At 71.3% G+C, this 57,671-nt stretch carries 52 protein-coding genes and 1 pseudogene (1 of these 53 running past the window's edge); 24 read left to right on the forward strand and 29 right to left on the reverse strand.

Annotated elements, in window-relative coordinates:
• Positions 1–52 precede the first annotated feature (52 nt).
• The 3 genes from OG965_RS05005 to ccrA all read left to right on the forward strand — a co-directional run bounded on the left by OG965_RS05005 (position 53) and on the right by ccrA (position 6,319).
• On the forward strand, positions 53–799 hold the full coding sequence (locus tag OG965_RS05005) for a hypothetical protein (RefSeq protein WP_371649515.1): 747 nt from the start codon (positions 53–55) through the stop codon (positions 797–799).
• A 185-nt stretch (positions 800–984) separates the two neighbouring features.
• Entirely contained in the window at positions 985–5,016 is a 4,032-nt protein-coding gene (locus OG965_RS05010; protein ID WP_371649517.1) for a type I polyketide synthase, read from the forward strand.
• Between the two features lie 76 nt (positions 5,017–5,092).
• The gene (gene ccrA, locus OG965_RS05015; RefSeq protein WP_371649519.1) at positions 5,093–6,319 is read left to right on the forward strand and encodes a crotonyl-CoA carboxylase/reductase; all 1,227 of its coding nucleotides are present in this window, start codon (positions 5,093–5,095) and stop codon (positions 6,317–6,319) included.
• Between the two features lie 97 nt (positions 6,320–6,416).
• Here ccrA and OG965_RS05020 read toward each other — a convergent pair whose 3' ends face one another.
• Positions 6,417–6,824, reverse strand: a complete 408-nt coding sequence (locus OG965_RS05020) for a VOC family protein (protein WP_371649521.1) — start codon at positions 6,822–6,824, stop codon at positions 6,417–6,419.
• Positions 6,825–6,977: 153 nt separating this feature from the next.
• Positions 6,978–7,220, reverse strand: coding sequence for a chaplin (locus OG965_RS05025; protein WP_371649523.1), 243 nt, complete (start codon positions 7,218–7,220; stop codon positions 6,978–6,980).
• 203 nt (positions 7,221–7,423) lie between these two features.
• On the opposite strand from OG965_RS05025, the pseudogene OG965_RS05030 reads away from it, so the two are divergent.
• Positions 7,424–8,023, forward strand: a pseudogene (locus OG965_RS05030) (GNAT family N-acetyltransferase); the annotation flags it as partial.
• A 525-nt stretch (positions 8,024–8,548) separates the two neighbouring features.
• Here OG965_RS05030 and OG965_RS05035 read toward each other — a convergent pair.
• Positions 8,549–9,184: a TetR/AcrR family transcriptional regulator gene (locus OG965_RS05035; RefSeq protein WP_371649525.1), complete on the reverse strand. Its 636-nt coding sequence runs from the start codon at positions 9,182–9,184 to the stop codon at positions 8,549–8,551.
• A gap of 49 nt (positions 9,185–9,233) precedes the next feature.
• Here OG965_RS05035 and OG965_RS05040 point away from each other — a divergent pair, with 49 nt between their 5' ends.
• Positions 9,234–9,785: a GNAT family N-acetyltransferase gene (locus OG965_RS05040; protein ID WP_371649527.1), complete on the forward strand. Its 552-nt coding sequence runs from the start codon at positions 9,234–9,236 to the stop codon at positions 9,783–9,785.
• 8 nt (positions 9,786–9,793) lie between these two features.
• Here OG965_RS05040 and OG965_RS05045 read toward each other — a convergent pair whose 3' ends face one another.
• Positions 9,794–10,963, reverse strand: coding sequence for a low temperature requirement protein A (locus OG965_RS05045; RefSeq protein WP_371656845.1), 1,170 nt, complete (start codon positions 10,961–10,963; stop codon positions 9,794–9,796).
• A 213-nt stretch (positions 10,964–11,176) separates the two neighbouring features.
• Here OG965_RS05045 and OG965_RS05050 point away from each other — a divergent pair, with 213 nt between their 5' ends.
• From OG965_RS05050 to OG965_RS05070, 5 genes are all read left to right on the forward strand, one after another.
• Positions 11,177–11,722, forward strand: a complete 546-nt coding sequence (locus OG965_RS05050) for a hypothetical protein (protein WP_371649529.1) — start codon at positions 11,177–11,179, stop codon at positions 11,720–11,722.
• A 310-nt stretch (positions 11,723–12,032) separates the two neighbouring features.
• Entirely contained in the window at positions 12,033–14,123 is a 2,091-nt protein-coding gene (locus OG965_RS05055) for a PEP/pyruvate-binding domain-containing protein (RefSeq protein WP_371649531.1), read from the forward strand.
• Positions 14,120–15,010, forward strand: coding sequence for a hypothetical protein (locus tag OG965_RS05060; protein WP_371649533.1), 891 nt, complete (start codon positions 14,120–14,122; stop codon positions 15,008–15,010). Before OG965_RS05055 ends, OG965_RS05060 begins: the two co-directional genes overlap by 4 nt.
• 117 nt (positions 15,011–15,127) lie before the next feature.
• Positions 15,128–15,649: a DUF2243 domain-containing protein gene (locus OG965_RS05065; protein ID WP_371649535.1), complete on the forward strand. Its 522-nt coding sequence runs from the start codon at positions 15,128–15,130 to the stop codon at positions 15,647–15,649.
• Positions 15,649–16,470 carry a cytochrome c oxidase assembly protein gene (locus OG965_RS05070; protein ID WP_371649537.1) on the forward strand — a complete coding sequence of 274 codons (822 nt, stop codon included), beginning with the start codon at positions 15,649–15,651 and terminating at the stop codon, positions 16,468–16,470. The genes OG965_RS05065 and OG965_RS05070 overlap by 1 nt, the downstream gene beginning before the upstream one ends.
• Before the next feature lie 23 nt (positions 16,471–16,493).
• Here the strand turns inward: OG965_RS05070 and OG965_RS05075 are convergent, their stop codons facing one another.
• The gene (locus tag OG965_RS05075; protein ID WP_371649539.1) at positions 16,494–17,501 is read right to left on the reverse strand and encodes an ETX/MTX2 family pore-forming toxin; all 1,008 of its coding nucleotides are present in this window, start codon (positions 17,499–17,501) and stop codon (positions 16,494–16,496) included.
• A 389-nt stretch (positions 17,502–17,890) separates the two neighbouring features.
• On the opposite strand from OG965_RS05075, the gene OG965_RS05080 reads away from it, so the two are divergent.
• The gene (locus OG965_RS05080) at positions 17,891–18,655 is read left to right on the forward strand and encodes an alpha/beta hydrolase (RefSeq protein WP_371649541.1); all 765 of its coding nucleotides are present in this window, start codon (positions 17,891–17,893) and stop codon (positions 18,653–18,655) included.
• A gap of 91 nt (positions 18,656–18,746) precedes the next feature.
• Complete coding sequence (locus tag OG965_RS05085; protein ID WP_371649542.1) at positions 18,747–19,475, forward strand: hypothetical protein; 729 nt, start codon at positions 18,747–18,749, stop codon at positions 19,473–19,475.
• 28 nt (positions 19,476–19,503) lie between these two features.
• On the opposite strand, the gene OG965_RS05090 is transcribed toward OG965_RS05085, so the two are convergent.
• The 10 genes from OG965_RS05090 to OG965_RS05135 all read right to left on the reverse strand — a co-directional run bounded on the left by OG965_RS05090 (position 19,504) and on the right by OG965_RS05135 (position 30,682).
• A complete protein-coding gene (locus tag OG965_RS05090) occupies positions 19,504–21,111 on the reverse strand; it encodes a carboxylesterase/lipase family protein (RefSeq protein ID WP_371649544.1) in 1,608 nt (535 codons plus the stop codon).
• A gap of 80 nt (positions 21,112–21,191) precedes the next feature.
• Positions 21,192–23,210: a histidine kinase gene (locus OG965_RS05095; RefSeq protein ID WP_371649546.1), complete on the reverse strand. Its 2,019-nt coding sequence runs from the start codon at positions 23,208–23,210 to the stop codon at positions 21,192–21,194.
• Positions 23,211–23,224: 14 nt separating this feature from the next.
• Positions 23,225–23,899, reverse strand: a complete 675-nt coding sequence (locus tag OG965_RS05100; RefSeq protein WP_371649547.1) for a response regulator — start codon at positions 23,897–23,899, stop codon at positions 23,225–23,227.
• A gap of 87 nt (positions 23,900–23,986) precedes the next feature.
• Positions 23,987–24,910, reverse strand: coding sequence for a VOC family protein (locus OG965_RS05105; protein WP_371649549.1), 924 nt, complete (start codon positions 24,908–24,910; stop codon positions 23,987–23,989).
• Between the two features lie 42 nt (positions 24,911–24,952).
• Complete coding sequence (locus OG965_RS05110) at positions 24,953–26,509, reverse strand: GMC oxidoreductase (protein ID WP_371649551.1); 1,557 nt, start codon at positions 26,507–26,509, stop codon at positions 24,953–24,955.
• Positions 26,506–27,078, reverse strand: a complete 573-nt coding sequence (locus tag OG965_RS05115; RefSeq protein ID WP_371649552.1) for a VOC family protein — start codon at positions 27,076–27,078, stop codon at positions 26,506–26,508. The genes OG965_RS05110 and OG965_RS05115 overlap by 4 nt, the downstream gene beginning before the upstream one ends.
• Positions 27,075–27,476 carry a hypothetical protein gene (locus tag OG965_RS05120; protein WP_371649554.1) on the reverse strand — a complete coding sequence of 134 codons (402 nt, stop codon included), beginning with the start codon at positions 27,474–27,476 and terminating at the stop codon, positions 27,075–27,077. The genes OG965_RS05115 and OG965_RS05120 overlap by 4 nt, the downstream gene beginning before the upstream one ends.
• Entirely contained in the window at positions 27,473–28,201 is a 729-nt protein-coding gene (locus tag OG965_RS05125) for a cupin domain-containing protein (RefSeq protein WP_371649556.1), read from the reverse strand. Before OG965_RS05125 ends, OG965_RS05120 begins: the two co-directional genes overlap by 4 nt.
• Positions 28,194–29,399 carry a sedoheptulose 7-phosphate cyclase gene (locus tag OG965_RS05130; protein WP_371656846.1) on the reverse strand — a complete coding sequence of 402 codons (1,206 nt, stop codon included), beginning with the start codon at positions 29,397–29,399 and terminating at the stop codon, positions 28,194–28,196. The genes OG965_RS05125 and OG965_RS05130 overlap by 8 nt, the downstream gene beginning before the upstream one ends.
• Positions 29,400–29,482: 83 nt before the next feature.
• Positions 29,483–30,682: a hypothetical protein gene (locus OG965_RS05135; protein ID WP_371649558.1), complete on the reverse strand. Its 1,200-nt coding sequence runs from the start codon at positions 30,680–30,682 to the stop codon at positions 29,483–29,485.
• A gap of 335 nt (positions 30,683–31,017) precedes the next feature.
• Between OG965_RS05135 and OG965_RS05140 the strand changes: the two genes are divergently transcribed.
• The gene (locus tag OG965_RS05140; RefSeq protein ID WP_371656847.1) at positions 31,018–32,181 is read left to right on the forward strand and encodes an MFS transporter; all 1,164 of its coding nucleotides are present in this window, start codon (positions 31,018–31,020) and stop codon (positions 32,179–32,181) included.
• Between the two features lie 32 nt (positions 32,182–32,213).
• Here the strand turns inward: OG965_RS05140 and OG965_RS05145 are convergent, their stop codons facing one another.
• Positions 32,214–33,161 carry an NADP-dependent oxidoreductase gene (locus OG965_RS05145; RefSeq protein ID WP_371649560.1) on the reverse strand — a complete coding sequence of 316 codons (948 nt, stop codon included), beginning with the start codon at positions 33,159–33,161 and terminating at the stop codon, positions 32,214–32,216.
• Between the two features lie 190 nt (positions 33,162–33,351).
• On the opposite strand from OG965_RS05145, the gene OG965_RS05150 reads away from it, so the two are divergent.
• Positions 33,352–33,687 carry a winged helix-turn-helix transcriptional regulator gene (locus tag OG965_RS05150; RefSeq protein ID WP_371649562.1) on the forward strand — a complete coding sequence of 112 codons (336 nt, stop codon included), beginning with the start codon at positions 33,352–33,354 and terminating at the stop codon, positions 33,685–33,687.
• 28 nt (positions 33,688–33,715) lie between these two features.
• Here OG965_RS05150 and OG965_RS05155 read toward each other — a convergent pair whose 3' ends face one another.
• Entirely contained in the window at positions 33,716–34,291 is a 576-nt protein-coding gene (locus OG965_RS05155; protein WP_371649564.1) for a DUF6817 domain-containing protein, read from the reverse strand.
• Positions 34,292–34,313: 22 nt separating this feature from the next.
• Between OG965_RS05155 and OG965_RS05160 the strand changes: the two genes are divergently transcribed.
• Entirely contained in the window at positions 34,314–34,910 is a 597-nt protein-coding gene (locus OG965_RS05160) for an ABATE domain-containing protein (protein ID WP_371649566.1), read from the forward strand.
• A 48-nt stretch (positions 34,911–34,958) separates the two neighbouring features.
• On the opposite strand, the gene OG965_RS05165 is transcribed toward OG965_RS05160, so the two are convergent.
• Positions 34,959–35,378: a nuclear transport factor 2 family protein gene (locus tag OG965_RS05165; RefSeq protein ID WP_371649568.1), complete on the reverse strand. Its 420-nt coding sequence runs from the start codon at positions 35,376–35,378 to the stop codon at positions 34,959–34,961.
• Between the two features lie 261 nt (positions 35,379–35,639).
• Here OG965_RS05165 and OG965_RS05170 point away from each other — a divergent pair, with 261 nt between their 5' ends.
• Positions 35,640–36,239, forward strand: a complete 600-nt coding sequence (locus tag OG965_RS05170) for a cupin domain-containing protein (RefSeq protein ID WP_371649570.1) — start codon at positions 35,640–35,642, stop codon at positions 36,237–36,239.
• 105 nt (positions 36,240–36,344) lie between these two features.
• On the opposite strand, the gene OG965_RS05175 is transcribed toward OG965_RS05170, so the two are convergent.
• From OG965_RS05175 to OG965_RS05195, 5 genes are all read right to left on the reverse strand, one after another.
• A complete protein-coding gene (locus tag OG965_RS05175) occupies positions 36,345–37,574 on the reverse strand; it encodes an MFS transporter (protein ID WP_371649572.1) in 1,230 nt (409 codons plus the stop codon).
• 104 nt (positions 37,575–37,678) lie between these two features.
• Positions 37,679–38,278, reverse strand: a complete 600-nt coding sequence (locus OG965_RS05180; RefSeq protein ID WP_371649574.1) for a TetR/AcrR family transcriptional regulator — start codon at positions 38,276–38,278, stop codon at positions 37,679–37,681.
• A 121-nt stretch (positions 38,279–38,399) separates the two neighbouring features.
• A complete protein-coding gene (locus OG965_RS05185; RefSeq protein ID WP_371649576.1) occupies positions 38,400–40,160 on the reverse strand; it encodes an NlpC/P60 family protein in 1,761 nt (586 codons plus the stop codon).
• A 112-nt stretch (positions 40,161–40,272) separates the two neighbouring features.
• Complete coding sequence (locus OG965_RS05190; RefSeq protein WP_371649578.1) at positions 40,273–41,190, reverse strand: DUF4232 domain-containing protein; 918 nt, start codon at positions 41,188–41,190, stop codon at positions 40,273–40,275.
• Between the two features lie 96 nt (positions 41,191–41,286).
• Positions 41,287–43,881, reverse strand: coding sequence for an alpha-L-arabinofuranosidase C-terminal domain-containing protein (locus tag OG965_RS05195; RefSeq protein WP_371649580.1), 2,595 nt, complete (start codon positions 43,879–43,881; stop codon positions 41,287–41,289).
• 279 nt (positions 43,882–44,160) lie between these two features.
• Between OG965_RS05195 and OG965_RS05200 the strand changes: the two genes are divergently transcribed.
• From OG965_RS05200 to OG965_RS05230, 7 genes are all read left to right on the forward strand, one after another.
• Positions 44,161–45,327 (forward strand): mandelate racemase/muconate lactonizing enzyme family protein, encoded by a 1,167-nt coding sequence (locus OG965_RS05200; protein ID WP_371649582.1) that lies wholly within the window; start codon positions 44,161–44,163, stop codon positions 45,325–45,327.
• A gap of 35 nt (positions 45,328–45,362) precedes the next feature.
• On the forward strand, positions 45,363–46,415 hold the full coding sequence (locus OG965_RS05205) for a zinc-binding dehydrogenase (protein WP_371656848.1): 1,053 nt from the start codon (positions 45,363–45,365) through the stop codon (positions 46,413–46,415).
• 155 nt (positions 46,416–46,570) lie between these two features.
• Positions 46,571–47,566: a hypothetical protein gene (locus OG965_RS05210; RefSeq protein WP_371649584.1), complete on the forward strand. Its 996-nt coding sequence runs from the start codon at positions 46,571–46,573 to the stop codon at positions 47,564–47,566.
• 5 nt (positions 47,567–47,571) lie between these two features.
• Positions 47,572–48,696, forward strand: a complete 1,125-nt coding sequence (chvE, locus tag OG965_RS05215; protein ID WP_371649586.1) for a multiple monosaccharide ABC transporter substrate-binding protein — start codon at positions 47,572–47,574, stop codon at positions 48,694–48,696.
• Positions 48,697–48,707: 11 nt separating this feature from the next.
• Positions 48,708–50,264: a multiple monosaccharide ABC transporter ATP-binding protein gene (gene mmsA / locus OG965_RS05220; protein WP_371656849.1), complete on the forward strand. Its 1,557-nt coding sequence runs from the start codon at positions 48,708–48,710 to the stop codon at positions 50,262–50,264.
• Between the two features lie 5 nt (positions 50,265–50,269).
• Positions 50,270–51,505, forward strand: coding sequence for a multiple monosaccharide ABC transporter permease (mmsB, locus tag OG965_RS05225; RefSeq protein WP_371649588.1), 1,236 nt, complete (start codon positions 50,270–50,272; stop codon positions 51,503–51,505).
• A gap of 31 nt (positions 51,506–51,536) precedes the next feature.
• On the forward strand, positions 51,537–52,685 hold the full coding sequence (locus OG965_RS05230) for an aldose epimerase family protein (RefSeq protein WP_371649590.1): 1,149 nt from the start codon (positions 51,537–51,539) through the stop codon (positions 52,683–52,685).
• A 29-nt stretch (positions 52,686–52,714) separates the two neighbouring features.
• Here OG965_RS05230 and OG965_RS05235 read toward each other — a convergent pair whose 3' ends face one another.
• From OG965_RS05235 to OG965_RS05255, 5 genes are all read right to left on the reverse strand, one after another.
• On the reverse strand, positions 52,715–53,557 hold the full coding sequence (locus OG965_RS05235) for an SMP-30/gluconolactonase/LRE family protein (protein ID WP_371649592.1): 843 nt from the start codon (positions 53,555–53,557) through the stop codon (positions 52,715–52,717).
• Positions 53,554–54,324, reverse strand: coding sequence for an IclR family transcriptional regulator (locus OG965_RS05240; RefSeq protein ID WP_371649594.1), 771 nt, complete (start codon positions 54,322–54,324; stop codon positions 53,554–53,556). The genes OG965_RS05235 and OG965_RS05240 overlap by 4 nt, the downstream gene beginning before the upstream one ends.
• A gap of 163 nt (positions 54,325–54,487) precedes the next feature.
• Positions 54,488–55,135 (reverse strand): carbonic anhydrase, encoded by a 648-nt coding sequence (locus OG965_RS05245; RefSeq protein ID WP_371649596.1) that lies wholly within the window; start codon positions 55,133–55,135, stop codon positions 54,488–54,490.
• A gap of 154 nt (positions 55,136–55,289) precedes the next feature.
• Entirely contained in the window at positions 55,290–55,844 is a 555-nt protein-coding gene (locus OG965_RS05250) for a YncE family protein (protein ID WP_371649598.1), read from the reverse strand.
• A gap of 9 nt (positions 55,845–55,853) precedes the next feature.
• On the reverse strand, positions 55,854–56,375 hold the full coding sequence (locus tag OG965_RS05255; protein ID WP_371649600.1) for a YncE family protein: 522 nt from the start codon (positions 56,373–56,375) through the stop codon (positions 55,854–55,856).
• Positions 56,376–56,520: 145 nt separating this feature from the next.
• Here OG965_RS05255 and OG965_RS05260 point away from each other — a divergent pair, with 145 nt between their 5' ends.
• Positions 56,521–57,501 (forward strand): LysR family transcriptional regulator, encoded by a 981-nt coding sequence (locus OG965_RS05260; protein ID WP_371649602.1) that lies wholly within the window; start codon positions 56,521–56,523, stop codon positions 57,499–57,501.
• An 18-nt stretch (positions 57,502–57,519) separates the two neighbouring features.
• Here OG965_RS05260 and OG965_RS05265 read toward each other — a convergent pair whose 3' ends face one another.
• Positions 57,520–57,671, reverse strand: partial view of a VOC family protein gene (locus tag OG965_RS05265; RefSeq protein ID WP_371649604.1) — the final stretch only. The gene runs 217 nt beyond the window's last position; 152 of the gene's 369 nt are visible here — the last part of the coding sequence; its start codon lies beyond the right edge, outside the window; it ends in the stop codon at positions 57,520–57,522.

Here is a 57,671-nt window from a genome sequence, read left to right on the forward strand (position 1 = left end):
GGTTGCGCGCAGCTGCCTTTCCACAGCGATACAGCAACTCGATGAGGCGTGCATGAGCAATCCCAACTCCCTTTGCGATGAAGTGCTGTCGCAGATTCGGCCGCTGATCGAATCCGTCGTCAACGACGTACAGATCCGCGCACTTGAGGATTCGACTCTCGCAGTCATCGGCGACAGAAGTGTCGCGGCCACCACACTGGACACCCTGGTGGAGCGCGCGGAGTTCTCGGTGAACATGCTCGTGCCGCATTCCCGCGACGCGTTGCCGGTGGCGGACACGGCGTTACGGGGCCTGGCCGCACGGCGCCCGGGCGGGGCCCGGGTGCAGATCCTCGCGGCCCCGGAAGTGGCCGCGGACCACCGGCTGGCGCGGCTCGGCGGGCTCACCGAGCGCGTCGAGGTCCGGCTGGCCGCCGATGTGCGGCACGCCGCCGTGGTGGTGGACGGGCAGGTGGCGCTGGTGCGCTCGCCCGGTGTGGTCACCGCCGGCGCCGAGGCTTCCGTCATCCGGGCCCCCGGCGTGGTCAAGGCCCTCCACGACATCATGATGACCGCGTGGCACCGGGCCGCCCCGCTGGTGACGTACCAACAGCTCCAGGAATGCCTCAACGGAGACTCCGGGACCCGGATCCTGCAACTGCTCGGCGACGGCTGCACGGACGAGGCGGCCGCCCGGGAACTCGACATGTCCGTGCGGACCTATCGCAGGAGAGTCGCCGACATCATGCGGCTCCTCGGGGCGCGCTCACGATTTCAGGCCGGGGTCCATGCATCCAACATGGGGTTGTTACAGCCGTAAGTCAGAGGCGTGTCAAGGACTACATGTGTAGGCAGCAACCTGTCAGCGGAACATGAAATCCCCGCAGCGAATGGCAATTTGCTGACCTGCCGTTGAACATTGCCGCACCTCTGGCGAGACTCGGAGTCGAGCCCGCGCAGCCGACTGCCGCGCGGCCTTCCCGAGTTAAGGAAGTCACGTACACCATGGGTGAAGAAACCCCGGTGCGGCCCGCACCGATCGCGATCGTCGGAATGGCCTGCCGGGTTCCCGGCGCCGACGGTCCGGACGCTTTCTGGCAGCTCCTGATGGACGAGGTCTGCTCGGTCGACGACGTCCCGACGACCAGGTTCGGGCGGCCGTACGAGATTCCCGGAGCGCGCGTCCGGTCGGGGCTCCTGAAGGACGTGGACCGCTTCGACGCGGAGCACTTCGGGATCTCGCCGCGGGAAGCGGTGGGCATGGACCCGCAGCAGCGGCTCTTCATGGAGACCGTCTGGGAGGCCCTGGAGGACGCGGGCCTGGACCCCGCGCGGCTCGCGGGCACCCGCACCGGCGTCTACGTGGGCACGACCAACGTCCACTACTGGGACCTCCAGCAGAGCGTCGACTTCCCCGACATCCACGCCTCGCTCGGCGCCGGCTCCCGCTCCACCACGACCGGCCGGGTCTCCTTCGCCCTCGGCATCACCGGACCCGGGCTCTCCGTGGACACCGCCTGCTCCTCCTCGCTGACCGCCATCGCCCTCGCCTGCCAGAGCCTGCGGGCGGGCGAGTCCACGCTCGCCATCGCAGGCGGCTCGCAGCTGCTGCTGGCCAACACCGAGAACCACGGCTTCGTGGACGCGGGCGTGTTCGGGACCGACTGCCGCTTCGGCGACGCCTCCGCCGACGGCTTCGTCTTCAGCGAGGGCGTGGGCGTGGTCCTGCTCAAGCCGCTCGACCGTGCCGTCGCCGACGGCGATCCGATCCGCGCGGTCATCCGCGGCTGGGGGATGAACAACGACGGCGCGGGCAGCGACACGATGATCAACCCCGCGCTCAGCGGCCAGCGGCAGATGCTGCAACTCGCCTACGAGCACGCCCGGATCCCCGTGTCCGACGTCGACTACATCGAGACCCACGGCACCGGCACCCGCGCGGGCGACCCGGTCGAACTCGGCGCCATCGCCTCCGTCCTGGGCGGGCGCGACAAGGGCCGGCCGCTGCTCGTCGGCTCCGTGAAGAGCAACATCGGTCACACCGGCTCCGCGGCGGGTGTGCTCGGGCTGATCAAGACCGTACTGACCCTCCAGCACCGCACCGCCCCGCGCAGCCTCCACGTCACCGAGCGCACCCCGGCGATCGACTGGGACGCCACGGGCCTCGACATCCCGCACCGCGCGGCCATACCCCTCGAAGCGGAGGGGCGGCCGCTCACCGCCGGGGTGAGCGGATTCGGCGTCTCCGGCACGAACGTCCACCTCGTGCTCACCGAAGCCGAGACGAAAACCGAAGCCGCCTCCGACGGCGCCGGAATCCACACACCCACCGCCACGGAGACCGGCACCCCGCACATCCTCCCCCTCTCCGCCGCCTCACCCGTAGCCCTGCGGCAGCGGCTGCAGGACATGGCCCACCACCTCTCCCCCGGTGGAGCCGGGCGCGGCGCCGCGCTCGCGGACATCTGCCACACCGCCGCGACCCGCCGCGCGCACCACGACTGCCGCGTCTCCGTCGTCGGCGACAGCCACGACGCACTGGCCGAGCGGCTGCGCGACGCACTGGCCGACGACGGCGCCAGGCCCTACGCGGGCCGCCCGCAGGTCGCGTTCGTCTTCTCCGGCCACGGCTCCCAGTGGATCGGCATGGCCCGTGAACTCATGGACACCTCAACGGCGTTCAGCGCGTCACTGATCCGCTGCGACGACGTCGTACGCGCCGAGACCGGCTGGTCGGTCATCGACCGGCTCACCGACGGCAGCGACCTGGTGGGCGAGACCGTCGCCATCGTGCACCCGGTGCTCTGGGCGGTCCAGGTCTCACTCGCCGAGACGTGGCGGGCCTGGGGCGTCGAGCCGGACGTGGTCATCGGGCACAGCATGGGCGAATCGGCGGCCGCCTGCGTCGCGGGCTCCCTGAGCCTGGCCGACGCGGCGGCCGTGGTCTGCCGCCGCGCGCGGCTGATCCGCGACCGCGTCGCCGGTCGCGGCACCATGTCCGTGGCCGCGCTCCCCGCCGCCGACGCCGAACAGCTCATCGCCGAGCTTGCGGTCAACGTCTCGGTCGCCGCCAGCAACGGCCCGCGCACCACGGTGCTCGCAGGTGAGATCGAGGGCATCGAGAAGATCAAGGCCGAACTGGACGCCCGCGACGTGTTCTGCCGCGTCATGAAGGCCGAAGCCGCCTCGCACTGCGCCCAGATGGACCCGCTCCTCGATGAACTCGGCGCGGAATTACGTGAGATAGCACCCAGGGCCGGCCGCATACCGATGCGCTCCACCGTCACCGGAGAGCTGGAGGACGGGAGCGGGCTCGACGCCTCGTACTGGACCCGCAACATCCGCGGACGCGTCCACTTCCACGAGGCCGTGCTCAGCACCGCCCTCGCCGCCGAGACCGTGTTCATCGAGATCAGCCCGCACCCCATCCTGTCGAGCGCCGTGCAGGACTCCCTCGACGAGGCGGCCCTGCCCGGCACCGCCGTCGGCTCCCTCATCCGCGACGAACCGGACCGCCAGACCCTGCTGACCCACCTCGGCAAGGTGTACGAGAGCGGCGCCCGCATCGACTGGAACGGCCTCTACAGTGGCGGACGCCTCGTCCCCCTGCCGACGTACCCCTGGCAGCGCGAGAGCTACTGGGTGGAGGACCTGGAGGCCCTCCCCCAGTCCCATGCGTTCCCCCTGGACTCGCCGGACTCCCCCTTTCTCGCGGACGCCCCGGCGCACGGCCCCGCCCTGCTGCACGGCCCGGCGTTCGCCGAAGCCGTCCGGGTCGCGGCCGTCAGGAGCGCGCGCACCGACGCGCTGCTGCTCACGGACGTGACCGTCAAGGACGCCCTCGCGGTGCACTCCGGGTCCACCCCCGTGCTCCGCGTCACCCTCACCCCCAGGGAGACGGACGGCAGTTGGAGCTTCTCGGTCACCGGGGAGCAGGACGGCCGGGAGAGCGAGCACGCCTCCGGCACGGCGACCGTGGCGCCCGGCCTCGCGGCCGCCGTGCACGAGCCCCTCGCCCGCACGCTGGAGCGCTGCCCGCAGCGCCTGGACGGGGCGGCCTTCTACGCACGGATGGCCGGGGCCAAGGAGCTCTACCAGGTCGTGGACGAGCTCTGGCTCGGGCAGGGCGAGGTCGTAGGCCGGTTGCGCCGCCCCGCAACGCTGGCGCCGCACCCCGACCACCCGGTGCACCCGGCCCTGCTGGCCGCGGCCGCCCAGCCCGCCCTGACGCTGCTGCCGGACATGTCGTACCTCACCGAGCACGTCGGCCACGTCACCGTCCTCGGGCCCCAGACGGACGTGATGTGGAGCAAGTGCTGGATCTCGGAAGTCACCCCCGACGGGCTGCTCTTCCTGGACATGGCCCTCCTGGACGAGGCCGAGAACGTCGTGGTCGAGGCCAGGCGGATGCGGATGCGCAGGCAGGGCGGCGGTACGGAAGCCGGAGTCGGTGGTGATGTCAGCGCGGAGGACGAGATCGTGAGCACCGAGCCCGAGCCCGTCCACGAGCATGGCGCGGTCACCGGCCGGAGCGTGGACGGCGGTATCGAACTGACCGGCGAGCTGCGGCTGACCGACCCGTCCAGCGGCTTCGTCGTCGAGCTGCGCGGCAGCCTGCGGATCTCGCAGGGGGCCGGCGGTACGGCGAGTCCGTCGGAATCGGTCGCCGCCCCCGCCCGTACAAGCGCGCCCGTCGCGCGGCCCGCGGCCGCACCCACTCCCGCACCGGCCATCGCGGTGAGCGCCGCGGCTGTGGCGCGGCCCGCCGCGAACGGGGTGGTCGAGGACGCCCCGGCCGCCGACCGCCCGGTCGTCGACCGCGTGGCCGCGCACGTCGCCGCGGTGCTCAAGATGCGCGTCGCCAGGCTCGACGTGAACAAGCGCTTCAGCCAGCTCGGCATGGACTCGCTGATGGCGACCGAGCTGCGCAAGCGGTTGGAGAAGGAGCTGGGCGTCGCCCTGCCCATGACCCGGCTGGTGCGCGAGACCACGACCGCCTCCCTGGCCCGGGAGCTCGAAGCGGAGATCGCCGGTTGACCGGCCGGCGCCCGCCAGTCGGCGCCCGCGGCCGGACCGAACCACAAAGCAGCAGCACCACAAGGTGGAGGAAGAGTTGAGCAAGGACCTGTACGACATCGGCCAGATGCCCCCGTTGGGCGAGGTGCCCGCGCGTATGCACGCGTCGGTCATCCGCCCGGACCGCTACGGACCGCCGGAGCAGGGCTTCGCCATGGAGGTCGTGGACGTACCGCGCGTCGGGCGCGGCCAGGTCCTCGTCTATGTGATGGCGGCGGGCATCAACTACAACAACGTCTGGGCCTCCCTGGGCTACCCGTACGACGTCATCGCCGGGCGGCAGAAGCGCGGCGAGCCCGAGGACTTCCACATCGGCGGCTCCGAGGGGTCCGGCATCGTCTGGGCGGTGGGTGACGGCGTCACCTCCGTGAAGGTGGGCGACGAGGTGATGCTCTCGGGCTGCACCTGGGACGAGACCGCCCACGACATCCGCCTGGGCGCCGACCCGATGACCTCGGTCACCCAGAACGCCTGGGGCTATGAGACGAACTACGGCTCCTTCGCGCAGTACGCGCTCGTCGACGACTACCAGTGCCACCCCAAGCCGGCCAACCTCTCCTGGGAGGAGGCCGCCTGCTTCCTCCTGACGGGCGCGACCGCCTACCGGCAGCTGTGCGGCTGGGCCCCGCACACGGTGGAGCCCGGGGACCCGGTGCTCATCTGGGGCGGCGCGGGCGGCCTCGGCTCGATGGCGATCCAGATCACCCGCATCCGGGGCGGTGTCCCCATCGCCGTGGTCTCCGACGAGGAGCGCGGCAAGCACTGTCTCGACCTCGGCGCGGAAGGGTTCATCAACCGCAACGACTTCGACCACTGGGGTCGGCTGCCGGACACCACGGACGACGCGGCCATGGCCAAGTGGGTCAAGGGCGCCCGTGCCTTCGGCACCAAGTTCTGGGACATCCTCGGCGAGCGCCGGGCGCCGAAGATCGTGCTGGAGCACAGCGGCCAGAACACCATTCCCACCTCGATGTACGTGTGCGACACGGCGGGCATGGTGGTCATCTGCGGCGGCACCAGCGGCTACAACGGCGATGTGGATCTGCGCTTCCTGTGGATGCGCCAGAAGCGGCTCCAGGGCTCGCACTTCGCGAACATCCGGCAGTGCCGCCAGGTCATCGAGCTCGCCGCGAGCAAGAAGCTCGACCCGTGTCTTTCCTGGACCGGCGACTTCGAGGAGACCGGCCTCGCGCACCAGCTGATGTACGAGAACAAGCACCCGTCGGGCAACATGGCCGTCCGCGTGAACGCGGTGAGCGGCTGACCGTACGGCGGATGTGCCGAGCGGGCCGACTGTGCGGCGGTGACGGCCGAAGAAGCTGTCACCGCCGCACAGTGGCGCATCGGTTCGCGGGATGTGCTCAGACCAGCGTGGTGATGCAGAACGGGTGGCCCGCGGGGTCCAGCAGGACCCGCCAGCGGTCGGGTTGCGGCTGCCCTTCGGGCTTGACGGCACCGAGGCCGAGCAGCTCGGCCTCGGCCGTGTCCAGGTCGTCGACGCCCACTTCTATGTGAGCCTGCTTCTCCTGTATGTGGGCCTGCTTCTCCTGGGCGGGGTCCGGCCAGGTGGGACGGCGGTAGTCGGCCAGCCGGTTGAACCCCAGACCGGCTGCGCCGTCCTGGCCGAGCAGGACGAAGTCGTCGGTCGAGTAGACGATGGGCAGACCGAGCGCCTCGCCGTAGAATCGGGCCAGCTCGGCGGGGTCGAGGCAGTCGAAGGTGACGGCGGCGAAGCGGAACGGCCGCGCGGAGGTGTGTGCGGAACTCATGACCCGTACGGTAGCCGGGAATTGGGACAGATCCGGTCCTACTTCGGCAGCGGACGACCGGCACACGCCCGCCCGCATACCGCCCCCGACACAGCGAAGGCCGTGGCGCACCTGACGTCGTCAGATGCGCCACGGCCTCGCCTCAGCGGCTGGTCACTTGTTGGTGCACTTGGAACCGCCGGCCGGGTTGAGCAGACCGATGATGTTGATGGAGTTGCCGCAGACGTTCACCGGAATGTGGATGGGCACCTGGATCACGTTGCCCGAGAGGAAGCCGGGAGAATGGCTGGCATGCCCTTCGGCGTGGGCGTCGGCCACGGCGACGCCTGCGCCCGCGAAGGCTGCCACCACGGCCAGGGTGGTAGCGGCGAAAGCTGTCCGGATACAAATACGCATGTCTCTCCCCAGATCGACGGAACGTCGTGATGTGCCACAACGGCGAGCCGCAGCACATCACACCGACGTGCATATCCGGGCGAAATGGTCGTTCCTTCCGATGAAAGGCCACCCGGTCGGGTCAAGATGTCACCCCGTTGGGTGCGCGGGTCCGACGAGCACCCCGGCCCCCACCTCGATGCTCAAGATCATCGAGATGCAGAATGACCCGTATGTCGATAACGAACATGCCGCAGGCAGCGACGATCGACGACGCTGCCTTGATCAGCCGCACTCTGGCGCGCGCCTTCGAGGACGACCCGATGATGCGCTGGTTCTTCCCCGACGACACCACGCGCGAGGCGGGGCTGAGCCGCTACTACACCACGCTCTTCACCCGGCAGTACGTCCACCACGGCGTGTGCGAGCGCACGGGCGCCGCGGCCGCCTTCTGGGTGCCGCCGGAGGCGCAGGCCAAGGCGGTTCCCGACGCGGAGACCATCCGCGAGCTGGAGGACATCCTCGGCGACCGGGCCGGGTTGTTCAGGGAGGCCGTCGAGGCGGTCGCCGAGCACGGACCCCAGGAACCGCACTGGTACCTGGCGGCGATCGGCGCCGACCCGGCCGGCCAGGGCCAGGGACACGGGTCCGCTCTGCTGCGCTCGGGCCTGGCCAAGGCCGACGCGGCGGGTCTGCCCGTCCACCTGGAGTCCTCCAAGCCGTCCAACCTGCCCGTCTACGAGCACTTCGGCTTCACCGTCCTCGAAGAGGTGCGACTGCCGGGGAACGGGCCGACGCTGTGGGCGATGCGGCGCGCACCGCGCACGAACACCCCTGCCGGTGACTTCGTGCCGCGCGACTTCGCCGTCCCCCAGGGTTTGTCCGGTGACGGCTTCCGTCTGGAGCCCCTGGGGGCGCGGCACAACGAGGCCGATCACGCCGCCTGGATGTCGAGCATCGAGCACATCCGATCCACGCCCGGCTTCCTGGGTTCCTGGCCGCCGTCATCCGGACTGAGCCTGGAGGAGAACCTCCGGGACCTGACCCGGCACGCGGACGACTTCTCCAAGCGGGCAGGCTTCACCTACTCCGTCCTCGACGGCGAGGACCAGGTGATCGGCTGCGTGTACATCTACCCGTCGCGCGCGAACACCGAGGTCACACAGGTGAGTTCGTGGGTGCGGGCCGACCGCGCGGAGCTGGACGGGCCGCTGTACGACGCGGTGACGGCGTGGCTGTCCTCGGCGTGGCCGTTCCAGCAGGTCGACTACCGGTCGGGGACGTAGCCCCAAGGCCGCCGAGTCCCGAAGGGCCCAACTCCTGTACGAGTTGGGCCCTTCGGTCAACGCTTACCGGTCACAGCCCTGCTCGGAGCAGGATGCGGGGCGAGTCTCAAGCCCCGGGTGGACCAGCGCCGCCAGGTAGTCGTCGAGGAGCTCGGTCTGGCGGGCGGGCGGGAACGCCTCGGGGGCGAAGAGGGCCTGGACCACCAGCCCGAGTACGAACGACTGGGCGCCGGCCGCGATGCGCGCCGGGTCTCCTGGCGGCAGTTCGCCGAGCTCCTGGGCCGCGGCGACCAGGTCGCACAGTTTTTCCCGGCTGCGCCCGTACTTGAGGGCGTACTCGCCGCTCAGAGCGGGGTCGGCGAGGGCCGCGTCCCAGGAGGACACCCAGATCCGGTTGGTGGCGGTGGCCTCGGCGGTCAGCGGCAGGATGCCGAGCAGGGCGGCCCGCACGCCGGACAGGCCCGTGCCTCCGGCACGCCTGGGGCGGGCGGCGGTTCGCTGGTCGAGCAGTTCCAGGGCGTGCGCGACCAGGTCGCGCTTGGCGGGGAAGTAGTGGGTGAGCAGGCCGGTGGTCGCGCCCAGCTCGGCGGCGACGGCGCGCAGGGTCAGTCCGCCGAAGCCCTGCGCGGCGAGCACCCGCCAGACCGCTTCGGAGACGTCTCGACGACGGGCTTCGTGATCCCCCTTGGTGCGTGGCATGCTGCTACCGTACATAACCGTAACGCTTGTTATGTGAACGGGGTCATCAATGTTCTCCCTCCCCCTGCGGGACAACGCCCACCTCCGCCCGCTGGAGATGTGGCACGCCGAGGAGTTCGCCGCCCATCTGGACCGGGCCCGCGAGCACATCCGCCCCTGGGTCGGGGCCGGGTTCGTCACCGACGACGTCGACGGAGCGCGCGCCACACTGCGCCGCTACGCCGAGCGCCAGGCCGCGGACGGCGCCCGCCTCTACGGCATATGGCTCGACGGCACACTGGTCGGCGGCGTGATGTTCACCGACTTCAGCGCGGCCTCGGGCTCGTGCGAGGTCGGCTGCTGGCTGGAGCCGGCCGCCGAGGGCCACGGCGTCGTCACCCAGGCCTGCCGCGCCTTGCTGGACTGGGCGTTCACCACGCGCGGGCTGCACCGCGCCGAGTGGCACTGCCGGTCCGACAACGAGCGGAGCGCCGCGGTGGCCAAGCGACTCGGTATGACCCTGGAGGGTGTGCGGCGCGAGTTCTGGCCCTACGCGGGCACCCGCTACGACAAGCAGATCTGGGGGGTCCTGGCTTCCGAGTGGCGAGCCCATCGCCAGTGACGACCGCGTCACCCTGTCGCGGCCCGGCTCCGGGTGTGCCACTTGGACAGTTTGGCCAGCAGGAACACCAGGGCGGCCGCGCAGGCCACCGCACCCCACGCGGGCAGCAGCAGGGCGGCGGGCAGGAGCATGCCCGGGGTGAGGACCAGACAGGGGACGTACCAGCGCAGTACGTTGCGCAGCCCGTCGCCGTAGCGCGTCGAGATGGCCGCGTTCGCGCTGTAGAAGGCCAGGACGCCGCCGCACAGCGCCCATCCGGCGCCCGCGGGCAGTACGTGGTGGGGCTCGGCGACCGCGGTGCCGAGCGCCGCCGCGATCACCGTGATGCCGCAGACCAGCACGAACGGCAGATACATCACGGTGTCCCGCATGACCTGCGTCGCCCGGCCCGACTGGGCCCGGCTCAGGCCCCGCTCGGCGTTGCCCGTCCCCCAGACGAAGAAGATCATGGCGAGTTCGGCGGCGACCACGAAGGAGAACAGCGCGGTCACCCCGGAGGCGGCGGTGAAGTGCTCCTCGAAGGTGGCGACCACCGTGAAGACGCTCTCACCGAGCACGATCACCACGAACAGGCCGATCCGCTCGACCAGATGCTCCACCGACATCCGCTCGTAGGGCGCGGTGCCGAGCCCCGCCCGGATCGCGAGCAGTGCCACTTCCAGGGCGATCGCCACACCCCACACCACGAACCGCCAGGCCCCCGGCAGGGCGGCCGAGACCGCCCACAGTGCGGCGGGCACCAGGCAGTACAGGAGAGGCCGCCACAGCGGCAGCGGGCTGCCCGGGCGGCGGGCGTGGCCGAACCAGATCAGGAACAGCGCCAGCCGCACCCAGGCCGCTCCGAGCGCATACGCCCAGGCGCGCTCTTCCAGGCCCGCCGGGGAGGCCGCGGCCATCAGCCCGAGCGCGGGCATCGCGGCGAGCAGCATCCCCTGGACACGGGGCGAGGCCGAGCCGAAGAGGTTGACGGTGACCGTCAGGTTCACCCACGCCCACCAGGCCGGGAAGAACAGCACCAGGAACTTCCCGAACTCGGCCGGGCCCGGATTTCCGTGCAACCCGTGCGCGAGCACGCTGACCGTCACCACGAAGACCAGGTCGAAGAACAGCTCGAACCAGCCCGCGCGGTGTTCCTCGGACCCAGCACCCGTACCGTCGGCCGCCCCGGCGTCTGTCATGTCGCTCACCCGCCCACTGTGCGAGGCACACCCGGCGGCGGGAGCCGGGCGCGCCGGGGACGAGCAGGTGAGACGCCCGGGCGGGCCAGTACTCGGCACCCGGCATATCAGTCCCCGGGGAGACGACTCCCGGACAAGATCAGGTCCTCGCCGGCCGGGGATATGACGCCCCCTTATGGCTCTCACACAGCCGCGTTCGACATACTTCGCGCCGTGGACCAGCGAACAGATGACCAGCACCCCGCCCTCAACGCCGCCGCGCTGAACCCGGCGCACATCCCCGGGCTCATGCCCGCCCAGGCGGCCGCGCCCGAAGCATCGACGGAGGGACAGAGTGCGGCCGAACCAGGGCCGGAGCCCGAGGCGGAAGCCGTGACGGCCGCAGAGCCCGGCCCCACCGCCGCACCGGCGGCGGACACCGAGCCCGAGGCGGAGTCCGACGATCCCGCCCCCGGACACCCCGTACCCGGCGCGGCCGAGGACGGGCCCGCCTTCCTCGCGTCCGACCGGCGGGGATCCATCACCGCCGACCGTTCGGGCATCCGGCTGCGCCTCGACGACGAAGAGGCGGATTTCGGATGGGACGAGCTCAGCGCCGTCGAGTACGCGACCTCACGCTGGACCCGGCGGTTCACCATCACGGTGCATCTGCCCCGGCCCCGCTGGTTCCGCATGGACGTCCAGGCCGAGGACCGGGCAAGCCTCGCCCAGTGGTCCGAGCAACTCGAAGAAGTGCTGAACGCGTACTTCGAAGAGTAGGACCAACCGCCCGGAAGGCGAACGACGACGCCTGCACCGCGCCGAGTCGCGCACCCGCGACCTCGGCGCGGACGTCGTCGTACCCCATGGCTTGTTCCGCACTGCCCTGCCGTCATCTCCTCCACAAGGCAAGGCAAACTCAAGCGGAAACTGACATGAACAACACCGATGCGAAGGATCGGTCGAATCCCCGACCGGGGCCGAGGGGGAGAAACATGCTCGCACTGTGGTGGACCAAACCGACGTTCGCACCAGGCTCCCCAGCCGCCGCGCGGAAGTACCCGTCAGCGGTCGCCGCGGACGGTGCTCGATGACGAGCCTCGATGAACGCGGCCGGAGACACGGCGAGGGACCCGGCGAGGAACAACCCGGCCTCCACACCGGTGCGGCCGTCGCGCTGGACCAACCCGCCGCCCAACTGCCGCTGTCCGCGGGCTCCAAAGCCGCCAACCTGGCTCGCGCGGCAGCCGCCGGACTGCCGGTCCTGCCCGGATTCGTCATCCCGCACGGCGGCGGTGACGACGCCGAGGCCCTGCGGCACGCCTGGCGAGAGCTCTCCCACGACGGCGCGGTCCCTCTGGTCGTACGCTCCTCGTCCCCGCAGGAAGACACCGAGGAGTCGTCCCTGGCGGGGCAGTTCGCCTCCGTGCTCGACGTCCGCGACTGGCCCGCCTTCCGCACGGCGGTGCGTACGGTCCTCGACTCCGCGGACCGGCCCGACGGCACCCGGGCCCCCATGGCCGTCCTCGTCCAGCCCATGCTGAACGCGCGGGTGGGCGGTGTGCTCTTCGGCGCCGACCCCGTCGAAGGCCGTCTGGACCGGATGCTGGTGAGCGCGGTGCGCGGCGGGCCCGACACCCTGGTCAGCGGTGAACAGGACGGAACCGGTTACCACTTGGCACGCTCCGGCCGGCGGCTGCGCCCCACACCCCCGCACACCACCGGCGGGCAACTGCTGACCCGTACCGAGCTGTACCGCCTCGCCCGCCTGGCCCGGCAGGTGGAAAGGATCTTCGGCGGACCGCAGGACATGGAGTTCGGCTTCGACGGGACGGGACGTCTGTGGCTGTTCCAGGCCCGTCCCATCACGGCCATGACCGCGCGGCCCGCACGCGGCGCACGGCTGCTCGGCCCCGGCCCCGTCGCCGAAACCCTCCCCGGCACACTGCAACCGCTGGAGGAGGACCTGTGGGTGGCGCCGATGGCCCGGGGGCTCTGCTCCGCGCTCGACATCGGCGGCAGCGCACCGCGCCGTCTGCTGCGCACCCACCCCGTGGTCACCACGGTCGCCGGACGCGCCGCCGCGGACCTGCGTCTGTTGGGCATCGCACCGCCCCGCCACCGTCTGCTGGCCAGGGTCAATCCGCTGCCGGGCGCCCGCCGTCTGGCGGCCGCCTGGCGTACCGGACGACTGACCCGCGCCCTGCCCGACCTCGCCCTCGACCTCACGGCCGACATCGACCGCCGGTTGGCAGAAACTCCGGCACCGGCCGAGCTCTCGCGCGCCGACCTGGCCGATCTGCTGCGCTGGACCCGCGCCGCCCTGGCAGCCCTGCACGCGCAGGAGGCGCTGGCGGGCGCGTTACTGCGTGAGAGCAGCACCCGTACGGCCGCGAGCGCGGCGCTCGCCGCACTGGCCGAATGCCGAAGCCAGGGGCTCACGGACGCCGAGATCGTGGCGGGCGCACCGGTGGTCCTGGCACTCACCCCGCCGAACCTCACCGGCCCACTGCGGCTGCCGCCGACCGGACAGGACGGTCACAAGCAAGCGGGCGGCACGGCGACGGATACGAGTCACCTCGCCCTGCCGACCCGCGAGTCACTGCGGCTGCGCATCCGCTGGATCCACCAGTTACAGGTGCACCTCGTCCACGACACCGCACGCCGTATCACCCTGTCGCACCGCGCCGTCGCGCTGTTGCGCTGGCACGAATTGCTGAGCACGCTGGACGGCGCCCCTCTCCCGGCCGACGTCGCACAGCGGCTCCCCCGCCCCGACAACCCGCCGCTGCCCGACACCTTCCGTCTGGCGGACGACTCGGTGGTCGTCGCCGAACGCCCGCGCAAGGGCGCCGCCCCGGCCCAGGGCGTCTCCGGCGGCCGCGCCACCGGAATCGCCTGGGACGGCCGAGGCGAACGTCCCGAGGACGCCGTACTGGTCGTACGCACCCTCGATCCGACCCTCGCTCCGCTGCTGCCGCACGTGACCGCTCTGGTCGCACAGACCGGCAGTCCGCTGTCCCATCTGGCCGTCCTGGCCCGGGAGTTCAAGGTGCCGGCGGTGGTCGGCGCCGCCGACGCCGTGCGGCGCTTCACTCCGGGGACCCGTCTGGCCGTCGACGGCACGAGTGGCGACATACGTCTGGAAGACACCCGTACGCGAGAGGCGGCCGACCGGTGAAACGACTGGCACACCTCTTCGCGGGCGCGGCCGGGCTCGGCGCGGGCACATACGTCGTCATCTACCTCTACCGCTGGCAGTGGCAGCGCGCGATCATGTGCGGTGTCCTGCTGCTCGTCGCCGAAGTGCTGCTGCTCGGCCTGATCGTGCTGGGCCGCCTCAGCCGTATCGAACAGCGCATCAGCGAGGGCGACCGGCGCCACGCGGACGTCCTGGCCCGCCTGGAACAACCCCGCGCGGAGGATCCCGCCACGCGTTTCCGGTGGCTGGACGACATCCGCGTGGAGCGCACCCACGTGTTCGTGCCCGTCCTGATGGCCGCGGGCGCCGTGCTCTCGGGGCTCGCGCGGATCGTTCAGAAGATCGCCCAGAGCACCGTCCGCCCCGCTGCCGACCGCCGGGTCGCAGGCCGTCTCGCGGTCCTCGCCGCACCGCCCCTCGGCGCCGACCTCGACGCCCTGCCCGCGCCCGGCCCCGACCCGCGCCGCACCCGACACCGCATCACCGGTGTCGTCGCCGGAACCACCGCTCTGGCGGCGCTCGTTCTCGGCCTGGGCGAACTGACCGAAACGCGCCCCGAAGAGCGCGCCCCGGACACCGTCGCGACCTCGGTGGTGGTCCGCCTCGCCACCCGAGGCGTTTCCGGCCAGGAGTACCAGGCCCTGCTGGCCCACGAGATCTGGAACCGCTGCCGTCACTCCACCGCCGTCCCGCTGTACGACGCCGCGCTCGGCAGCCTCGGCGACGGCCTCTACGCGGGCGTCGTCCACCCCGCCCTCGCCGACCACGACCGGATGCGGCTGCGCGGCTGCCTGGAGGACACGGCAACCGACCGCGCGTACTTCAAGGTCGTCGGCATGGACCAGACCCGGAGGGACGAGCACTGACGCAGGGGGCGGCCACAGGGGCCAAAGTGCGCCGCAATGCGGCGGGAGGCGGTTGGCGCGGGCCGGGAGGGTATCCGCAAGGGAAGTGCGGTCCCACTTCCCGTCAGGAGGTCGCCCGTGGCCACCACTTCGACACCTCGTCGCCGACCGCCCCCGGATTACGGGACGGTCCGCCCCCGGCGCTCCATGTGGTCGGGGGTGCTCATCGGGGTCGGGATCGCCGCGTTCGTCGACGAGACGGTGTTCCATCAGCTCCTGCACTGGCACCACTTCTACGACAAGTCCACCCCGGGCGTGGGCCTGGTCTCCGACGGCCTCTTCCATGCCTTCGGCTGGTTCGCCGTGGTCATCGGCCTGGTGCTGGTGGCGGACCTGCGCCGGCGCGGCGCGCTGACCGGCCGGGGCCTGACCGGCGGAATCCTGCTGGGCGCGGGGTTCTTCCAGCTCTACGACGGAACGATCCAGCACAAGCTCCTCAAGCTGCACCAGATCCGCTATCACGTCGACCTGGTCCCCTACGACTGGACGTGGAACGTGCTGGCGGTGATCTTCCTGATCCTCGGCGCGATGATGGTGAGGCGCTCCAGCACTCGCCAAACGCACGGGGTCGAAGCGGCGGTGGGCCGGGAGCCCGGCTGATGGCGCCCATGACCCACCCCATGCCGATGCCCATGCCCTCGGGACAGGGCATGGGCACACCGGCGGGTCTGGCCGCCGTTCTCGCCCTGAGCGCGGGAGTGGCCTACCTCCTGGCAGCGCGGCGGCTGCGGTGCCGGGGGGACGCGTGGCCACGATTACGGGACGCCTCCTTCACAGCCGGCCAGGCGGGCCTGGTCGCGGTGGCCCTTGCGCCGATGCCGGGCGGGGAGTTCACCGCTCACATGGTCCGGCACCTGGTCATCGGCATGGCGGCCCCGCTGCTGCTGGTGCTGGGCCGCCCCGTGACCCTCGTCCTGCGCGCCCTTCCGGCGGGCCCTGCCCGACGCGGCCTGCGGGCCGCGGTCCGTTCCCGCCCGGTCGGCCTGCTGGTCCTTCCGCCGGTGGCCGCGGTGCTCGACGTGGGCGGTCTGTGGCTGTTGTATCGCACCCGGCTGTTCGCCCACCTCCACGACCAACCTTGGCTGCACGCCGCCGTGTACACCCACGTTCTGGCCGCCGGTCTGCTGTTCAGCTTCGCCATCTGCCAACTCGACCCCGTACGCCACCGCTACGGCCTGCCGCTGCGCGCCGCCACCCTGGTCGCCGCCGCCACCGCCCACTCAGTACTGGCCAAGACCCTCTACAGCACCTCCCCGCCCGGCACGGCTTTCACCGGCCACGACCTGGCCCGCGCCGCGGAGGCGATGTACTACGGCGGCGACCTGGTGGAGCTCGCCCTGGCCGCCGCCCTGGCCCGGCAGTGGTACACCGTCACGGGCCGCCGCCTCTCCCCCGCCCACCGCGGCCTCCAGGCAGGCTGACGGCGGCCCCTACGTGTGCCGGCTCAGCGGCCCGCGACGACGGAACGCCTGCCGTCCGGCGTCAGCGGCACGGTGAGCGACTGGGTGCCCACGGCGCGTGCGGCGCGGCCGTCCAACGGCTTCTGCACCGTGTTGATGTTCAGCGAGACACCCTGGCCTCCGCTGAACGTGCCGGTCGCGAACGCGTTCACCGCCGCGTCCGCCGTGATCTCGTAACCGGTCGTATCCACGATGCCGTGGGTCCGGCAGTCGCGGAAGACGTCCTGGATCGGGACGAACCACAGCCAGTGCAGCTCCGAGCCACCGTTGAGGTCGACCTTTTCGTTGAACCCCACGGCCACCATCCCGGACATCGACACCGTGGCCGTCCAGTCGATGTCGTACCGCTGCGTCCCCACCACCAACGACGCCTCGACGGCGGACTTCGGCGGGATCCGCAACGGCAGGTCGACGCTCCAGGTCTGCGTTTCCTTGTGCGCGAACTCCTGGGTCGAGGAAAGGCTCGCTTCGATGGAGGTGGTCTCGCTCACCTTCGCGACGGCCGGAATCTCCGCCGACACCTCCATCGTCACACCGATCTTCAGCGACTCGGTCACCGAGATCCGCAGATCCTGCTCCGTGGTCTTGCTCTGCTTGTACGTGACGGACTGCTCAACCGCCGTGCCGTTGCGGTAGTTGGTGGTGATCGAACTGACCTGGCCGGGGGTCGGCGAGGGCGCACTCGGGTCGTAGGTGATGCCGGAGTACTTCGTCCGGACCTGATGGCGGTGGTAGTCGGCGAGGAAACTCTGCTTCCCGTAGTCCGTGGAGGCGGTGAACCGGCAGCCCCGGGACGACGGATGGCGCTCACGGGCCATCCATCCGCCCCAGGCGTCGGTGATCTCCTGAAGGGAGCGACTGGCACCCTTCTTGGGCGGTGCGGCCTGTGCGGGAGTCGCGGCGGCGAGGGTGATCGGAATCGTGGCGGCGACTCCGGCAGCGGGTGCGAGAGCCAAGAGGCGCCGCCGGGACACACCGGGTATCTGGGGCATGGGGGATTCAAGACCTTTCTGCGGCACGGGCGTACGGGACGGAATTCCTGGGACGCCATGCAATCCCCGATCCCATCGGCGGCCTAGGGACTTAAGTCCCTGCGGGCACACCCCGGCCAACCTTGGCCGAAAACCACCCTTTTCATCCGGCGATCCCCGGCCCCCGTCCGACCGCTCAGCGGTCCACACAGGAAACGGGGTTGGGTGGGATGGCATACGGGCTGCTACCTTCGGAGGCGAAGCAGTCGACCGTGACATCGCGCGAGGAGGTGAGACCCATGAACGCTGTATCCATGTGGGTGCTCCCCCTCTCTTCACGGTCGGGGCCATTGACGTAGGTGTCATTGGGAGCGCCTCGACACCAAGGCACTCCCGAGAGGCAACACCCCATGTATTCCGCGCAGTTCACCGCTGAGACTTCGTCGAACGGCATCATCGAGCGCGACTTCACCGTCGGTGAGGTCACCGGCGCGCTCTGGTCACCCGCATCGCCCACATCGGAATCCGGTCGCGCACCTCTGGTGCTCATGGGGCACGGCGGCGGCATGCACGCGAAGGCACCGGCCATGACCGGCCGTGCACAGCGCCTGGTGGCTGACGGCGGCTTCCACGTAGCCACCATCGACGCCCCCGGCCACGGTGCCCGCCCGCGCACGGCGCACGACGAGCAAGAGATCGCCGTGATGCAGAAGGCGATGGCGGCAGGCGAGCCGGTCGGCCCGATCGTCGTTCGCTACAACGCCCACCTGGCAGAACGCGCCGTGCCGGAGTGGCAGGCGACCCTGGACGCCCTCCAGGAGCTGCCGGAGATCGGCGCCGAAGGGCCGGTCGGCTACTACGGGTTGACCATGGGCACCGCGATCGGCGTGCCGTTGACGGCGGTGGAACCCAGGATCACCGCCGCGGTCTTCGGCCTCTTCTGGCCCGATCCGCTGGCCGAGACGGCGAAGCAGATCACCATCCCGATCGAGTTCGCACTCCAGTGGGACGACGAGTACATCCCGCGCGAAGACGGTCTCGCCCTCTTCGACGCCTTCGCCTCGAAGGAGAAGACGCTGCACGCCAACGCGGGTACGCACATGGAGCTGCCCAGGTTCGAGGCCGACAGCGCGGTGCGGTTCTTCACCCGCCACCTCGGCCGACCCGCCACGTGACCGGTCCGACCTGACCTGACGGGTATCGGCCTCCGGCCCCACCGGCCGGGCGCCGATACCCGTGTCACACCGGAACGGGCAGACTGTGCGGGTGGACGACTACCGCCCGGTGCACCGGGAGCACGCACCCCAATCGTACGGACGCCTGCGCGTGCGGAGCACCGATCTCGGACCTGCCCGCTGGCTCACCGAACGGGCCCCGGGACAAGGGGACTTCGGCACCGTGGCGGGCGTCGCCGCGCCCGGATTCGCCGCGTACGCCCGGGTGCTGCATCCGGCCTCCCTGGAGGAACGGCCGGTGCGATGGGCGGCGGTGGCGGCCGCGTACGGGCGCGATGTGGCGCCGGGCACGGACTGGCACGAGTTGATCGGGGCGGACCGCGACCACCTCAACGCCGACGTGTACGGTCTGGCCGGCGTCTGGGACGAGCACCCGGCCGAGGGCCCCACTCCGCCCGCCGTCGCCCAGGCCCTCATCCCGGTCCTGGCCCGGCACACCAAGACGGTGGAGCACTGCTGGTTCGGGCTGTGGAACGGCTACGGCCGGTGGGACTTCGACCACGTTCCCTCCTTCGAGACCCCCGGCCGCGAGGAAGTGCTGCTCGCCGGAACACTGACCGACGCCGTCTCGCCGGTGTCCCTCGACGAGTTCGCCGAGTTGCCCGACCTGTGGTGGCCGCAGGACCGTGCCTGGTGCCTGGGCGGTGACGTGGACCTGGTCAGCACCTACATCGGCGGATCCCGCGCGCTGATCGCCGAGCTGCTGGCCACTCCGGAGCTGGAGGCGCACCCGGTGGCACCGGGCGACACGGTGGGCTGAGGCCACCCCGGGCGCCGTGCGGTGACGCCTAGGCCATCGGCCCCTGGGAGGTGGGGCGCGCGATGGTGGACCAGAAGGCGCACTGGTGGCCCGTGTCGAAGTCGGTCCGGGGTGTGATCGCGTCCGGGGCCAGGGTGAGCGGCCGGTAGGGGGTCGGGGCGGTGGCGGGCCAGGTCGCGGGGTCGGGGGCCGCTGTGGCGACGAAGCGGGACCAGAGGGTGGTCATGGTGTGCGACAGCCGTGTCTGGGCCGGGGTCAGCCGGACGTCGGCCGCCGGAAGATAGGTGAACAAGTACGGGATCTCGGCGCCGTGGTAGGCGCCCAGCGGGAAATCGGCGGGCAGTTTGTAGAGGTCGGGCGCGGACCGGTCGGCGAACTCGTAGGCGAAGACGCGGCCCGGTGTCGCGGTGGCGAACTGCCGCGCCGCCTCGCGGGTGGGGCAGGCGACGAGATAGTCGCCGAACGCGGCCGCGAAGGCCAGCCGGTAGTCGTTGCCGAAGCGCGACGCCGGGTAGTGCGACGCGACGCGCAGCCCGTCCAGTTTGAAGAGGGTGGTGAGGAGGACGGGGTAGGTGACCGCGTCGAGGTGCGTCCCGCCGGACTCGACGATGAGGGCGCCGATGGTGCCCTCGTCCAGCCCGTTGCCGATCAGCACCGGCACCCTGGCGTAGTCCCCCGCCTCGATGGCCTGCGCGGGCGGTACGGGCAGGACGGGCGTGCCCGACACCGGCCACCAGGGGGCCGCGCCGCTGGTCGGCGCCTTCAGCAGCGCGGCGACGGGCTTGCGCCGCAGGCACGTCACGACCGCGGCAGGGGTGCTGCCAAGACAGCCCGCGCCCGTCGCGAAGGCCGTACCCGCCGAGGTGGCCTCGGCCAGTGGACGGGACGCCACTCCGCACGGCGCGCTCTCGATGACGGCGCGTGCGAACAACCCGCGCGAGCCGGGCGACACCAGGTGACCGCAGACGCTCAGGCCGCCCGACGACTGCCCGGCCGCCGTGACCTGCGCGGGGTCACCCCCGAAGGCCGCCGCGTTCGCCCGGGTCCAACGGAGTACGGCCTGCTGGTCCATGAGGCCGTAGTTGCCGGAGCCGGTGTCCGGGGCCTCGGCCGTCAGCCCCCGGTGGGCCAGGAATCCGAAGGCGCCGAGCCGGTAGTTGGCCGTGACCACCACCATGTCGCCGGTGCGGGCCAGCCGGGACGGGTCGTAGTGGGCGGCGGTCCCGGAGACGAACGAGCCGCCGTGGAACCACACCAGGACGGGTTTGCCGCCGGCGCCGCCCGGTGGGGTGAAGACATTGAGGTAGAGGCAGTCCTCGTTGGTGACCTCGGTGGTGCCGAGTACCGGCCGGGCCTGCTGGGCGCACGCGTCGGCGAAGTGGGCGGCGTCCCGGATGCCGGTCCACGCGGCGACGGGCTGGGGCGGCCGCCATCTGCGCTCCCCCACCGGCGGCGCGGCGAACGGCACTCCGAGGAAGGCACGGCCGCGGTCGGTGACCACGCCGCGCAGGCGTCCCGCGTCCGTGCTGACGACGGCAGGGTCCCCCGGCGCCCCGGCGCCCGCCCCGGCCGGCACCGCGACGGCCAGGCAGAGAAGAGCGAGGAAGGAGACGAACAGGCTGCGTGTGGTGGCCATGAGGGGTGTCTACCCGGGGGCGGGGAGGGTTTCCTTCGCCCGAAAGGGGCACACCTGAACGAACATGCACCCTGACTCCGTCATCCCGGGAACGGGCCCGCCACCGGCGGAAACGACGCCCTCACGACCATTCCGCGATCCGCGCCCCGGGCAAGGGTGAACTGCCCGCCCAACTCGGTGGCCCGCTCCCGCATGGACCGGATTCCCACCCCGTCGCCCGAACGGTGTTGGGCGAGTCCGTGCCCGTCGTCGCTGACCTCGATCGTCACCTCGTCCGGCACCACCCGCACGCTCAGCACGGCCGCGGCCGCCCCCGAGTGCCGTACGACGTTGTTCAGCGCCTCGCCCCCGATGAGGTAGACAGCCACCTCCACGGCGGCCGGCAGTCCCGGCAGCGGGTCGGGGGTGAAGCACATGTCCACCGGGAGCCGCTGCCCGAACCGGTCCGCCAACTGCCGCAACGCACCGTCGAGGCCGTTGCGGTCCAGGGCGGCCGGTGCCAACCCGGCGGAGATCTGGCGGAGCTCGGCGATGGCCTGCCCGATGCCCTCGGAGGCGGTCTCCAACGGCCGGGCGGCCGCGGAGCCGTCCGGTACGGCGAAGCGTGCGGTGTCGATCTGCAGCCGGGCCCCCGACAGGGCGGGGCCCAGACTGTCGTGCAGGTCGTGCCGCAGGGTGCGGCGGGCCTCCTCCCGCGTCACCACCATGCGTTCACGGGCCGCCCGAAGATCCTCGTAGAGGCGTACGGAGGCGAGCGCGGGTGACGCCTGGTCGGCGAGGGACCGCAGGACCTCCTGGTCCTGGCGGTCGAGCGCCCGCTGGCCCGCCCTCGGGGTCACGTGCAGATGGCCGATGACGTTGCCTTCGTACGCGAGGGGGAATCCGTAGGAGTCGGGCACCGGCTCCCCGGCGGCGGCCAGGGTGCGCGGGCCGCCGCGCGTGTCCACCACCACCTTGGCTCCGGGCAGGTTCAGGGTGCTCACGACGGTGTCGCACAGCAGGCGTGGGGCCTGTGCGGGTGCGGCGGCCTGGCTGAGCCGCCGTGAGAGGGCGCGGACGACTTGGTAGGGGTGGGCGCGGTCGCCGTAGTAGATGCGGTCCACCACACGTACGGCCAGACGGGCGCAGGGATAGAGCAGGGCCCCGGCGGCCAGGCCCACGGCGCCCGACACGAGGGCCTGCGTGCTCAGACCGCCGGGCAGGGCGCGCAGGACCAGCAGCGAGACGACGGTGTACACGGCGATCAGGGCGGCGGTGAGCAGGAGGGAGGCCAGTATCTTGCGGGTGGCCCGGTCGAGTTGGCCCGAGCGGTCGCGGCTGATGCCGTAGATCGCGCAGAACGGCCACAGGAACGCCACGGCGTACGCGTACGACCACAGGGCGCCTGTCGGCGGGGCGATGCGGTTGACGTAGAGGAACACCAGCCACAGCACGTACGGCAGGACGGGGATGATCTGCCGCCGGTCGGGGGTGCGCCACCAGCGCACGGCCATGGCGGTGAGACCGGTCAGCAGGAGGACGGTGGTAAGGGGGACGACGGGGACGTGGTCGAGCAGGGCTGTCCGCAGCCGTTGCGACGCACCCCGGTCGAACGGGTCGGGCACGGTGTAGGGGACGGGGTCGGTGTAGGCGGGTACCAGGCTCCACGCGGCGACGAGGACGAGGTAGGGCCGCCAGAGCCGGTGACGGGGCAGTTCGCCGCTCGGCAGATACAGCGGCAGCGCGTAGAAGGTGAAGGCGGCCAGTGCGTAGGAGAGCCGGGAGACCACGGCCATGGTGACGTCGACGCCGTGGGGGGCGTCGGTGACGACGACGGCGATCAGGCCCGCGTCCGAGAGGACACTGGCCGTGCCGGTCGCGACCAGGAGCGGGCCCAGGACGCTGCGGGGGCAATGGGCCGTCATGAAGGCGCCGAGCAGGACGACTCCGGTGGCGGCCACGACGGGGACTCCGCGGGGAATGATGTACGGGGTCAGCCGCGCGTCGTCCAGGTGGGCGAGGGCGAGGACGGCCCAGATCACGGCGGAGGCGAGGGTCAGCCCGTACGCCGCGAAGGTCGGCGCCGACCGCCCGCCCCGCACGTATGCCGTCTCGTCCACCGGAGCTCGCTCCTTCAGTCCTCGTCCCCCAGGCCCGCGTCCCGCGCCCTGGCCACGGCCTCGGCGCGGGTGGTGACCTGGAGCTTGTCGAAGATGTGCGTGATGTGGTTGCGGACCGTCTTCTCGGACAGCACCAGTTGCCGGGCGATGCGGTGGTTGTCCAGGCCGCGGGCGATGAGCTCCAGCACCTCCGCCTCGCGTGCCGTGAGCGCCGGGAACAGTTGCTCTGCGTCATGGCGGCGGCCCTCGCGCAGCAGCGCGGTGAGGCGCTCCGCGGTCTGCGGGCCGAACACCGCGCCGCCGGCGGCCACCGTGCGTACCGCGTGCAGGACCTCGCCGGCGCCCGCGCCCTTGACCAGATAGCCGCGGGCACCGGCCTGGAGGGCGGCCAGCAGGCTGCCGTCGTCGTCGGACATGGTCAGCATCAGCACCGGCAGCCCGGGATGGAGCCCGGTGAGCTGCCGGGTGACGTCGATGCCGGAGGCGTCGGGCAGGGACAGGTCCATGACGACGACGTCCGGCATCTGCCGCGCCACGGCCTCCAGCGCCTCGGCGGCGGTGGCGGCCTCGGCGACGACGTCGGTACCTCCGGTGCTCTCCAGCGCGGCCTTCAGACCGCTGCGGAACAGCGGATGGTCGTCGACGATCAGGACTCGGGGCACGGCGGCGTCCTCGTCTTCTTGTCTCACAGGGTGACGTTAGCGGCCGCCCCGGGCGATCTCCCGTTTTGTCGCTCGCCCCGGCGCCGTCGGGCACGGCGCCGCACGGGACGGGCGTCAGGCCGTGTGGGTGCCGGTCATCAGCGCGGCCATGTCCTCCGGTGCGATCCACGAGGGCGGGGGCGGCTGGCCCCAGCTGAAGAAGCTCTCGTTGACGTCGAAGACCTCCGGGTCCCACAGCTGGTCGTCGACGATGCAGTCCATGTCGGAGTAGTACTCCGTGAAGTTGCCCGCCGGGTCCTTGAGGTACCAGAAGAAGTTGGAGCCGATGAAGTGGCGGCCGAAGCCCCAGATGTGGCGTTCGGGATGGTCCTCCAGCATGGCCATGGCGCCGCGCCCGATGTCGTCGACGTCGTCGACCTGCCAGGACGTGTGGTGCAGGAAGGGCACGGGGGCCTTCAGGACGAGGATGTTGTGGTGGTCGGTGGTGCAGCGCAGGAAGGATCCCGCATCGCCCAGCGAGTCGCTGACCTTGAAGCCGAGGCCGTCGCCGAAGAACGCGGCGGTCGCCCGGGGGTCGGGGGTGCCCAGGACGGCGTGCCCCAGCTTGCTGGGCCGCACGCGGTCGGGGCGCATGACGCCCGGGGCCCGGCCCGCGGTGCGCTCGGTGCGTCCGGGCCCGTTGTACGGGGTGGGGGGCGTCGGGGGCGGGGCGGGGCGCGGTTCGACCTGGAGCACGGCCCGGGCGCCGGTGACGGGGTCGGCCGCGGTCAGGCTCGGCCCGGCGCCCCGTACGGCGGCGATGCCCATGCGGCGCAGCCGGGCGGCGGCCGCGTCGAGGTCGTCGGTGTCGTCGACGCCGACGCGCATCTCGACGAGGCGACGGGTGGGCGCCGACACGATGCGCAGCTGGCGACCGCCGTCGCGGGTGGAGAACCAGCCGTCGTCCTGCGCCCGCAGGCCGAGTTCGGTGTAGTACGGGGCTGTCGCCGTGGGGTCGGGGACCCCGATGGTGACGGAGGACAGGCGGTGCAGTGACATGGTGGGACTCCTTCGTGGGTGTCAGGGCGGGACTTTGTGGTGTCAGGGCAGGACGGCGTCGGCTCTGCCCGCGCGCAGTGCCTGCGCGACGATGGTCAGGGTCGGATTGACGGCCGCGGACGAGGGGAAGAACCCGCCGTCGACGACGAACAGGTTGCGCACCTCGTGGCTGCGGCAGTAGGGGTCGAGCACCGAGCGGGCGGGGTCGTGACCGGCGACGGTCGTGCCGCACTGGTGGCCGGTGTGCTCGACGCCCATGCGGTGGGTGAGGACGAGCGGGTAGCCGGCACGGCGCATCATCCGCGCCCCTTCACGCACCAGACGCCGGTGGGCACGGGCGTTGACGGGGTGCCAGTCGAGGGTGACTCCTCCCCCGGGCCCGAGCAGGACCCGGTTGTCCGGGCGGGGCAGGTCCTCCGAGATGAGCCACCAGTCGACGCTGTGGGCGGCAAGCCCGCCCAGGACGCGGCGGGGCACGCGCGGGTGCGCGGTCGCCATGGCGGCGGGGTGGACCTTGCCCATCAACTGGAGGTTGCCCAGCGGGTGGGGGGTGTGGGCGCCGGCCCGGTAGAAGTCGTTGACGGCGAGGGTCTTCTGGAAGACCGCCGGGTTGCGATGGCGGGGGTCGACGGCCATCAGCATGCTGTTGTGGTGCAGCATCAGGTTGCGCCCCACCAGACCGCTGCCGTTGGCGAGCCCCGCGGGGTGGGCGCTGTTCGCCGAACGCAGCAGCAGCGCCGCGGAGTTGACGGCCCCGCAGGAGACGATGACGGTGCCGGCGGTGAGGGTGATCCGGTGGCCGTTCCTGGTGGCCTCGACGGTGGTGACCGTGCGCCCGGACGGGTCGGTGCGCAGCCGGGAGACATACGTGTGGGTGAGCAGCCGGACCGACGGCGTACGCAGGGCGGGCCGCAGGGCGCGGGTCTCCGCGTCGCTCTTGGCGCCGACGCGGCACGGGAAGCCGTCGCAGGTGCCGCAGCGCACACACGCCCCGCCGTCGGCCAGATCGACGCCGAGTTCCAGCGGATGGGGGTGGAGCCCCTGGGCGCGCAGTCGCTGCTCCAGCTCCGCGATGCGGGGCGCGTGGGCGACGGGCGGGTGGGGGTAGGGGCCGGAGCGGCCCGGCTCCGTGGGGTCGTGGCCGCACTGGCCGTGCACCCGGTAGAGGCGCTCGGCCTCGGCGTAGAACGGCTCCAGGTCGGCGTAGCCGAAGGGCCAGGCCGGGGAGGTGCCGTCCAGATGCTCGACCGGCTCGAAGTCGCTCTCGCGCAGCCGGGGCAGGCTCGCCCCGTAGACCTTGGTGGTGCCGCCGACGTAGTAGTGGGCGGCGGGGGTGAAGGCCGTGCCGCCGGTGGTGTGCCAGGTCTCGGCGTTGCGGTAGCGGCCGTCACCGAAGACGGCTTCCGGCGACCAGTTGGCCTCCTCGCGGGGGAGGAAGCCGCCGCGTTCGACGACCAGGACGCGGGCGCCGGTCCCGGCGAGGGCCCAGGCGACGGTCGCTCCCCCGGCGCCGGAGCCGATCACGACGACGTCGGCGTCGTAGCGGGTGGCGTCGTGCCGGACCACTGGTGAGGTGCCCGGTCCCCAGATGCCGGTCATGTCCCTCCTCCTTCGTGCGGCGCCCGCGGTTGGTAGAGGCGTACGGCGGTGTGCTCCTGGTAGGGCTGGCGGTCCGGGGCGTGGACGAGTTCGAGGTGCAGGCCCCACGGGGTGGTGAGGTACACCCACCGGGTGCCGCGGATGGGGCCTTCGCCGACCTCTTCCGGCTCACCGAGCATCCGTACACCCGGTGTGGCGGTGAGGTGCCGGACGGAGGCGTCGAAGTCGTCCGTCCACAGGGCCAGGTGGTGACCGCCCACGTCGCTGTTGCTGGGCACCTGTCGGCGTCGGCCGGGGCCGGTGTACTCGAAGAGTTCGAGGTTGAGGGTGGGCCCGAGGCGCAGCATGGAGATGTGGGCGGTGGCCCGGGGGTCGACGCCGAGCTGCCGTTGCATCCAGTCGTCGTCGGCGGCGATCGGCCCGGTGCGGTAGGCCTCCTCGGCGCCCAGCACCTCGGTGAAGAAGGCGACCGCCTCGTCGAGGTCTGGCACGGTGAAGGCGATGTGGTGGACGCCGCGCAAGCCGGGGGCGAGCGAAGTGGTGGCTGTGGTCGGGGCGTTGGTGGTCATGTCCGGTCCTTGGTCATGTCGGGGGTACGGGGTGGGAGGTGGCGGGTGACGGCCGTGGGTGTCACGGTCAGGCACAGCAGTTCGGCGCCTTCCGGTCCGGCCCGCAGGATGACGTCCTGCGCCGCGCGGGCCAGGAGCAGATCGTCGTCGCCGAGCTCGGCGCCGGTGGGCGGGGCGCCGGTCCAGCGGGCGGTGAGCGGGCCGCGCAGGACGTACCAGGCCGTTTCGGCGTCGGCCCGGCCGACGAGGTCGTAGTGCGCGTGGGGCGCCAGGCTCACCCGGTCGACGGCCTCGCACTCGCTGTGCAGCATGCCGCGCCGGGCCAGGCAGCGGATGCGGATGGTCTCCCGGCCGTCGGTGTGCACGGCGGTCGTCCGGCGGCTCGCGTTGATGATCACTGGTGGTCCTCTCGGGGGACGTCCAGGACTGCGTGGAAGTACTCAAGTCCGTCGGCGCCGGCCCGGACGCGGGCTCCGGTGCCCAGGGGCAGGGTCACGGAGACGCCGGGGGCGAGGGCCACGGTCGTCGCTCCGGTCTCCACCGTGCCGACGCCGTCGGTGACGTACACGGTGTGCTCGACGTCCCGGGCTGCCAGTTCGGCCGTCCCCCTCGGGTGCAGACGGGTCACGCGTACGGTGCGCAGGGGGCCGGTGAGTACGGTGGCCGCGTCGACGGGTCCGCTCCGGCGCAGGTCGGCGACGACGGCGTGGCTGACGTGGGCTGAGTTGTGCATGACGGCGTCCTTCGTGGAGGGAGGGGGATCCGCGTCGGCGGGGATCTCGATGACGAGCCAGGACAGCGGCTGCCGACCGGTGTTGCGCAGCCCGTGCCGCCGGCCGAGGGCGGTGAGGACGGTGGTGCCCGGGCGGACGGGGTACCGGCGGCCGTCGAGGGTGATCTCGCCCTGCCCGTCGAGGACGAAGTACAACTCCTCGGTGCGCGAGTGCCGGTGTTCCCCGCTGACGCCGCCCGGCGGCAGCCAGGCCCACTCGACCGCCTCCCACCGGCCGTGCAGCCCGGTCCGACGGGCCAGACACGTCCAGCGCGAGTGACCCTCGGCGGAGTGCACACCGTGGACGTCGGCCGGGTCGTGGATCGTGGCGACGACCACTGACTCACGCATGACCGGCCTCCCCGTCCGCCGCGTCGTATGTCTCCAGGCGCCGGGCCGAGCGGGCCAGTTCGCCGGGCGTCACGTCGTCGACGAAGACGGCGTCGCCGATGCCGACGGGCAGCGGCAGCCGCTGACTGCCGTCGCGGTGGCGGACCGTGTCGGCCAACGCCTCGCCCAGCACGCCCGGTTCGCACAGCCGGTGCCAGACGGGCAGCCCGAGGCCGCGCATCACGTCCAGGATCCGCCGCCGCTCCACCGGCCGGACCAGGCCGCGCCGTTCGGCGATCAGCGTCGTCAATGCCATGTCGAGGCAGACCGCCTCGCCGTGCAGCAGCTCGGGCAGGGCGCGCATCTCCAGCGTGGGGCTGAAGGAGTGGCCGTAGTCGACGACCCGTTCCAGCTCGCTCTCCCACAGATTGCCCTGCAGCTCCTCCAGCATGCCGTGCACCGCCCGGCCGAGGACCTGCCGTACGACCGGGCTCGGACTCCGCCCGCCCTGGAACCGCTCGCCGACCAGCCGGTCGCCGTGGGCCTCCAGCAGATCGAACAGGTCACGGTCCTTGATCAGGGCGATCTTGAGGATCTCCGCCATGCCGTTGCTCAGGTGCCGCCGGTCGAGGGTGGCCAGGAACCGCGGGTCCAGGAGGGTCTGCGCGGCCGGGTGGTAGGTGCCGAGCCGGTTCTTGTGGGGCCCGAAGTTCACCCCGGTCTTCGCCCCGACCCCGGCGTCGACGAGCCCGATCAGCGTGGTGGGCACGCGTACGTACGGGGTGCTGCGGCGGTAGAGGCTGCATGCCAGGCCGACGACGTCCATCAGCACGCCGCCGCCGAGGGCGACGACGGGCTCGCTGCGCCGGGCGATGCCGAACCGGTCCATCGCCTCCGCGACCGAGAAGACCGCGTCCATCGTCTTCAGCTGCTCGTGGGCGGTGAGCACGTGGATCTCGTAGTCCAGGCCGCGGGCGGCTCCGTAGGCGCGGAGGCGGTCGCCGTACAACTCGTCGACCGTGGTCTCCACGACGAGGAGCCGTCGGGGCGGGGCGGGGCCGTCGCCGGGGACTCCCGCACCCGCGAGCGCGGGGTTGCGCGGGTCCAGGACGTCCGGGGTGAAGCCCACCTCGTAGCGGACGGGCTTGGCGGTGCTCACGGTCCAGGAGCGGACCGGCTCGCCCGAGGTGAACAGGCCGTGGGAGGAACGGCGGGCCAGGGTGGTCACGGGTGGTCTCCTCACAGGAGGTGGGGCGGGGGCGGAAGGTGGCCGCCTCTGTCGGGGGCGGATCGGTATGTCCTTCACCACGCTGCGGGTCCCGGCGCCCCGGGCACATGAGGCGCCGGTCCCGACCGTGTCCCGGCCGGATCCCGGTCGCCGGGGCGGGGCACCATGTCGTCCGCCGTTGCCGCGACCGCCTCCAGGCCGACCCGTAGGGTGTCGTGGCCGACCGCGGTGACGGTGTGGCCACCGAACACATGGGGCTGTCCCAGGGTGTCGAGAAGCACCATGCCGACGGTGCTGTCCGGGCCGTCCGTGACCTCCTGGGCGCCCCCGCCGTCCGTACCGCCACTGTCGGCCGCAGTACGCCGCAGGACTCCCAGGACGTCCTGCGCGGTGAGGGGTGCGGGAAGGACATCGGGAGCGCCCCAGCGCGCGAGCAGCTCCCGATGCGCGGCCTCTCCCCCGGCGTCGAGCAGTCCCAGGTGGCGGGCGCATCGGGCGGCGACCAGCAGGCCCATGGCGACGGCGTCGCCGTAGCGCAGGGCGCCGACGCCGAGTACGCGCAGCGCGTCGGCCACCGCGTGGCCGTACCGGAACACCCCGGCCGGGCCGTCCTCCAGCGGGTCGTAGCAGGTGAGCGCGGCACGCGCGTCGGCGCACAGGGCGATGAAGGAGGCCAGCGCGCTCCTGTCGTACCGACCGTCCGGGCGCAGCCGCGCGCAGACCTGGTCATAGGAGGCGGGACACACCGACAGAACGTTCCTGACCAGGGCGTACAGCCCGGGCCTGACGGCGCCGGGTGCCAGCGTGTCGAGGAACTCCAGTTGCGCGCGGACCAGCACGGGCAGGCGGCGCGGCCCGTCCGGGCCGACCAGCGACAGCGCCGTGTCCAGCGCGGCAGGCAGCGTGGTCGGCAGCAGGAGGGGGCCACGGCGGGTATGTGCGGCCCGTCGGTCGACGGCGTCGAGGACGCCCGTGCCGCCGAGGGCGACGATGACGGCGTCGGGAGGGATGTCGTCGGTCCGGACGGTGTCCGTGCCCGATGCCCACACCAGGCTGGTGGGCGCGGCCGCGCCGAGGTGGTGCAGGACGCGGTGGGTGTGGACCGCCGGGACGCCGTGGTCGCAGACGACCACGAACCGGTCGGCCTCCAGCCGCCGGGCGATGCCGGTCAGCTCGTCCCACGAGGCGGGGCCGGCCCGTACCTGCAAGGGAAAACGGGCGAGGCCGGAGCCGATGCTCCGGTCGAGGGCTACGGGTGAACGGGAGGAGAGCATGAGGGACTCACAGACCGGGCACTGCCCCAGGGTTGCCGGGCGCGGCCCGAGGTTTGGTCGATGCCCTCTTACCGTCGGCGCCCCCGGGCCCCGGACACATGAGGCCCCGGCCCTGTCGTGGCCCCATCGTCCGGTCCCAGACCCCTGGCGCGGGTGCCGCGAGCCGGCCCCTGGCCGGGTCGTCGCCTTGGCCCAGCCGGTGAGTCATCGCCGTCGGCGCGCGGGGCGCGCGGGCCCGACCGGGGTGTTCCTGATAGGCAGTCGCGGTGAGCAACCCCGTATCCGCGCGCGAAGCGGACGACTCCGGCCTCGGCACGTACGGCACCGGGCGCGGCCTGCCCTTCGCCGTGGCGGCCTACGCGTTCGTCGTCGCGATGTGCGGCACGACGCTGCCCACTCCCCTGTACCGCATGTATCAGCGGGAGTTGGGCTTCTCCTCGTTCATGGTGACGGTGATCTACGCGGTCTACGCGGTCGGTGTCATCGTGGCGCTGCTCCTGCTGGGGCAGTTGTCGGACTCCGTGGGCCGACGGCCGGTTCTGCTCGCCGGGCTGGTGCTGTCGGCGCTGAGCGCGGTGTGTTTCCTCTTCGAGCGCGGGCTGCCGGAGCTGTTCGCGGGCCGGGTGCTGTCGGGGCTGTCCGCGGGCCTGTTCACGGGAACCGCGACCGCTGCCGTGGTGGAGCTCGCCCCTCGGCGGTGGGCCGCGTCCGCCACCCTGATCGCCACCGCGGCCAACATGGGCGGCCTGGGAAGCGGGCCGCTGCTGGCGGGCCTGATGGCGCAGTACGCGCCGGACCCGCTCCGGCAGGTGTTCCTCGTGGACCTGGCACTCGTGGCGGCGGCCGTCGTCGGCGTGCTGCTGATCCCGGAGACGGTACGGGACCGGGACGGTGCGTCGCGGCGCCCCCGACGCCTGCGCGTGCCGCCGCAGGTGCGCCCCGCCTTCGTCCCGGCGGCCATGGCGGGCTTCGCCGGGTTCGCCACCATGGGCCTCTTCACCTCGGTGGCACCGAGCTTCCTGAGTGAGGTGGTGGGCGTGAGCGAACCGGCGGTTTCCGGCACGGTGGTCTTCACGGTCTTCGCGGCGTCGACGGCCGGTCAGCTGCTGATGGGACGGGTCGGTGTCCGCCGCGCCCTGCCGTGGGGCTGCGTGATCCTCGTGGCGGGCATGGCGCTGATCTCCGCCGCCCTGCTGACGGCCTCCCTGCCCCTGCTGCTGGTGGGGGCGATCACCGCGGGCGCGGGGCAGGGTCTGTCGTTCAGGGCCGGTGTCACCGAGGTGAGCGAACACAGCCCGCCCGAACGGCGAGCGGAGATCACTTCCGCGTTGTTCGTCGTGCTGTACGTGGCGATCTCGATCCCCGTGGTCGGAGTGGGAATCATGGCCGTCACGCTGGGCCTGCGCCAGTCGGGCCTGATCTTCAGCGGCTGCGTCGCCCTGCTGGCGGCTGCCACGGCGGTGCTGCTGTGGGCGCGGCCGGTGCGGCAGGACGCTTGAGGGGGACCCGGCCCATGGGGGTCGGGCATGGTTCATGCCACCGTGAGGAGGATCTTGCCCCGGGTCCGGCCGGACTCGCTGGATGCGTGGGCCCGAGCGGCGGCTTCGAGGGGGAGAACCTGCTCGACGGCGACGCGCAAGGCCTTTCGGTCCACGAGGGCGGCTATGTGTTCCAGATCCGTGCCCGACGGGGTGAAGCCGAGTTCGACCAGGCGCAGACCACGCGCCTTCGCCTGCGTGCGGAGCGCGGTGCGGTCCGGGCCGGTACCGCGTACGTCCACGAGCACACCGCCGGGAGCCAGCACCTCCAGTGAGCGCGGGCCGTAGTCGCCGCTGATCGGGTCGATCACGATGTCGATCCCGCTCAGCCGCTTCGCGAAGTCGGCTTCGGTGTAGTCCACGACGTCATCGATGCCGAGATCTTGGAGGAAGGCGTGGTGGGGGGAGCGAGCGGTGCCGACGACGTACGCGCCGTGCGCCTTGGCGATCTGGACCGCGAGATGGCCGATGCCGCCTGCTGCGGCATGCACGAGAACACATTGGCCCTCGCGGACCTGTGCCGTGCGTACGAGGGCCTGCCATGCCGTCAGCCCCGTGACGGGAAGCGCCGCGGCGTGCACGAGGTCGAGCGCGGCCGGGGCGGGAGCCAGCGCGGTTTCGGGTACCGCCGCATACTCGGCGTACGAGCCATGGGGCGGGAAGGCAACCCCGAAGACGCGGTCGCCCGGCCGGAACCGGGAGACCTCCGGGCCGACCGCCTCGACGGTGCCGCTCAGATCCAGGCCGAGCGTGAACGGCGGCTCACCGAACCGGCGCACCTCGCCCGAACGGATCCGCCAGTCGGCCGGGTTGACCCCGGCAGCGCTGATCCGCACGAGCACATCGTGAGCGCGCGGCTCCGGCCTGGCTACCTCGACGAGTTCGAGGACCCCGGGGCCTCCGTAGGCGTTGAGGTTCACGGCGCGCATGGTGCTGGCCACAGGAGCTCCTCCTTGAATGTCCGATCGCTCCGAGCGGGCGACGATCTTCATCCTCGAAGGAATGGGTATCGGTTGTAAAGTAGGCACCTTTTTGGTACCTAGGTACCTCATGGATACCACCTCGAAGCACTCTTCCGCGGAGCCGCACGCGAGTTACCGCAGCGATTGCCCTTCTCGGACCGTCGTCGAAGTGCTGGCCAACAAGTGGTCGATGTACGTCCTGGCCGCGCTGCGGCGCGCGGAGGGCCCCATGCGCTTCAACGAGCTGCGTCGGCTCCTCGACGGGATCACCCAGAAGATGCTCACGCAGACCTTGCGCACCCTGGAGCGCGACGGTCTGGTCGAGCGCACGGTGTACCCCACCACCCCGCCGCGCGTCGAGTATGCGCTGACCGAAGTCGGCGTCGCCGCAGGCAGACTGACCACCGCGATCGCCGACTGGTCGTTCGAACACGCTCGGGAGATCCTGGCGGCCCGCGCGGACTTCGACGCGCGCTCCCGCCTCCCCGCCGAACCCGTCAGGTGACGGCGCTCTCACGTTACCTGTAGGGGCGTTACGGATCGCACGAGGCGTAGCGGCCCAGCTGCCTCTCGCAGGCGTCCTGGGCGGCGCGGGACAGCAGACCCCCTGAGCGGATGAACAGACGGTGGAGCGGGGCACCATGGCGTGCGGCGAGTTCCGCGTTGTGGGCCATCACATCGAGCTCATTGGCGGCGGTGATCTCCAGGAACGCGCGCAGGTCGGTCTCGTCCGGCGCGTGTTCCGCGCCGGTGAAGCGATCCCGGAAGATCACCGGCTGGACGCCTCCGAGCCGCGGGTAGACCGCGCCGCGGTCGCAACTGGCGTACAGGTGGACGAGCGCCTCGGCCCTGTCGCCGATCAGCTCGGCGAGCACGGCTCGTTCGGTGACCGGCAACAGCGTCTCGTCGAAGCCGTCGGTTCCGTACGTCGCGTGGCACAGCCCCGCCGCCTGGATCCAGGGCTCGGCTCCCCACTCGGCCAACAGGCCGCGTACCCGGCCGAGGTGCTCCAGAAGCGTGCCGCCCGGGTGGGGCATCCGCGCAGCGCCCCGGTCGCGCAGGAAGGCTTCCGCTCGTGACCAGGATGCTGTTCCAGCGCCGTCAGTCATAGTCACGAGTTATAGTCGTGACGTGACTGTGCAGGCAACCCCGCCCGGCGAAGTCCCCGCCGACGAACTCGCCTTCAACTTCCGCTCGGGCCGTCTGTGCCTGGCCTTCGTGGCCACGGTGGGCGAACGTTGGCGCGGCGGCTACGAAAGGCTGCGTGAGCCGTCCGATCTCGCGCGCTGGTACCGAGAGGCGGGCGTACTCGACACCCCGGTGAACGTCACACTCACCGGACTGGACGCGGCACGGGACCTGCGCGAGGCGATCCACCGCCAGGCGCGAGCAGTGATGGGCGGTCAGATCTCCGCGCCCGAGGACGAGTTGGTCATCAATTCGGCCGGCTGCGCCCCACCGCTGATCCCCGTCCTGCGCTCCGGGCACGCCTATCTGACCCTCCCCTCCCTGGGAGCCGAGCAGGCCGCCCTCAGCACGCTCGCGCGCGACGCGATCGACCTCTTCTCCGGCGCCGCCTCCGGACGTATCCGCGAATGCGCCGGCCCGGAGTGCGGTCTGCTCTTCGTCGACACCAGCCGGCCGGGCAGCCGCCGCTGGTGCTCCAGCACGGCCTGCGGCGGCAAGGAGCGGGCCGCCGCCTACCGCCGCCGCAAACGCACCGAGTGAGCGGGCGGAGCCCGGCCCATCACCGGGGACAGGCAGGCTTGTTGCTGTTCAACTCACCAGCCCCGGCGTGAAGTAGTCGCGCAGATGAGCGATCTTCCCGTCGCGGATGCGGAAGATCTGGACCAGCGAGACGGTCACCTCCCCTCCGTCCCCTTCTCCGCTCCCGCCCAGGACCGTGTCGATCTCGGCGATGAACACATCGGGATCGTCGGTGATGTGCAGCACGTACCGGGACTTCTCCACGTTCGGCGCTCCACCGCCACCCGTCTGCCGCTCGTAGTACGCCGCCATCGACCTGCGGATCTCCTCGCGCCCCTCCATCCGCTCGGGGAAAGCCGCGTCGGCAGGCACGAGCGGTGCCTCCAGGACGCCGTCCTCGGTAAACAGTTCGGCAAGGGCGTCGGCGTTGTGCGTCAGTGAACCGGCGTAGACGTAGTTCCTGAAAATTTCCTGTGGGGAAACGGACACGGCGGGCTCCCGAGACAGGTAGAACGGACAGGAAGGCCACCTCATCACAGGAGCGTTCACCACAGAGCGAACTCTGTGAGCCATCACCCGTGGCCGCCCTCAGGGAACCCCAGGAGGTGACGGGAGTCTCAGTCGATGCTGTGGCAGCCCCGGGCTGAAGGGCATCCGCGTTCGACTGCGGATGGGGCCCGCAGACGAACAGGCCCGATGTGGGGTAGATCAGAACTCAAGCCATTATCAAGCGGAAAGAGAAGTCCTCTTATGACGCACATCGTCCTCCCCGGCCAGCGCCCCGAGGGGCGCCGCGGCTTCGAGATCGTCCTCTCCAGCAAGATGACCGGCCAAGCGGCTTCCTGGGTGGAGACCCGCCAGGGCCCGGCCTGGTCCGGCCCTCCGCTGCACACCCACGCCGAGTCCACGGAGACCTACTACGTCGTCTCCGGCACCCTCTTGGTCCAGGTCGACGACGAGGTCGTGGAGCTGCGCCCGCGCGCTCTCGCCCACATCACCAGTGGCACGCGCCACACCTGGGCCACTCCGCCCGGCGAGGGCGCCCACTTCCTCACCCTCCACATGCCCGGCGGTTACGAGGACTACCACCCGACCGCCCTCCAGGCCGAGAAGGACAACGGCGGCCCCCTCACCCAGGAAGACCTTTTCAAGATCGCCGCCCGCTTCGACTGGCGCCCCGCCGGCGACACGCCGATGCGCCTCACCCCTGACGGCCGCCTCGTCCCCGCCTCCCAGGCCGACGACGAAGCCGCCCGCCTGCGCGAGGAATGGCTGGCCGCCCAGGGCGAGACCGCCGAGATCACCCCCATCCACGACGCCGGCTTCTACGTCACCAACCAGCCCGCGTAACCCACGGCACGACGCAGATGCCAGGGGCCTCACCTTGCCGGGTCCCTGCCGGGCTGAGGGCGGTGGTGCGCTTCTCCGGCGGGCGCCCGCGCCCGTACTGACGGGCTACCGGCCTGCCGCACATGACACATGGTCCTGGCCGCGCGGCGCCTCCGGCAAGCGCTCCCGCCGCGTGGCGGACGAGGTGAGCGCCGTGCGCCGCCGCGCCCGTACGACGTCCGGTATCAGCGTGACGAGGGCGAGCACCGCCGCCCCCGCCCCCAGCCACAGCGGCGCCCGGAGTCCCTGGAGGTCGATGGCTGCTCCGCCGAGGCCGGAGCCGATGACGACGCCCAGCGTGATGAACGAGGAGTGGACGGTGTTGACGAGGGGGCGCGCGTTCGCCGTGCGCTGCACTCGGCTGATCATCGCCGGGTTGAGGGTGACTCCGACGAGCCCGATGCCCGTCATGGCGAGGACGGCGGGGATCTTGTGGTCCGCGAGCAGGGCGAAGGCGGTCAGGAACACGATGTTCAGGGCGAGTCCGGCCACCAGTACCGGGATGGTGTGGGAGTCGGCGAGACGGGCGACGACCGCGTTGCCGGCGACCGTGGCGGCGCCGTACACGAGCAGGAGCAGCGGGACGGTGCCGTGCGAGAAGCCGCTGAGGTCGGTGAGGATCGGCGTGAAGTAGGAGAAGGCCGAGAAGGTCGCGCCGATGATGAGCGTCGAGGTGGACAGGACCAGCCAGAGCCTCGCGTTGCGGAAGACGGTCAGCTCGGCACGGAACTCGCCCGCCCCGTCGGCGTGTTCGAGGGAGGGCACGGCGAGCGCCGTGGCGACGGCGGCGGCGACGGTGACGGCGCCGACCGCGACGAAGCCGGCGCGCCAGCCCCACTGCTGGCCGATGAGCGTGGAGAGGGGCAGCCCGAGGAGGGTGCCGACCATGAGGCCCTGCATGGCGACGCCGATGGCACGGCCGCGTACGTCCGGCGAGGTGATCTGGGCGACGACGGAGAGGGCGACACCGAAGAACCCGGCGGAGGCCGTGCCTGTGATGAGGCGGGCAGCGAGCATGACGCCGTAGCTGTCGGCGGTGGCGGCCAGGACGTTTCCGGCGAGGAAGACGGCGAACAGCGTCATCAGCGCCGTCTTGGGGCGCAGCCTGAGAACGGCGACGGTGGCGAACGGGCCGCCGATGGCCATGGCGAGGGCGAACGCCGTGATGAGGTAGCCGACTTGGGCGATGCTGACGTGCAGGTCCTCGGCGATCTGCGGCATGAGGCCGCCGACCAGGAACTCGCTGGTGACCATGGCGAAGATGCCGAACGCCATGAGGTGGACGGACTTGGGCACGGGAAACAGCCCCCCTGTTCTGTATTGATCAGTCCAAAATTCGGGCATGGTGAATGCCGACCGGGTACGAGAAGTGCGCCCCGACAGGAACGGACAGCGGGTAGTCAGCGGCCGAGCGCGTCGGCTCCGGCCGCCATGATCTGCTCCAGTGCGGCGCGGTCGGCGCCGGCCTGGGCGGCGATCCGCATTCCGGCGATCACCGAGGTGAGATACCAGGCGAGCCCGGCGGCATCGCGCGAGGAGCTGATGGAGCCGTCCCGCTGCCCTTCCTCGATCACGGCACGGAAGGAGCTCAGGCGCCGCTCCAGGTCCTTGGCGAGGAGCCGGGCGACCTCGGGGTCGGTCTCCGAGACCGGCTCGGTGAAGGTGTTGACCGTGAAGCAGCCGGCGGCCCGTCCGAGTTCGCGGTTCTCCATCTCCCCTTCGAGGAGCATCGCGAACAGCGCCCGGATCCGCTCCAGACCGCTGCTCCCCTCCCCGTCGAGGAGGGCGACCTGACGGCCCGTCATGGTGTCGATGTAGTGGGCCAGCGCGCGCCGGAAGAGGTGGTCCTTCGAGGTGAAGGTGTTGTAGATGCTGCTCCGGCCGAGACCGGTGGCCTCGCACAGGTCCTGGGTGGAGGTGGCTTCGTAGCCCTTCGCCCAGAAGGCCTGGCAGGCCGCGGCCACCGCCTGCCGCTCGTCGAACTGCCGTGGTCGCCCCATGGACAGAACGCTAACACGTTTTGGAACGGTCAGACCAAAACAGTGGCCGCCAACCGTCCGCCCGGGCCGTGCTCAGCACCGCCCGGGCGGACGGCCTCCGGCTCGCCCTCGGATACCGCCGTCAGATGCGGTGGACCGTGTGCAGCTTCTTGGCGTACGTGCCCGTGCCGTCGAGCAGCGAGGCGCCGCCCAGGTCCGCCATGGTGGGGCCGTTGCCCGTCTTGCGGCTGGAGAGGAAGCGGCGCTTGCCGTCCGCGTCCGCGCCCAGGTAGATGCCGACGTGGTCCACGGTCACGGTCGGGTTGTCGTCGCCGGAGTCGGCGTTGAACAGCACCAGGTCACCGGGCTGGAGCAGCGTCGCGGCGGGCGGGTTCGTCCCGTCGGTCCGGTCGATGCGCACACCGGGCGCGTAGTCGACCATGTGCCGGGACTTGCGCGGGATGCGCGTGCGGGAGGTGTCCTCGCCCGCGGCCATGGGTACGCCCAGGTGGTAGCCGTACACCATGCGCGTATACCCGGAGCAGTCGAGGTTGCCGACCTGCTTGCTGGACGGGCCTGTGTAGGTGCCGTCGGGGAAGGTCCAGACGGTGTTCATGTACTCGTGGAAGTCGGCGCCCTCGTAGCGGTAGCCCTGCGGGTCCAGGTAGCCGTAACCCGCCTCGCCCAGGACCTGCTTGTCCTTGGCGGGACCGGAACCGCTGACCACGGCGGGGCCGTCGGCCAGGAACATCGCCGCGTACGCGAGGACGTCCGGCGCCGTCGAGCCGGCCCAGGAGCGGATGGTCTTCTCCAGCTCCGGCGTCCAGTTCCCGTCGAAGGGCTCGGGCAGGACCCGCACCCAGTCGCCGTGGGTGACGCTCGGCGGCGTGGCCCAGGTGGACTCGTCGACCTGGAAGCGGCTGACGGCGAGCTTGACCGGCAGGTTGGTGCAGCCGTCGTTGGCCAGGGCGCGCAGGCCGACCCGGCCCTTGCCGAAGGTGGCGTCGCTGACGTCGACGGTCCAGGCGGCCGGTTCCGTGGAGGCCGTACGCCAGGCCTTGACCTGGATGCGGGTGCCCTCGCGGCGCACCCGGATCGTCCAGTCGGTGCCGGCGGCCACGCCCGTGGCGAGGGTGAGGGCGGTCGAGTTCGGCAGCAGGTCGACCTTGTCGGCGACCTCCTTCTCGACGCGCAGTTCGACCGCGCCGGTCGTCAGGAAGGACAGCCGGGCCCGGTAGTTGTTGCTGGTGTCCTGGTAGCCGAAGGACAGCGCGTAGGAGCACGCCTGGCCGGTGGGCACCTTGTCGAAGCGCGCGACGGACCGCACGTCGAAGTCCGTGATCTCGCCGTCGCGAAGGGTGGCGTGACGGCTGGCGAAGTCGGTGGTGAGGGCGATGACACCGGCGCCCGGCACGACCGAGTAGTCGGTGTCCGCGGGCCCGAGGGTCGACCAGCTGCCGCCGCCCGGGGAGGTGCCCCAGTACGAGCGGTCGGCCACCGGCAGCGACACGTCCGGCAGGGTGCGCCCGAAGTCGTCCACGAAGGCCTTCTTGTTCTCCGTGAACGTACGCTGCGGGCCGGGCAGGACGACGGTACGGGCGCCGTGCGTCAGCAGCGCGACGCGCTTGCCGCCGGAGGTGACCTCGGTACGGGCCGGGGTTCCCGACAGCGCGGCGGCGGTGAGCGGCGTGTTCAGCGTCAGCTGGCTGAAGTAGGACGCGTTCAGCGGCGGCAGTGTGACCGAGGAGCGCGGCGAGGCCAGACCGGCGGGCGCCGCGAGGGACCCGGTAGAGCCGGCGGAAACGGCGGCGCGCGCCGGGGCGGCGGCCAGACCGCTGAGCGGAACGGTGGCAGCCGATGCCGCGAAGACGGCGAGCAGGCTGCGCCTGGAGGTGTGGGACATGCGGGCCATCATGAGGCAGCGGGGGGTGGCAGGTGACACCGGGCCCCACAGGAGTCCGATGTGAGCGACTCGCCGGTTTGCGTATGTGCCCGAGTCGGACACCGGTGGGCAATCAGGGCCTTTGTTGCCCACCGTCGGGTGTCGCCGGGCGGGAGGCCTTGTCCTTCGTCCAGGGGCCGACGCCCAGCTTCGCCGTGGTTCCGAGGTCGAGTTCCGGGGTCACGATGGCGGTCGGCGAGCCGGGCTTCGCCGTCACCCTCACGTAAGGGACGTTCACTGGGGTGCCGGACTCGGTGGTGTTGCGCCACATCAGGGAGGCGTACGCCGCCTCTCCCGGCCGCAGTGTCACGGGCCGGGGCGGGGTGTCCGGGCCTCCGGCCGTGGAGATCGCGCCGGTGCCGTGGAGGATTCGTACGCCGGTCAGCGGCCGCCGCTTCTCGTCGAGGAGCTGGAGGCCGGGGTAGCCGTTGACCTTGACGACGCCGGTCCCGCAGTTGGCCAGGTGGAGTCCTACGACGCGGAGCCCCATGGCGGCATCGCCCTGGTCGGTCGTGACGCGCATCCCCGAGGGCGGGCACGTCCCGGCGGACTCGGAGGCCTCGTCCGCCGGGACCGCCCGCACCTTGCCGATACGCACACGCGCACCGCCGGCGGGGACATCTCCCAGCTCAAGGGTCTTACGTACGGTCCGGCCCGGTGCCACGGACGCCACTGTCCGGCGCGGGTTGGAGATGACCTCCCCGGAGCCGTTCCGGACCTCGAAGGAGATGGTGTACGTGAACGGCTCGGTCTCCGTGTTGGTGACCTCGAACTCGGTCGGCGCACTTGGCGACGGGCCGCAGCCCTGGCTGAGGATCGTCACGCCGTCCCGCTTCAGTTCGGCGGGGTCGCCGGTGGGCGGGCGAGAGGTGCACGTCGGCGAACCGGACGCGGCGCGGGAGCCGGAGGCGGCGTTCTCCGATCCGCATCCGGCGACGAGGACGGTGCCGGCGGTGAGGGCGCAGACGGCGAGGAGGGCGGCGGGACGCATGCGCCCACCCCATCAAAGAGCGGATCGCCCGGGCAATGAGGAAGACCACACGCTTTGTCACACTCGTGATACAGCGTCAGTCGCCGCCCGCCCCGTTCAGACCGTCCGCACCTCCAGGACCGTCACCGAGTACGGGGCGAAGGTCGCCGTGAAAGCGGGTGTGATGCCGCCGACGGACCGGCCGTGCGGGATTACCGCCTCCGGGTCGGCGAGTGTGTTGGTGGCCTTCCTGTCCGCTGCGGCCAGGACCGTGACGGCGCCGGTCGACTCCGTGCGGGCGACCCCCTGCAGGGAGACGGCCGTCTTACGGGCCGTGCCGCCCGTGTTGACCACCGCGAGGTAGATGCGATGGCTGCCCGGGTCGTGGGTGGTGACGACGTTCAGGCCGGGCAGCGCGCGCACCTCGGTGGGCAGCACCACCGTGCCCCGTTGGGTGCGCAGCATCTGCTGTGCGTAGTAGCTGGGCGAGTTGTAGCTGGTCAGGCCGGAGTACGCGATGAGGTTGGTGGCCCAGGTGTTGTCGTTGACGTGGCTGAACAGCGGCGCGTACGACTCCATCAGGACCTGGTCGGAGTTGCGGATGAGCCCGGCCAGCCAGGACGCGTCGCCGAGCGCCGCGTCGAGGTCGGGGGTGGGGCGGCCCTCCTGTGCGGCCCACTCCCCGACGAACACCTTGGGGCTGCGGCGGTCCCTGCCGTCGTATTTGTGGGAGCCCGCCTGGAAGGCGGACGGCGACTGGTAGTAGTGCTCGTCGATCAGGTCGTACGGGCGGGAGGCGACCGGCGTCGTGGCGATCAGTTTGAGGGCCGGGTAGCGGGCCTTGATCGCGTCGTGGAAGGCGGCATAACGCTCTTCGTACGAGCCGGACTTGTCGAACCAGTCCTCGTTGCCTATCTCCACATACTTGAGGGGGAAGGGCGCCGGGTGCCCGTCGGCCGCGCGTCTGGCGCCCCAGGTGGAGGTGGCGGGCCCGGTGATGTACTCGATCTGGTCGAGGGCGTCCTGCACGAAGGGTTTCAGGGCGTCACCGGTGACGTGCGCGCCCTGCAAGGAGTATCCGGCGTACACGCACAGCAGCGGGGTGCAGCCCAGGTCCTCGGTCATCTGGAGGTATTCGGGCAGGCCGAGGCCGTCGGTGGACCAGTATCCCCAGGCGGAGTTGCGGTGTCCGGGCCGCTGCTCGACCGGGCCGATGGTCTTCTTCCAGTCGAAGCGGTCGGCGATGACGTTGCCTTCGAGGTAGTTGCCGCCGGGGAAGCGCAGGAACTTGGGCTGCAGGGCGGCGAGCTTCTCCATCAGGTCCACGCGCAGGCCGTTGCGCCTGCCCTTGTACGTCGGTGGGAAGAGCGAGACCTGGCTCAGCCAGAGCGTGCCGGCGGCCGGGGCGGTGACGACCAGGCGGGCGTTGAGGGTGGTGGGGGCGCCGGGTCCGGTGCGCAGGGTCAGCTCCTGCTTGCGCCACGAGTCGGTGAGCGCTCCCGTGGTCGCGGTGGCGTGGACCGTACCGTCCGTGCCGACGATCGAGACTGTCAACTTACCGGTGATGGAAGGCGACTTGGCGTAGACGGAGGCGCGGTAGGTGGTGGAGGGGCAGACTGGAATGCCCCAGAAGCCTTCGTTGGCGACGCCGTCTCCGGCGGCGGTGACGGTGACGCGCAGTGACTGAGTGAGGGCTTGGTTGAGTGGCTGGCCGGTGTCCAAAGCGAAGGTCGCTCGGCCTACGGTGAACCAGTGCAGCGGTGTGGTCGCGGCCATAAAGCTGCGGTTGTTGACGAGTTCGGCGTAGAGACCGCCCTCGCCGCTGTGGTTGATGTCCTCGAAGAAGATGCCACCGAGTTCCGGGCTGACCACGGGGCCGGGGCGGGTGGTGTCGACGGTCAGCAGCGGCCGGGTGGAGTCCACCGGCACGCCCGCGAGGGTCGCGGCCTGCTCGGCGGTGAGGGCGCTGTCGAAGACCTGGACGTCGTCGATGAGGGCGTGCGCCTGATCGACCTCGGCGCCTCCGAAGAGGCCGCGTCCGACGGCGGTGGCACCGGTGGCGCGCCAGCCACCGGCGTAGGGGACCTCGCCCTCCAGGACGCCGTTGACGTAGAGGCGGATGGCCCCGGCCGCCGTATCGTCGACGCCGAGGAGGTGGTACCAGATACCGGTCGCGGGGGCGAAGGAGGCACCGGCGACGGCGGCGGAGGCGTTCGCCGAGGTGGCGTCGGACGGCAGCCGCGCGAAGGCGAACGCGCCGGTGTCGTCCCGGAGTTGCAGGAAGAAACCGCTGACCTGGGCGCCGTCGACGGAGACGAAGGTCTGGTACCCGGTGGTGGCCGTGAGCCGGACCCAGGCCGAGACGCTGAAGCTCTTCGTGGTGTCCACGGCGGGGCCGCGAGCGGTGGCGTTGCCGCCCGCCGAGACGTCGAGGCTGGAGGCCCCCGACTTCGCGGCTCCCCAGCGCGCACCCGCGTCGAGGGTGAGCGTGCGGCCGCCGGCGCTGTCGGCGGCGGTGGCTCCGGCCGTCTCGTCGAAGGCCCAGTGCGCGACGGGCGCGGGGAGCGCGTCGGCCGCCCGCGCCGGGGAGGCCGCGAACGCGGGGCCGACCGCTCCGGCCAGCGGCAGTGCGCCGAGCGCTGTGACGATCGCTCTGCGGCTGGGCCCGGAGCCGGGTTGCTCCGTCGGTCCGGTGGGGGTGCGTGAGGTCATGCTGAACTCCTCAACTCTCGGTGCGAGTTCGAGATTTCGGACAGTGTTCTGCATTTCGTCGCTACTGCGCCGCCGGGAGCATTCCGCTTTCCCCGCCCCCGCGTCAACACCTGAGGCGGGACCGGGCCGTTGCGGAGCACGATGATCGACACCGGCTCCGGAACGGTTCCCGCGCGACCCATTGACACCCGCGACCGCACGTCATTACCGTCACGCCAACATTTCGAACGTGTGACGAAATATCGAACGCCATGGGCCGCAGCCTCGGGAGCAACTGCCTTGCGAATCACGGGAATCAGCACACACGTCGTCGGGACTCCCTGGCGCAACCTCACGTACGTCCAGGTCCACACCGACGAGGGCCTCACCGGAGTCGGCGAGACCCGGATGCTCGGCCGCACCGACGCGCTCCTCGGCTATCTGCGCGAGGCCGAGGCCAACCACATCGCCGGATCGGACCCGTTCGCGGTCGAGGACCTCGTGCGCAGGATGAAGTACGGCGACTACGGGCGGGCCGGCGAGATCGTGATGTCCGGCATCGCGGTCGTCGAGATGGCGTGCTGGGACATCAAGGGCAAGGCGCTCGGCGTCCCCGTATGGCAGTTGCTCGGCGGGAAGGTGACGGACCGGGTCAAGGCGTACGCCAACGGCTGGTACACCACCGAACGCACCCCGGAGGCCTACCACAAGGCCGCCCGGGCGGTCGTCGAGCGCGGCTACCGGGCGCTGAAGATCGACCCGTTCGGCACCGGCCACTTCGAGCTCGACCACCAGCAGACCCGGTACGCCGTGTCGCTGATCGAGGCGGTGCGGGACGCGATCGGCCCCGACGCGGAGCTGATGCTGGAGATGCACGGGCGGTTCTCACCGTCCACGGCGGTGCGCCTGGCCCGCGATCTCGCACCGTTCGAACCCGCCTGGCTGGAGGAGCCGGTGCCGCCGGAGAACCTCAAGGCCCTGGAGAAGGTCGCCGCCAAGGTGGACATCCCGATCGCGACCGGCGAACGCATCCACGACCGCATCGAGTTCAGGGAGCTGTTCGAGTCGCAGGCCGCCGACGTCATCCAGCCCGATGTGGGCCACATCGGCGGCATCCTGGAGACCCGTAAGCTCGCCGCGACCGCCGAGGCGCACTACGTGCTCGTCGCCCCGCACAACGTGGGCGGCCCGGTGCTCACCGCCGCGAGCCTCCAAGTGGCCGGCTGCACCCCGAACTTCAAGATCCTGGAGCACTTCAACGACTTCGCGGACGCGGAGATCAAGAAGGTCGTCAAGGGCGCCCCCCAGGTGGTCGACGGCTACTTCGAGCTGCCGCAGGCCCCGGGGCTCGGCGTCGAGCTCGATGTGGACGCGGCCGCCGAGTTCCCCCAGCAGCAGGCCCGGTTCGACCTGTGGGCGGAGGGCTGGGAGAAGCGCGCCCCCAAGGCCTCGGGAGCGGCGGGATGAGCAGGCGCGCGAGCGAGGCCCCCGTGGGCGGGCTCATGAGCAGCGGCGGGGCGGCGGATCCCGGCGGCGGCCGGGAGACCAGCCGCGCGATCGTCGTCGACGCGCCCGGCACCCACCGCCTGGTCACCGGGGAGCGCCCGCGGCCCGGCCCCGGCGAGGTGCTCGTCCAGGTCGCCGCCGCCGGGATCTGCCTGAGCGACCGCGAGGTGTACGACGGCCACCGCGCCCCCGGCTATGTGCGCTACCCCGTCACACCCGGCCACGAGTGGTCCGGGACCGTGGTTGCGGCCGGGCCCGGCGTCGATCCCGCACTGGTGGGGCGCAAGGCGGTGGCCGAGGGTTTCCGTTTCTGCGGGACCTGCGAGCGGTGCCGGGCCGGGGACACCTCCCTGTGCTCCGCCGCGTACGCGGAGACCGGCTTCACCCACCCCGGCGCCTTCGCCGACCATCTGGTGGTGCCCGCCCGGCTGCTGCACCCGCTGCCTGACGACGCGGACCTGCGCGGCGCGGCCCTGCTGGAGCCCGCCGCCGTGGTCGCCGCCGCCGTACGGGCCGCCGCGCCGGAGGCGGGCGAACGGGTCGCGGTGGTCGGCGCGGGAACGCTCGGGCTGCTCGCGGTCCAGTTCCTGGCCGCCTCCTCCCCCGGCGAGCTGGCCGTCGTCGACCCTCGGCTCGAACGGGCCGAGCTGGCCTGCCTCATGGGCGCGACCGAGGCCCGTACGCCCACCCTCTCCCCCGAGGTGCGCGGGCGCTACGACCTCGTCGTGGAGACGGCCGGTGCCCGCACCACCGCCGCCGACGCCTGCCTCCTCGCCCGGCGCGGGGGCCGGGTCGTCCTCACCGGGATGTTCGCCGAAGGCGCGCTGGGCATCGATCCGGTGCACCTCTCGGTGAGCCAGCTCACCGTGCGGAGCGTCTTCGGCGCCCCGTCCGCCGCCTGGTCGTTGGCCGTACGGGCCTACAGCACGGGCCTCATCGACCCGGCGGAGCTGATCACGCACGAATTCCCGCTGGAGCGGTACGCCGATGCTCTGGCGCTGGTCGGAGGCGGTGACCCCAAGACCGGAAAGGTACTGCTGCGCCCCTGAGGCGCGACCTCGCGCCCAGCGGCCGCGGTACCTCCGCACACGTATCTCCGCACACCCAACGACCCGAACCTCGTTCGATATATCGAACGAGCCGAACGACCTCGTCTCGACCCTCACCTCTCGCCCTCTCGCCCTCTCGTACAAGGAACCCGCCTGTGACCGACGCACCAGCCACCGCCCCCGCCCCGGGCCCCGAGGGCCCCCGCCGCCCCGGCGAACCGGCCCTGGCGACACTGGGCCTGGCCGCCCCGCACGGCAACCCCGCCGACTCCTCCCCGCACACGTTCCCCGACGGGGGCACCTGGCGCACCGAGATTCCCTCCGTCGAGGGTCCGGAGGCGCTCGCCGTCGTACTGAAGGAGTCGTCCCGCCTCGACGTGCCCGTCCACCGCGTCAGCCAGGGCAGCGGTGTGTGGATGCTCTCCGATGCCGAGATCACCGAGATGGTGGAGGGCTGCGCCGAGCGCGACATCGAGCTCTGCCTGTTCACCGGGCCGCGCGGCACCTGGGACACCGGGGCCTCCGCGCGCAGCGACTCGGGCGGCGCGGGACTGCGCGCCCGCGGCCATGACGCGCTCGCCGGATGCGTCGAAGACGCGCTGCGGGCGGCCGAGTTGGGGGTGCGCTGTCTGCTCGTCGCGGACGAGGGCGTGCTGTGGAGCCTGCACCGGATGCGCGAGCGGGGCCTGCTGCCCGCCGACACCACACTCAAGGTCTCCGCGCTGATCGGCCCGGTCAACCCGGCCTCGGTGGCCGTGTACGAGCAGCTGGGCGCCGACTCCGTCAACGTCCCCTCCGATCTGACACCTGCTCACTTCACCGAGGTCCGGCGGGTGTCGAGGGTCCCGCTCGACCTCTACATCGAGGCGCCCGACGACCTCGGCGGCTATGTGCGGATGTACGAGGCGGGCGAGCTGATCCGCCGCGCCGCCCCGCTCTACCTCAAGTTCGGCCTCTCCCGGGCGCCCGGCATCTACCCCTACGGCGCCCACCTGCGCGACACCGCCCTGGACACCGCCCGCGAGCGGGTGCGCCGGGGCCGGCTCGTCCTCGATCTGCTCGCCCGCCTCGGCGCCGACGGCGGTATGTCCCCGCTCGGCTCCCGCCGCCCCGGCCCCCTGAACCGCTTCCCCGTGAACCCGAAGGACTGATGACCATGCGCCGCACCCGACCAGCCGCACTCGCACTCGCACTCGCCGGAATCCTTTCCCTCGCCCTCGCCGCCTGCGGGCAGGACAGCGAGGGCGGCGGCAAGGCGACACCCAAGGGCGGCAAGGGAGCCACGATCGGCATAGCGATGCCGACCAAGTCGTCGGAGCGCTGGATCGCCGACGGGAACAACATGGCCGCGCAGTTCCGGGCGCTCGGATACAAGACCGACCTCCAGTACGGCGAGGACAGCGTCGACCAGCAGGTCGCCCAGGTCGAGAACATGATCACCAAGGGGGTGGACGCCCTGGTGGTCGCGGCGATCGACGGACGGGCGCTCGGCGACGTCCTCAAGCAGGCCGCCGACCAGCACATCAAGGTGATCTCCTACGACCGCCTCATCCTCGGCTCCCCGAACGTCGACTACTACGCGTCGTTCGACAACGAGAAGGTCGGGGTGCTCCAGGCCACGTACATCATCGACAAGCTGGGCCTCAAGAACACCCCCCAGGGCAGCGGCGAGCAGGGCCCCTTCAACATCGAACTGTTCGCCGGATCCCCCGACGACAACAACACCCGCTACTTCTTCCAGGGCGCCCTCAAGACGCTCCAGCCCTACATCGACAAGAAGCAGCTCGTCGTGCGCAGCGGCCAGAGCCGACTCAACCAGGTGACCACCCTTCGCTGGGACGGCGCCACCGCGCAGAAGCGCATGGACGACCTCCTCACGAAGGCGTACTCCACCGAGCGCGTCGACGCCGTCCTCTCGCCGTACGACGGGATCTCCATCGGCATCCTGTCCGCCCTGCGCTCCGGCGGCTACGGAAGCGCCGCCAAGCCGTACCCGGTCGTCACCGGGCAGGACGCCGAGGTGGCGTCCGTGAAGTCGATCATCGCGGGAGACCAGGCCCAGACCGTCTACAAGGACACCCGCGCGCTGGCCAAGCAGGCCGTGCAGATGGCCGACGCGGTGCTCACCGGAAAGACGCCCCAGGTCAACGACACCAAGACGTACGACAACGAGAAGAAGATCGTGCCGGCCTTCCTCCTCAATCCGGTCAGCGTCGACAAGTCCAACTACCGGGCCACGCTGGTCGATTCGGGCTACATCAAGGCGAGTGACCTGAAGTGAGCGCACCGGACATGGGGGCGCCCGTCCTGGAGATGCGCTCCATCGTCAAGACGTTTCCCGGCGTCCGGGCGCTCTCCGACGTGTCCCTCACCGTCGCGCCCGGCGAGGTGCACGCCGTCTGCGGCGAGAACGGTGCGGGCAAGTCCACCCTGATGAAGGTCCTCAGCGGCGTTCACCCGCACGGAAGTTACGAGGGCGACATCCTCTTCCGGGGCGAGCCCTGCGCGTTCAAGGACATGAGGGCCAGCGAGGCGCGCGGCATCGTCATCATCCACCAGGAGCTGGCACTCGTCCCCTACCTCTCCATCGCCGAGAACATCTTCCTCGGCAACGAGCACGCCAGGCGCGGGATCGTGAGCTGGGGCGAGACGCTCAAGCACGCTGCGCGCCTGATGAAGAGGGTGGGCCTGCGCGAGCATCCGCAGACCCGGGTCGCGGACATCGGGGTCGGCAAGCAGCAGCTCGTGGAGATCGCCAAGGCCCTCTCCAAGGAGGTGCGGCTGCTCATCCTGGACGAGCCGACCGCCGCGCTCAACGACGAGGACAGCGCCCATCTCCTCGGCCTCATCCTGGAGCTGAAGGCCCAGGGCATCGCCTCGATCATCATCTCGCACAAGCTCAACGAGATCGCGGCGGTCGCCGACTCGGTGACCGTCCTCAGAGACGGCAGAACCATCGAGACCCTCGATGTGAAGGCCCCGGAGACCACCGAGGAGCGCATCATCCGGGCCATGGTCGGCCGCGACCTCGACCACCGCTTCCCCGAACGCACCCCCTACGCGGGCGATCCGGGCGCCCACCCCGCCCTTGAGGTGCGGGACTGGACCGTCCACCACCCCATCGACCAGCAGCGCAAGGTGGTCGACGACGTCAGCCTGCACGTCCGGCGGGGCGAGATCGTGGGCGTCGCAGGCCTGATGGGGGCGGGCCGCACCGAGCTGGCCATGAGCGTCTTCGGCCGCTCCTACGGCCGGGGCATCAGCGGCACGGTGTGGAAGGACGGCCACCGAATCCGTACGAGGACCGTCCCCGAGGCGGTGGGCCACGGCATCGCGTACGTCACCGAGGACCGCAAGCACTACGGCCTCAACCTCATCGACACCATCAGCCGCAACATCACCCTGGGCGCCCTGGGCAAGGTGTCCCGGCGCGGGATCGTCGACGAGCACGAGGAGCGGCGGGTCGCCGAGTCGTACCGCACCTCCATGGGCATCAAGGCGCCGACCGTCTTCGAGCCGGTCGGGCGCCTGTCCGGCGGCAACCAGCAGAAGGTCGTCCTCAGCAAGTGGATCTTCGCGGGTCCCGATGTGCTGATCCTCGACGAGCCCACGCGCGGCATCGACGTGGGCGCCAAGTACGAGATCTACACCGTCATCGACCAGCTCGCGGCCCAGGGCAAGGCCGTCGTCTTCATCTCCTCCGAACTGCCCGAACTCCTCGGCATGTGCGACCGCATCTACACGATGGCGGCCGGCCGGCTCACCGGCGAGGCCGCCCGGGCGGACGCGACCCAGGAAGTACTGATGCGCCTCATGACCACGAACGACATGACCACGAACAAGAGGTAGCCGAAATGGGTCCGGTCACCACCGACGCCGCACCGAGCACCCCGAGGACTCCCGAGCCACCGCGCTCCCCGGCCGGGGCGCTGCTCCTGGACGCGGCCCGTCGCAACATGCGCCAGTACGGGATGCTGGTCGCGCTCGGACTGATCGTCGTGCTGTTCCAGATATGGACCGACGGCGTCCTGCTCAAACCGAACAACGTCACCAACCTGGTGCTCCAGAACAGCTACATCCTCGTCCTCGCCATCGGCATGGTGATCGTCATCATCGCCGGTCACATCGATCTGTCCGTCGGCTCACTGGCGGCCTTCGTCTCGGCGGCGTGCGCCGTGATGATGGTGGAACACCATGTGCCCTGGGTGCTCGCCCTGGCCGTCGCACTCGTCATCGGTGCGGTCGCGGGCGCCTGGCAGGGGTTCTGGATCGCGTACGTCGGCATCCCGTCCTTCATCGTCACGCTCGCCGGGATGCTGCTCTTCCGGGGCGGCACCCAGATCCTGCTCGGATCCCGCTCGCTCGGCCCGTTCCCCGAGGGCTTCCAGAAGATCTCCACCGGATACCTCCCGGAGGTCGGTCCCGACACCAACTACCACAATCTCACCGTGCTGTTGGGGCTGACCCTGATCGCCGTCGTGCTGGTCCAGGAGGTGCGCTCGCGGCGGCGCGAGCAGGCGTACGAACTCGATGTGCTCCCCCGTGGCCTGTTCCTCACCAAGTGCGTGGCGATGGTCGCCGCCGTCCTCGCCTTCACCCTCACCCTGGCCAGTTACCGGGGTGTGCCGGTGGTGCTGCTCCTGCTGGCCGCCCTGCTCATCGGGCTCGGTTTCGTGATGCGCAACGCGGTGGTGGGGCGGCATGTGTACGCGCTCGGCGGCAACCAGGCGGCGGCGAAGCTCTCCGGCGTCAAGGACAAGCGGGTCACCTTCCTGGTCTTCGTGAACATGGGGGTCCTCGCCGCCCTGGCCGGTGTCGTCTTCGCGGCGCGCCTCAACGCGGGCACCCCCAACGCGGGCGTCAACTTCGAGCTGGAGGCCATCGCGGCCGCCTTCATCGGCGGCGCCTCGATGAGCGGCGGCGTGGGAACAGTCCTTGGCGCGATCATCGGCGGCCTGGTGCTCGGCGTGCTCAACAACGGTATGTCGCTGGTCGGCGTCGGCACCGACTACCAGCAGGTCATCAAGGGTTTCGTCCTGCTGGCCGCGGTGGGCTTCGACGTCTGGAACAAACGCAAGGTCGGCTCATGACACACCATCACCTTCTGGAGGAGCAGTGGACATGAACACCAGCAGACGTACGGTGATGGCGGCGGGCCTCGCCGCGGGCGTGGCAGCGACGAGCCCGGGCACGGCCCAGGCCGCCCCGGGCCGCACCCCCACCAGGACACTGTTCGGCACCCTGGACGACGGCACCCCCGTACACCTGTGGACCGTCGCCAACGGAGGCATCCGGCTGGAGGTCCTCTCGTACGGCGGGATCATCCACCGCCTCGACGTGCCCGACCGGCACGGCCGCCGGGCCAACATCGCGCTCGGCTTCGACAACCTCGCCGACTACGTCGCCAAGTCCCCGTACTTCGGCGGTCTCATCGGCCGCTACGGCAACCGCATCGCGGCAGGCAGGTTCACCCTCGACGGCCACACCTACCAACTGCCGCTCAACGACAGCGCGAACAGCCTGCACGGCGGCACCAAGGGCTTCGACAAGCAGATGTGGCACGTGGAGCCCTTCACCCGTGGCTCCGGCACCGGGCTCGTGCTCTCCCGGATCTCGCCGGACGGCGAGATGGGCTACCCCGGGACACTCAAGGTCCAGGTCACCTACACCCTCACGGCGCGCGGCGAGTGGCGCATCGACTACGCGGCGACCACGGACCGGGCGACCGTCGTCAACCTCACCAGCCACACCTACTTCAACCTGGCGGGCGAGGGCAGCGGCCCGGTCCACGACCACACCCTCGAACTGGCCGCCGCCCGCTACACCCCGGTCGACGCGGGCCTCATACCGACCGGCGAACTGGCCCGCGTATCAGGAACCCCCTTCGACTTCCGGCGTACGAAGCCGATCGGCCGGGACATCCGCCAGGGCCGTCAACAACTCCTGTACGGCAAGGGGTTCGACCACAACTGGGTCCTGGACAAAGGCAGTACGCCGGACCCCGAGTACGCGCTCACGCTCGCCGAGCCGCACTCCGGCCGGGTGATGAAGATGCACACGACCGAGCCGGGAATGCAGTTCTACAGCGGCAACTTCCTGGACGGCACCCTGGTCGGCACCTCGGGCCGCACCTACCGCCAGGGTGACGCCCTCTGCCTGGAGTCCCAGCACTTCCCGGACTCCCCCAACCACCCCGCCTTCCCGTCCACGGTGCTGCGCCCGGGCGAGACGTACCGGACGTCGACCGTGCACGCCTTCTCGACGCGCTGAGGCGTTCGGATCCGGGTGCCGCCTACGCCTCAGCCGATGAAGGCGGTACCCGGCATTCCGCGTCCCATACCGGGGAGCACCAAAAGCGACCCGGAGAGCGGGTGCGGCTGCCGCAGGCCGGTCCGGGCCGTGGTGACGTACAGGTCGGTGAGGTCCTGGCCACCGAAGGCGCAAGCGGTGGGGCGGCGCACCGGCAGCTCGACGACCAGCCCGAGCGTGCCGTCCGGGTCGTAACGGCGCACCGAGGCCCCGTCCCAGAGCGCCACCCAGACACAGCCGTCGGCGTCGACGGTGAGCCCGTCGGGAAAACCGCCCTCGTCCTCGATCAGCGCGAACGCCCGCCTGTTGTGGACGAGTTGGCCATCGAAATCGAAGACATCGATGCGCCGGGTCGGGCTGTCGACGTAGTACATGAGCCGCCCGTCCGGGCTCCAGGCGGTGCCGTTGCTGACCGACACCGGGCCGGGCAGCGCGGTGGTCTCGCCGTCGCCCGCGATCCGGAAGAGGGAGCCGCCGCCGGGCGCCTCGTCGTAGCGCATCGTGCCCGCCCACAGGGCGCCGTCCGGTGCGACCGCCGCGTCGTTGCCACGCCGCCCGGGCACGGGGTCCCGCAGCAGCCACGAGAAGGCGCCGTCGGGGCCGTAGAGCCCGATGCCGTCACGCAGGTTGACGACGAGGCCGCCGCCCGCGCGCGGCTTCGCGGCGCCGACGTGCTGCCCGGTCGCCATGACCGTACGGCGTCCGCTGCCCGGCTCGTACGTGTGGATCCGCGACGACAGGATGTCGACCCAGATCAGCCGTCCGCTCGCCGGATCCCAGGTGGGCCCCTCGCCCAGCTCGGCACCTGCCCGCACCGCCACCTCGGGATTCATCGCACGCCCCGGTGGCCGAGCCGCAGGGAGAGGTCGCCCGCGCCCTTCAGCGCCAGCTCCGCGAGCTCCGTCTCGCGCGCCTCGCTCCACCTGATCATCGGTACGGAGATGGAGAGCGCGGCGACGACCCGGCCCGCGCTGTCGCGTACCGGGGCGGCCACGCAGCTGACGTCGGGGTTGGACTCCCGGTGCTCGAACGCGGTCCCCCGGGCCCGGATCTCCGCGAGCGCGGTGCGCAGGGCGGTGGGATCGGTGATGCTGTCGGGGGTCATGGCGACGAGCTCGACGCCGCCGATCCTGGCGTCGAGCTCTGCCTCCGGAAGCGAGGCGAGCAGCATCTTGCCGACGGAGGTGCAGTGGGCGGGGAGACGGCGGCCGGCCGCCGAGACCATGCGCACCGCGTGGGTGGAGTCCACTTTGGCGATGTAAATGACGTCGGTGTCTTCCAGGATCGCCACATGGACGGTCTCGTCGCAGGTCTGGGCGACCTCGCGGGCCACCTGCTGCCCCTCGGCGGCGAGGTCCAGCTGCTCGGCGTACCGGCTGCCGAGCTGATAGGTGCGGACGCCGAGCCGATAGCGTCCCGGCTGCTCGGGTGCCGCCACCAGGTAGGAGCGGGCGGCCAACGTGGTGACCAGCTCGTGGACCGTCGTACGCGGCAGCCCGAGCCTGCGCATGACGTCCGGCGCGGAGAGCGGCGCCTCGCTCTCCAGGAAGAGTTCCAGCACGTCCAGCGCCCTGGCCACCGCCGGCACGAGTCGCCCCATGGCCCGCCACCCACCCTCTGTGTTCGAAACTCCGGTCAACGACCGGAATGACGAACACAGGCTAGCGACAGGGTGGTTCAGGGGGCAATGGGCGGGAGCGTGTGCGTGCGCGGCGCGCCCGGGCGGCCTCTTGAGCCCGGGCGTGATCCGGCCGGGCGGGTGCTCAGCGCGTGCGTCCGGTGGACGCTGACGCGGTCGGGATTCCGTGAGCGGTGACGAGGCGGGCGTTGCCTTCGGCGAGTTGGTACGCCAGGGCGACGACGCCGGTGTGGGCGGCGGCGACCTGGTCGGCGAGAACGCGGGAGCGGTCCAGGAGCAGGTCCACGGTGTGCAGTAGGTGCGAGTCGATGAGGTCGCTGTCCGAGGTGAGACCGGCGGCGCGGGCGGCCAGCACGCTCGGGGTGACACGCTCGACGACGTCCCGGACGTACCCTGCGGCGGGCAGCCCGTCCTCGACCGCGGCGCGGGCGGCGGCGACGGCACCGCAGGAGTCGTGCCCGAGGACCACGACGAGGCGGCAGTCCAGCACGCTCGTGCCGTACTCGATGCTGCCCAGGACTTCCGGCCCCAGGACGTGCCCGGCGGTGCGGACCACGAACAGGTCGCCGAGACCCTGGTCGAAGATGATCTCGGCGGCCAGCCTTGAATCGGAACATCCCAGCAGCACCGCGAAGGGCTTCTGCGCCGGAGCCAGCTCGGCACGCCGAGCGGCGTCCTGGTTCGGATGCCGCGGGGCCCCGGCCACGAAGCGCCGGTTTCCGGCGAGCAGGGCGTCGAGAGCGGCGGCGGGAGAGACGGGAGCGGATGTCATGTCGCCGGACTCTACGAGGCGGGCGGCAGCGCATGCACGGTCCGGAAGCCGCACTGTGCACGCGCAAGTTGACGCGCCGGCCGCAACGGGCCGCCATCAGGGCAACATGACCTCACAGGTGTTCAGCGCGCCGATGGGGTCGGTCGTCACGGTCTCAGGCCGCACCCGGGATGTAGGCCAGACCATGGGCGCCGGGCTCGCCCGCCTTGGCTATGTCCAACCGGCTCAGCTCCCGCAGCGTCTCCAGGTCGACGATGTGAACGGTGGACGAGACGACGCAGGACACGTACGCGATCCGGCCGTCGGGCGACGACGTGATGGTCAGCGGGAAGAGCCCCACTTCGAGCTCGCCCAGCCGCTTGCGGGTGTCGGCCGAGAACACCGTGAGGCGGCCCGGCGCCTGACGGCCGAGCTGGGACACCGGGTCGGGTTCCATGCGCAGTTCGCCCACGAGCAGCATGCCCGTCGAGGTGAGGTGCACCGGCAGGACGACGCCGTCCGTGGGCAGTGTGTCGACGACGGACGCCGTCCGGGCGTCGATGACCTTGATTCCCGTGTCCGGCCGGTTCTCAGCGGCGGCGAGGAAGGAACCGGCGTACGGCGAGGCGACGTACGCGTACGCGCCATCGGCCGAAACGGCGAGTCCTTCACTGCCCGGTACCTCGATCTTCGCGGTGAGGACGCCCCGTTCGAGGTCGACCATCGACACGAACGGCGCTTACTTGTTGGTGGCGTAACCCGTCCTGCCCGAAGGGTCGATGGCGAACCAGTGCGGGCCGGGCGCGTCCGTGTCGATCCTGCCCAGGGGCCGGCGGGTCTCCGTGTCGATCACCACGACACCGCCGGGCCGGTCCGCCGAACCCTCGACGCTGACGTAGAGACGACGGCGTGCCGTGTCCAACGCCAGCCCGTGCGGCCCGTGTTCGGGGGCGAGGTCGACGACCTCGACGATGCGGCGTGTGTCGGGGTCGATGACGGTCAGCTCGGTGCGTCGGCCGCCGTTCGCGTGGTAGTAGCCCGAGCGGTACGAGGTGGTGCACCACAGCAGGCGCTGCGTCGGGTCGAAGCACACCTCGTGGGGCTCGGCGAGGATGTCGATCGTATCGATGTGCCGGTCGGAAGCGGCGTCGAAGAACGAGATGGTCGGCCCGCTCTGACTGACCACTGCCAGTACGTCGCCGTCTCGACCGGCGCGGGGGGACCGGTGCATGGAGGGCACATCGGAGGGCACGGAAGGCACAGAGGGCTCCTTGGAAGGGCGAAGGGATGTCACGCGACGCGTTTCGCGGACGTCTCCCACTCTCGCCTCGGCAGGGCCCCACAACAATGCAAGAATGAGCACCCAATCATTGCCTCAGGCGTAAGTATGCAGCTCAGGAGCATCATTGGATCTCAATCTGCTGCGAGCTCTGGATGCTCTGCTCCAGGAGAACAGCGTGACCCGCGCCGCGGAGCGACTCGGCACGTCACCCGCGGCCGCCAGCCGTACGCTGGCCCGGCTGCGGCGTGCCGTCGGTGACCCGCTCCTGGTCCGCGCGGGGCAGGGGATGGTTCCGACCCCACGCGCCCTGGAACTCCGGGACGAGGTCAGCGCGTTGCTGCGCGGCTGCGACAACGTCCTGCGGCCCGGCGCCGGTTTCGACGCCGTGCACCTCCAGCGCACGTTCACCGTGCAGGCCACCGACCTGCTCCTGACGGGGCTGGCCGGGACCTTGTCCGACCGGATCCACGCGGAGGCGCCACACGTGGACGTGGTCTTCCTGCCGGAGGCGTTCGAGGGCGGACCGGCCCTGCGGCAGGGGTTGGTGGACGTGGAACTGGGCGTCCTCGGAAACCTGGATCCGGAGATCCGCACCCAACACCTCACCGAGATGACGCTGGTGGGCATCGCTCGCAGCGGTCACTCCCTCTTCGACGGGCGGATCACCGCCCGCCGTTTCGCGGCGGCCGACCACATCGGCATCTCCCGGCTCGGCAAACGCCTCGGACCCATCGACAGCGCACTCGCGGAACGCGGGCTGCGGCGCCGGATCGCGGTCGTCGTACCCAGCCATACGAGCGCGATGATGCTCGCCCGGACCACCGACTTCGTCGCGCTCACCCTGGCCGGCTGGCTCCCCGACACCATCTCCGCGCTGGGGCTGCGCACCTTCCCCGTCCCCCTCGACCTGGCACCCCTGGAGCTGGGAATGGCCTGGCACCCCCGCAACTCGACCGACCCGGGGCACCGCTGGTTCCGCGACCACTTGGCGGCTGCGGTGCTGGCGCCGTCAGGTACGAAGTCCAGCGCGAAGTCCGGCACGGAGTACGGAACGAAGTCCGCCCCGGGGGACGACGAGCGCCCGTCCCACCCCGCTCCCCGGTGACGCGGACACCGTCGCCGATCAGGCGATCACCAAGCAGAAGGGATGCCCGGCCGGATCGGTGAAGACCCGCCATCTCTCTCCGCCCGGCTGATGCTCCGGCTTGCCCGCGCCCAGCTCAAGCAGCCGGGCCTCGGCCTCGTCGAGATCGTCGACCTCGAAGTCGATGTGCA

It is taken from the genome of Streptomyces sp. NBC_00224, assembly GCF_041435195.1.
In the GTDB taxonomy this organism is placed as follows: Bacteria; Actinomycetota; Actinomycetes; order Streptomycetales; family Streptomycetaceae; genus Streptomyces.

Bases quoted from the DNA above. Each gene is read 5' to 3' on its own strand.
- OG965_RS05005 (WP_371649515.1), top strand. From the start codon at position 53: ATGAGCAATCCCAACTCCCTTTGCGATGAAGTGCTGTCGCAGATTCGG.
- OG965_RS05185 (WP_371649576.1), bottom strand. From the start codon at position 40,160: ATGTCCCACACCTCCAGGCGCAGCCTGCTCGCCGTCTTCGCGGCATCG.
- OG965_RS05110 (WP_371649551.1), bottom strand. From the start codon at position 26,509: ATGACCGGCATCTGGGGACCGGGCACCTCACCAGTGGTCCGGCACGAC.
- OG965_RS05195 (WP_371649580.1), bottom strand. From the start codon at position 43,881: ATGACCTCACGCACCCCCACCGGACCGACGGAGCAACCCGGCTCCGGG.
- OG965_RS05115 (WP_371649552.1), bottom strand. From the start codon at position 27,078: ATGACCACCAACGCCCCGACCACAGCCACCACTTCGCTCGCCCCCGGC.
- OG965_RS05090 (WP_371649544.1), bottom strand. From the start codon at position 21,111: ATGGCCACCACACGCAGCCTGTTCGTCTCCTTCCTCGCTCTTCTCTGC.
- OG965_RS05245 (WP_371649596.1), bottom strand. From the start codon at position 55,135: ATGACATCCGCTCCCGTCTCTCCCGCCGCCGCTCTCGACGCCCTGCTC.
- OG965_RS05190 (WP_371649578.1), bottom strand. From the start codon at position 41,190: ATGCGTCCCGCCGCCCTCCTCGCCGTCTGCGCCCTCACCGCCGGCACC.
- chvE (WP_371649586.1), top strand. From the start codon at position 47,572: ATGCGCCGCACCCGACCAGCCGCACTCGCACTCGCACTCGCCGGAATC.
- OG965_RS05240 (WP_371649594.1), bottom strand. From the start codon at position 54,324: ATGGGGCGACTCGTGCCGGCGGTGGCCAGGGCGCTGGACGTGCTGGAA.
- OG965_RS05020 (WP_371649521.1), bottom strand. From the start codon at position 6,824: ATGAGTTCCGCACACACCTCCGCGCGGCCGTTCCGCTTCGCCGCCGTC.
- OG965_RS05025 (WP_371649523.1), bottom strand. From the start codon at position 7,220: ATGCGTATTTGTATCCGGACAGCTTTCGCCGCTACCACCCTGGCCGTG.
- OG965_RS05080 (WP_371649541.1), top strand. From the start codon at position 17,891: ATGTATTCCGCGCAGTTCACCGCTGAGACTTCGTCGAACGGCATCATC.
- OG965_RS05010 (WP_371649517.1), top strand. From the start codon at position 985: ATGGGTGAAGAAACCCCGGTGCGGCCCGCACCGATCGCGATCGTCGGA.
- OG965_RS05170 (WP_371649570.1), top strand. From the start codon at position 35,640: ATGACGCACATCGTCCTCCCCGGCCAGCGCCCCGAGGGGCGCCGCGGC.
- OG965_RS05135 (WP_371649558.1), bottom strand. From the start codon at position 30,682: ATGCTCTCCTCCCGTTCACCCGTAGCCCTCGACCGGAGCATCGGCTCC.
- OG965_RS05105 (WP_371649549.1), bottom strand. From the start codon at position 24,910: ATGTCACTGCACCGCCTGTCCTCCGTCACCATCGGGGTCCCCGACCCC.
- OG965_RS05045 (WP_371656845.1), bottom strand. From the start codon at position 10,963: ATGACAGACGCCGGGGCGGCCGACGGTACGGGTGCTGGGTCCGAGGAA.
- OG965_RS05155 (WP_371649564.1), bottom strand. From the start codon at position 34,291: ATGACTGACGGCGCTGGAACAGCATCCTGGTCACGAGCGGAAGCCTTC.
- OG965_RS05180 (WP_371649574.1), bottom strand. From the start codon at position 38,278: ATGGGGCGACCACGGCAGTTCGACGAGCGGCAGGCGGTGGCCGCGGCC.
- OG965_RS05040 (WP_371649527.1), top strand. From the start codon at position 9,234: ATGTTCTCCCTCCCCCTGCGGGACAACGCCCACCTCCGCCCGCTGGAG.
- OG965_RS05235 (WP_371649592.1), bottom strand. From the start codon at position 53,557: ATGAATCCCGAGGTGGCGGTGCGGGCAGGTGCCGAGCTGGGCGAGGGG.
- mmsA (WP_371656849.1), top strand. From the start codon at position 48,708: ATGGGGGCGCCCGTCCTGGAGATGCGCTCCATCGTCAAGACGTTTCCC.
- mmsB (WP_371649588.1), top strand. From the start codon at position 50,270: ATGGGTCCGGTCACCACCGACGCCGCACCGAGCACCCCGAGGACTCCC.
- OG965_RS05070 (WP_371649537.1), top strand. From the start codon at position 15,649: ATGGCGCCCATGACCCACCCCATGCCGATGCCCATGCCCTCGGGACAG.
- OG965_RS05230 (WP_371649590.1), top strand. From the start codon at position 51,537: ATGAACACCAGCAGACGTACGGTGATGGCGGCGGGCCTCGCCGCGGGC.
- OG965_RS05125 (WP_371649556.1), bottom strand. From the start codon at position 28,201: ATGCGTGAGTCAGTGGTCGTCGCCACGATCCACGACCCGGCCGACGTC.
- OG965_RS05205 (WP_371656848.1), top strand. From the start codon at position 45,363: ATGAGCAGCGGCGGGGCGGCGGATCCCGGCGGCGGCCGGGAGACCAGC.
- OG965_RS05055 (WP_371649531.1), top strand. From the start codon at position 12,033: ATGACGAGCCTCGATGAACGCGGCCGGAGACACGGCGAGGGACCCGGC.
- OG965_RS05035 (WP_371649525.1), bottom strand. From the start codon at position 9,184: ATGCCACGCACCAAGGGGGATCACGAAGCCCGTCGTCGAGACGTCTCC.
- OG965_RS05075 (WP_371649539.1), bottom strand. From the start codon at position 17,501: ATGCCCCAGATACCCGGTGTGTCCCGGCGGCGCCTCTTGGCTCTCGCA.